This window comes from Chitinophaga oryziterrae, assembly GCF_009758125.1.
GTDB classification, from domain to species: Bacteria; Bacteroidota; Bacteroidia; order Chitinophagales; family Chitinophagaceae; genus Chitinophaga; species Chitinophaga oryziterrae.
The window spans coordinates 57672-115342 of sequence record NZ_WRXO01000012.1; the positions used below are offsets into that span (position 1 = coordinate 57672).

Here is a 57671-nt window from a genome sequence, read left to right on the forward strand (position 1 = left end):
AAAATATTCGAAAAAATACAGTAATGGTTTCCATGCTCTTTTAGGCAATTCCAGCATCACAAAATTCATAGAGTATTGGAGTGTATGCGCTTCCATGTTATGAGGCAGCAAAATATTTACACCAATAAAAGGAAATTGCGCTTTCCAGTCTTTCATGTATTTATGGAAGAAGATCTGCGCAAATATTGCATTAATGAGGTACATGCCGGTTAAGAATATAAAGAAACATAACACTGTTTTTACGAGACTATATTTTTGAAAATATACAGTGCCCAGCAGGAACATGGCTTGTGCAACAAACCAGATAAAGTAGTTTATGTACCACCCATCAGCCTCTCTGTTGTACGCGAGATCGTTTATAAGAGGAGTTCCGTTGCGTAACGAGATAATACCTTCTCCTGCTTTTACTGCAAGGAAAAATGCGACGTGATATACGGCGAGAAAGCCAATCGTAGTAATTAATAATGTGGTGAGAAATTTCTCCAGGTGAGAAGCTGGTAATAATAAGTAATCTATCCCCCTTGATTTATTCCCCAATTCACTAAACGATTTACTGGTAAATATCAATCCGGCCACGTATAAGCCTATCAAAAAGGATGGTATCAGGTCGGTGTATGTGCGAATACTCGGCTCCGCGAATATTGCGAATAACAGGGCGAATAATAATAGTCCTGTTAATACAATTAAGGACATGAGATAAAGTCGGTAATTATCAACCAGGTGCTTTTTGAAGTAGGCGCCAAAGCGGCGCGCGCTGAGTATATTATTTACTTGCATTTAGTTGAATATTTTAGAGATCCTTTCAGGTTGTTCCAGTACAGCATTAAACAGCATTTCCATATCAATACGACTTTGTTCTTTATCCGTATTTTCTGTTACTACGGCATGGCCCCTCAATGAGCTGTTGGCATATAGTACGCTACCGGCATCTTCCACGTTGCTGACAGTTTTAAAGCTAAGCTTATCATTTACTGCATCCACATCCTGGCGGAAGATGATCTTATGATTATCAATGATCACGATGTTATCAATGAGATTATCGAGGTCACGTACCTGGTGAGTGGAGATGACGATACATTTTTCCTCGCTGACGGCTGCAGCAATGACCTTGCGGAACTGGCTTTTGGAAGGGATGTCCAGCCCATTGGTAGGCTCATCCATGATGAGCGCTTTGGTATTGGTAGCCAGGGCAAAGCTGATCAGGACCTTCTTCTTTTGTCCATAGGACATTTCTGTTAAGCGCTGATCGGTAGGGATCTGAAACTCTTCCAGGTATTCACGGAAGGATGTGTTGCTGAAGTCGGGGTAAAAGGGTGCATAGGCTTTTACGTAATTGTTGATCCGTACCTGTGGCAGATAGAACTCTTCCGGCACCATAAACAGGTTACGCAGGAAATCCGGCTGACGGTAACGGGCCTCATACCCCATCACCTTACAAACGCCGCCCTGCGGGAATAACAGTCCGGCCATTTGTTTCAGCAGGCTGGATTTGCCCGCACCGTTTTTTCCTAATAGTCCGTAGATATAGCCCGCCTCCAGGTTTAGGTCCAGCCCTTCAAACAAAGGCTTGTTTTTCCTGTAACTGAAAGAAAGATTTTGGATGGATATCATAGCAAGTAGTTTAGTGTACTATATAACTAGTACACTATAAATGTACGTGCTAATTTTTGATATTTCCTACTGATGGGGGGAAATTATTTTTTAGGACATGGCAAACCCGGCTGTAGACGCATTTCTACATATTAAACCTTTTTAAAACATTATATTTGTAGTGTGGTTTAAATTAAATATCCTCCTATGAAAGGTACCCTATCGGCCTTGCTTGGTTTAAGCCTCTTGTTATCAGTAGTTAATGCCTCAGCCCAGTTCGTAAAAACGAAAGATGTAGAGAAGATGAAGAAACGTACCAGCTTTATTGTGGTGAAGGAACGGCCGGATAAGAAGATCATAAAGCTGCTGAGTCAAAAAGCTCCTGGTCAGGTAGCAGAATATAAGCAAGCCATCAAGCAATTGAACCGGGACTTCCCGGAAGTAGTAAAGCAGTACTGGGCGTTGAACGGCGCTATAACAGTAGAACAGAAAACAGAAAAAGAGGTGTCGCGGTTACGCACACGTAATAACAGGAATTACATTGTTTTCGACTGCCAGTCGATGAAAGTGAAACCAGGCAGTAAGGTTAAAAAGTCCAGATATGCGAGGACTTACACCTCTTCTCTTGCCTGGAAAATTGATGATAAAGACCTGAGCGTTCCTGTCATTAACATGTATTTCATCGAGAATGATGTACAATACCCTTTTTACATCCAGAATATGTCCGACAGGTTCCCGGATTTTACGGATCTGGCAGTGGGTTTACGACTGGCCACTTACGTATTTACCGAGCAGTTAGGCGGAATATCCGAACGCAGTATGCAATCGGAAATAAAGCATAATGCGGTGTACCTGAAAGATAAAACATTGATTCTGTGCAAGAACTGGCTGGACGATGATTTCGCAGAAGGAACAGCGAAAGCTGATTACCCTTATCCCATCCGTTTTGTGAGTAAAGAAGAACTGGATGACATCTTTAAGAAAGATGCCTTTGGGAATAGTGCGATAGCCTATGTGCCTTCCGGGGTATTTTCTACGTTTGATACGAATTATCCCAGTATGGAAGTGAATGTACCCGTAGTGCTTGATCCTGTAAACGGGATGCCGCTATGCCATACAGATATCAGTGATGAGATGTTCCAGGCATGGGGTTTTTCATTGATTCCCAAGATGGGAAAATCAATGGTTGGATTTAAAAAGATCAGAAACCAGGATATCAGGAATTTTGCTAAGGCAATGAAAGAGTAGCCAGTTTTTTTATGGTGGCTTTAAACTCTTCCCATACTTCTGCTACAATTTCAGCGGCAGGTTTGATCTCATGGATCGTTGCACTCACCTGCCCTATTTCAAGTTCCCCTTCATCGAGCTGTCCCTCAAACATGCCCGTCTTGGCCCTTGCGCGGCCCAATAACGCGATCAGAGCTTCTTTATCTGCCCCATTATCTTCTGCCGCTTTTACTTTTTCGAAAAACGGATTCTTTAATAACCGTACCGGGGTAAGCTTTTTCATAGTTAAAAGGGTATCACCTTCTTTAGCGTCTATCACGGCCTGTTTAAACAGAGGATGTGAAGATGCTTCCGGGCTGGCTACAAAACGGCTGCCTATCTGTACGCCTGTAGCGCCTAACGCAAAAGCCGCCGCCATCGCCTTTCCGGAGCCTATCCCACCTGCTGCGATCACAGGAATGCTTACCTGTTCACAGACTGCGGGGATGAGTACCATCGTAGTAGTTTCTTCTCTTCCGTTATGTCCTCCCGCTTCAAAACCTTCCGCTACTACTGCATCTACACCGGCGGCTTCGCTCTTTTTGGCAAAGGCGGCGCTGGATACAACATGTACCACCGTAATACCGGCGGCTTTCAGCGCAGGCGTCCATGTTTTGGGATTACCGGCAGAAGTGAATACGACCGGCACTTCTTCTTTGATAATGATATCTATGAGTTGTTCTATACCTGGATAAAGCAGTGGGATATTAACCCCGAACGGACGGGTAGTTGCCTGTTTGCATTTGCGGATATGCTCCTGTAGTACATCAGGATACATACTGCCGGCGCCGATGAGACCTAATCCGCCTGCATTGCTTACGGCACTGGCCAAACGCCATCCGCTGGCCCAGACCATACCGGCCTGGATGATAGGATATTGGATGTGGAATAGTTTTGTAACGGGATTCATGAAGTGAAAATAGGATAATATATTAAAAAAGGCCCCTTACGGAGCCTTTCAATGTTTTATTCAACCAAGGTCTATCTCTGTATTATCCCCTATATTCAAACTCTGGCTGAGCCCTCTTATATTGGCATCGCTACCGATGAGAGAAGACTTCAATACCACTTCATATAAGTTACTGAAAGAGCCAATGATGGAATCTTTGACGATAGAATAGTTGATGACCGTATTATCTCCGATCGCTACATTAGGACCGATAATAGAATTCTTGATATTACATCCCTCTCCTATACTCACCGGCGGAATGATGATGGTGTTTTCATAAGGCAATACCGGCGCTGCTGCCAGTTTGTATTTGCTTAACAGGATAGCATTGGTTTCCAGCAGGGTATCCTTACGACCGCAGTCGAACCAGTTGCTGACTTTAAAAGGTTTGAACACCACCCCATGTTCTATCATACATTGCAGGGCGTCTGTCAGCTGGAATTCATCGTGAGATTTACGGTGTTCCAGCATATTCTTCTCCAGGCAATCGTATAACTGTTCAGTTTCTTTTATCTTATATACACCTACCAGTGCAAGGTTCGATTTAGGGATCTGTGGTTTCTCCACGACTTTGCAGATGCTGCCGTTATCGTTCAGTTCTGCTACCCCGAAATTACGCGGATCATCTACTTTCTTGAGTCCCAGCTGGGAAACAGGAGAATGGATAAGATCTCTGAAATTCCCTTCACAGATAGTATCACCTAATACGATCAGCATTTCATCGCCCTTTACCACCTGTCTTGTCAGTAAAATAGCATGTCCTGTTCCTTCGCGGCTGCTCTGCTGCACGAAATGACAGGTAAGGTGAGGATATTTTTTCAGTATATAATCCTGGATCTTTTCGCCCAGGTAACCTACCACGAAAACAAATTCCGAGATGCCGGCTTCTACCAGCTGATCAACTATTATACTGAGTATGGTTTTTCCCGCCAGGGGAATCAGTGCTTTAGGCTGTGTATATGTATGCGGTCGCAGCTTGGTGCCAGCACCGGCTACTGGTATAATGGCCTTCATGTACGCAGTTAATTAGATTAGATGTTCATTCACTCGTTACTGAGGGCGTGAAGGTAGTGTAAATTTTAAAAAGTCCATAGCTGTGGGTATTACAGACAGTTTAAAGCATTGATAATATAGAGATCAATAGTATATATAACTATATCATGCTATTTAAATAGGAAAAATATCTACAGACTATCCATTATTGGCTATGCACTATTCACAAATTCGATTACCTTTGCTGCAAATTTTCAACATACAATGCAAAGAGATCAGCAAATATTTAATATCATCGGCCAGGAGCTGGAGCGTCAGCGTCATGGCATAGAATTGATCGCATCGGAAAACTTTACCAGTCTGCAGGTTATTCAGGCTATGGGAACCGTTTTGACCAATAAATATGCAGAAGGCTATCCCGGACGTAGATATTATGGCGGCTGTGAAATTGTGGACCTGAGCGAACAGTTGGCGATTGACAGGGCAAAAGAGATTTTTGGCGCTGAATACGCGAACGTACAGCCTCACTCGGGTGCACAGGCTAACGCAGCAGTAATGCTGGCGATATTAAAACCAGGTGATAAGATCCTGGGGCTGGACCTGAGCATGGGTGGACACCTGACACATGGTTCTCCTGTAAACTTTTCCGGTAAGCTTTATCAGCCGTTCTCCTATGGAGTGAATAAAGAGACTGGTCTTGTTGAGTATGATAAAATGGAAGAAATCGCCCTGCGCGAGAAACCACAGTTAATTATTTGTGGTGCTTCTGCTTACAGCCGCGACTGGGATTATAAACGTATCCGTGCGATCGCGGATCAGGTGGGTGCATTTGTAATGGCGGATATTGCTCATCCTGCCGGTCTGATTGCAAAAGGTTTATTAAACTCTCCTTTTGAACATTGTCATTTCGTCACTACTACTACACATAAAACATTACGTGGACCTCGTGGTGGTTTGATCCTGTTAGGTAAAGACTTCGAAAATCCATTCGGTCTGAAGACGCCAAAAGGAGAGATCCGCATGATGAGTTCCCTGCTTGATATGGCTGTATTCCCCGGTATTCAGGGTGGTCCGCTGGAACACGTGATTGCTGCGAAAGCAGTTTCTTTCTTCGAGATCCTGACAGATGAATACGGAGATTATACCAAACAGATCATCAAAAATGCACAGGCCATGTCTAAAGCATTTGTTGAGAAAGGGTATGAAATCGTATCTGGTGGTACTGATAATCACCTGATGCTGATAGATCTGCGTAACAAGAATATCTCTGGTAAAAAAGCAGAACAGGTATTAGTGAAAGCTGATATTACTGTTAACAAGAACATGGTCCCTTTTGATGACAAGTCTGCATTCGTTACTTCCGGTATTCGTGTGGGTGTTCCTGCAATTACCAGTCGTGGTATGACAGAACAGCACATGGGACAGGTTGTTACCTGGATAGATGAGTTGCTGATGGATGCTGATAATGAAGCGAAGATCACTTCTGTAAGAGGTGCAGTGAACGACTTTATGAAACAGTTCGTTTTGTATCCTGAATTATAATTAAAACAGCTTTCTATAAAAAAAGACCTCGTAGTGATACGAGGTCTTTTTATTTTAGTACTTCTTGCCGATCCATTTAATGGCTTCTTTCCACGTAATCTTCTTTCCGTACATTAAGATACCGGTGCGGTAGATCTTACCCGCCATCCAGGTCATACCCAGGAAGCCAACTACCAGCAATACCATCGACAATGCCAGGTGCCAGTAAGGCACTGTACCGGGTACACCGTAAGGTAATCTTGCCATCATCACCATAGGCGATGTAAACGGAATGATACTACCCCAGAAAGCCAGCTGGCTATCCGGATTTTGTACCGTAGATATCATGATCATCAATCCTATAATAATAGGTAAGGTGATAGGAAATGTCAATGATTGTACATCTGTGGGATCTTCATTTACCAGGCTGCCCACAGCGGCAAATAAGGCAGAATAAAACAGGTATCCTCCCAGGAAATAAAATATAAAACAGGAAATGATGAGAGTCCAGTTAATGCTGCCGATTACATAACGGACCTTTTCTATGGCGTCTATTGCAGCGGCATTACCACCGCTCTGCATGACCCCGCCACCTTCACTTACAGCGTGTAATGTTTCTGCTGAAAAGAACAGGGGCAGGATGAGTTGTAAGGAAAATATCAGGACTACCCATATCAGGAATTGTAACAGTCCAACTCCGGCAATACCAATGATCTTCCCCATCATGAGTTGAAAAGGTTTTACACTGGAGATCATTACTTCTGCAATGCGGCTTACCTTCTCTTCCATCACACCACGCATTACCGCCATACCAAAGAACATGAGGATAATGTAAATGATAAATCCACTGGCATAACCTACACCATAAGCCACTGCCGAGTTACCCTTTTTACCATCAGCGCCCGATTTAAAATCAATAGTGATATCTGATTTTGCAGCAGCCAGTTTTTCTCTGTCAATACCGGCGTTTTCCAGTCGTTTTTCCTCTATGATATCATTTACATGTTTTGTGATATTGCTTTCTACCCCTATACCCGGTTGTCCGCTGCTGTAGTAAGTTATACCGGAAGGACGTTTCAGGTCCAGTTCAGGAATGTACAATAAGCCTGAGTAACCGTATTGTTCATACTTGAAGGTATCTATCTTTATATTCGTCAGGTACTTATAATAAGTGCCTTTACTATCGGGGAAACGGCCGAGGAACAGATGGCTGTCATCTACTACGGCAATACGTTTATCTTCACTACCACTGGTAGCAATTAATATAGGGATGATAAGCAGTCCGGCAAAGAATACAGGTATTAATAAAGTAACTACCAGGAAACTGCGTTTGCGTACACGTGTTAAGAATTCTCTTTTTATTATGAGCAGGATCTTATTCATAAAATTAGTTTAGTGGTTGTTCCATCTCCTGTACTTTGTTAATGAATACTTCGTTGATAGAGGGCAGAATTTCCTGGAAATAAGTGATAGGGATATCATGTTTGATAAAGTGCATAAGGATGTCGTTGGTGGTACTTCCTTCGCTTAGTTTTACCGTGTATGCATGATCTTCCTGTTTGATGATACTGAAGTGCCAGGTAGCCATCTGAGCGAAGTTAGGCATGGTACCAACACCGATGCGGAACAGGTCTTGTTTGAAGTCGTGTTTGATCTGTTTAACTTCTCCATCCAGTATCTTCTTTCCTTTATTTACCAGTATGATCCTGTCACAGATCTCTTCCACCTGTTCCATACGGTGGGTAGAGAAAATGATGGTGGTGCCACTTTTACTTAGGTCGAATATTTCCTGCTTGATAAGATTGGCATTGATAGGGTCCAGACCGGAGAATGGTTCATCCAGGATCAGCAGGGAAGGGTTGTGGATGATAGTAGAAATGAACTGTACTTTCTGTTGCATCCCTTTACTGAGTTCTTCTACTTTCTTGTTATACCATGTATTGATATCCAGCTTATCAAACCAGTATTTGATCTTCTCCTTTGCTTCTTTTTCCCGCATTCCTTTCAGTTGTGCGAGGTAGAGGGTTTGTTCCCCTACTTTCATCTTTTTATAGAGCCCTCTTTCTTCCGGCATATAGCCGATGGACTGTATATCCCGTTCGGGATCAAAGGGGCGGTCGTTGAATAGTATCTGACCATGGTCGGGGTAAAAGATACCAGTGATCATCCGCAGTAGCGTGGTTTTGCCCGCGCCGTTAGGCCCCAGCAATCCGAAGATGCTACCACGGGGGATAACAAAACTGATATCGTCTACAGCCTTATGCGTAGCATAGTCTTTTCTCAGGTTTTTGACTTCGATGAGGTTCATGAACTAAAAGTAAGTTTTTATTTGCTTACTAGTAGTCGTTTTAGCTTACCAGATAAAATGGAATATTATTTAAGAATTCTATCTACTTCATCTGCATAAGCAGCGCCTATACTTACCGGTACAGCGCCTATGTATAAATTGTTCTTGTCTGCTTTTTCTATTTTATTATTAGCGACAATGAAAGAGCGGTGTACCCGTGTAAACTGGGATGGAGGCAGCAGAGCCAATGCTTCCTGCATAGATAAGCGGGAAAGAAGGCGCCGGTCTTTCATTACAAAGCTGATGTAATTACCGGCGCTTTCCAGGTAAAGTATTTCATCCAGCTGAAGTTTGAATTGTTCATACCCGCTTTTTATCATGATATAAGCAGGAGCATCTTTCATGGAGCTTTTAACTATCATTTCCAGTAACGACTTTGCCTTATTGCAGGCTTTTGAAAACCGCTCTGAGGAGAACGGTTTTAATAAGTAGTCGATGGCATCCAGTTCAAAGCTTTGCACCGCATGTTCAGAATAGGCCGTGGTGAAGATGACCAATGGAGAACCCGGCAGGGCCGTCATGAGCTCCAGGCCGGATATATCCGGCATTTTTATATCCAGGAATACCAGGTCTGTTTTGTTATCTTTTAAATATGACAATGCCTCGTAAGGATCGGTAAAATAACCTTTTATTTCCAGGAAAGGGACTTGTTCCGCATGTGTGCTGATGACAGACAAAGCAACCTGTTCATCATCGATAGCAATTGCATTTATTTTCATCCTATTTGTATGGTAAGATGTACAAAAAATTCGGTGCCTGTTTCGCGTATGCTGAGGTCATGTTTGCCCGGGTATAATAATGCCAGTCGTTGTTTTACATTATTCAAACCGATACCCATGCTATCATATTCCACATCACTGCTTCTGATAGCGTGTACGGTATTAAACACATCAAAATAAATCTTATCTGCAGTACATGATAATGATACAGAGATACGGGATTTATTGCGCTGACTTATTCCATATTTAAATGCATTTTCTACAAAAGGGATCAGCAACATGGGTGCTATCTCATGCTCACATAATGTTTCATTGATAGTTACATCTATGAGTATATCCGGTGATCCCTGTGTACGTAACCTTTGCAGTGCTATGTAATTTTGCAGGTAAGCAATTTCTTTATCCAATGGAATATGTTCCATTACATTGTCGTGCAGCATGAAGCGCATCATATCTCCCAGCTTCTGGATGCCTTCTCCTGTAGCGCTTGCTTTTTCCTGTAAGGCAGTACCGTACAATGTATTGAGCGCATTGAATAAGAAGTGCGGATTAATCTGCCAGCGGAGAAAATCGAGACCCGCTTCTGAGTGGTCCAATGCAGTCTTTAATCCACGGACTTCCACTTTTCTGTTGTGTCTGGCCTGGTAGATCCACCAGGAAACAGGTATTACGATAGCAGCTTCGAAAGCATATACTGCCGGCACAATTGCAAAGATTCCAGCTTTAATTTCAGGTATTGTTATTAGTATAAACGCGCCCAGGATAAACCCTGTGAGGGAAACGGTCGCCAATTCCCGAATCAGTTCACGTTTGTTTTTGTGTTGTTCAAAGTTTGGGAAAATCCGGTACTGGCAAACAAAATAAATGAAGAAATAATACAGGCTGGTAAAAAAGAGTATTATTGTCCCTCTGATTTCGCCTCTGGCCCCACCGAATACCGGTAGTGCGACCAATATCGCCAGCATTATTATTACTTCTACTTTTATTTCTTTGAACCATGGTTTGCTGATTACTTTGCGGTACAGCTGATCAAAGAACAAATAGCGGGCAGCATAATACAATATATATATGGTAGCGTAAAATATGGTGATGATGAAGGCTTGTTTTACGCAATGTGTATATACTCCCTTTACAGTTTTGTATACACCGAAGAGATAACCGTAATACCATGTATCGGATATCATAATAGTGAGGAATACTACGCCACACGTAATTACAGAAAATAGTATCCCAAGAAAAAAGCGTTGTTGTTCCAGGTATACGGGAACTATGTATCCATGAATGAATATAAAGGCAGCATATACAACTGTGATATAAGCGAGTAATGGTAACAGATAATGTTTATAATAATCGAACACCTGGTGGTAGTGTTCGAATTTATATCCATACTGATGCTGCAGGTCAAATACATTTGAGGTGACACTTTGCGAGAGTAGTGTAAATATGATGAGCAGGTAGATACCTGTAGCGGCAGCAAGTTCTGTTTTTGTGAATTTGTTCATAAGGATAAAACTTTCAGCAATGATAATTATCCCTTGCGCACTTTTTTGATATATGTGACTAAAGTATAATTATCGGGTGTAAAAACCTATAATCATCTCTGCTACACGTTCTCCATCCATGGCAGCGGATACGATCCCACCAGCATAACCGGCTCCTTCCCCACAGGGATACAAGCCATTGATTTGCGGATGCATCAGTGTATCATCATTACGGGGAATGCGTACAGGAGAGGAAGTGCGGGATTCTGTGGCTACTACTACAGCATCTTCTGTATAATATCCTCTCATCTTATTTCCAAATGCTTTGAAAGCCTTTGCCAGCCTGTTATGTACACTAGCAGGCAATACCTCGCGCAGGTTTACGCTGTTGAGGCCGGGTAAATAAGAACAGGGAGGTAAGGAAGAAGATACTTTACTGTTTACGAAATCAGTCATTCGCTGAGCAGGCGCAACAAATAATCCGCCTCCTGCATTAAAGGAATCCCGTTCTACCATTTGCTGATAGTACATGGCAGACAAGGGGCCTTTATCTGCAAAGGGAATAAAGTCTGATTCATCTACGGTTACTACCATGCCGGAATTTGCGTAGGGGTTGTCTCGTTTTGAAGGAGACCAGCCATTCACAACCAGTTCTCCCGGGTCTGTTGCAGCAGGAGCGATGATCCCACCAGGGCACATACAGAATGAAAATACACCACGGCCATCTACCTGTTCAACGAGGCTATAGCTGGCCGGAGGTAATAATTCGTTACGGACAGGGTTATGATATTGTGCGCTATCTATTAATTGTTGCGGATGTTCTATTCTTACGCCTAATGCAAAAGGTTTGGCATGTATCAATATGTCCTTTTGTGCCAACAACCTGAAAATATCTCTGGCCGAGTGCCCTGTAGCCAGGATAATCTGACGGGAAGAAAATGTTTGTCCCGCAGTTGTTTGTACACCGGTAACCTGATTGTTTTTTATCAGAATATCTGATACTTTTTGCTCAAAGTGCACTTCCCCTCCGCTGTTTTCAATCTGTTCGCGCATGGCGATGATGATATGCGGGAGTTTATTGGTGCCGATGTGTGGATGTGCATCGTACATTATTTTTTCGGTGGCGCCGAAATGAACAAAAATGCTGAGGATACGGTTGATGTCTCCTCTTTTATTAGACCGTGTATATAATTTCCCATCTGAGTAAGTACCCGCCCCACCTTCCCCAAAACAATAGTTTGAATCGGGATGTACGATACCTGTTTTATTTAATACCGCGAGGTCCCGGCGGCGGGCGCGTACATCTTTTCCTCTTTCCAGCACTATAGGTCTGATGCCGGACTCTATGAGCCGCAAAGCGGCGAATAAGCCCGCGGGGCCTGCACCTATGACGACAGCAGTTGGAGCATCAGCAGGAAGAGAATCATATACTGGTATGATCCTTTCGCGTTCAACGAAGGGTTCATCTATAAATACTTTTACAGTGAGCATGAAGTACACTTGCCTGGAACGCGCGTCGATAGAGCGTTTTAGCAGGTGGAAGCCTGTGATGGCCGAAGGTTTTATACCTAGTGCAATAGCTGCCTGTGTGAGAATGGTATTATCAGATGCGGCCTGTGAAGGCAGGAGTTTGAGAGAGATTTGTTGTATCATACTGACGGTTAGGTATTTATCCTAAAACATTGTAAAGATAGAAAACGGGTACCTGGTTTTATCCAGGTACCCGCTAATATATTTTGTTAATGAGTTGTTATTTAGAACGGTAAATCATCAGCCTGTGAGCTGCTACCGCCAGAGGAAACTTCCTGTGAGGTATTGTAGTTAGGTTGTGCATCCGTGGTTGGGCCACCAGCAACTACAGACTCCATACGCCATGCGTCGAGGTTGGTGATGTAGTTAACACGGCCGTCTTTTTCCCAACGTGTACCTTTAATATTAAAGTAAACCTTCACTGTCTCGCCTTCGTTGAAACGGTCTACGATAGCTGTTCTATCCTGTACCGCCTGGAACTTGATAAAGTTGTTGATAACACGGCCATTGATATCATCAGACTTTTCGATAACGAACTCCCGTGTCTTAAAGGTTTCGCTACGTTGCATCGTATTATACTTCACGATCAGCTTTCCGGTTATTTCAAAACTCATATAAAAAATTTTAACTGTTCTAGAGGGTCAAAGATAGGTTTTTTAAAAGAAGTCGAGCGCAATAAAATTTAAAACAATTAGTTATCAGTAGAGTAACAAAATTACATGCGCGTATATAATAAATTTGCATGGTATTTGCATACTCAAAGCACATTTTTTTAAGTGCAATTACTAACATAGTTTTGCACCCCCTCGGGGAATTATTAACATAAGGGCATAACCATAAAAGGTGGTTTTTAATCATACAATATTATTTTATCTGTAAGTATACATATCTATGGCAAAGGAGTTAATGCCAACTGGAAAGGCCTGTATATCAAAGCAGTGTGGTAGTATATTACATCATATCAAATTGATAACAAAAAGAGCGTGATAACAATGGATAAAAGAGTAAAATTTATAGTCGACGAACTGTAATACGAGAATCAGAAACAAGGGGAGATAAATTTTTTTTTTCAACATTTTCTACAGATATTCGTCGTCCTGTCTGAAAATCTCTCAACTCCCCACGTTGAAAGATTTAAAATTCGAGAAACATCCTTAATTCAAGAACAACATAATTTTTAAAATCTCAATGAATAAAACTTGCGACCAAGTTTGGGAAAGGTGTCTTAATATAATTAGGGATATTGTGGAATGGCAGCCCTTTAAAACCTGGTTTGAACCTATTAAGCCAATCCAACTTGAAAACAATGTTTTAACCATTCAGGTCCCCAGTCAGTTCTTTTACGAATATCTTGAAGAGCACTACGTAGGATTGTTGGGTAAAACAATTAAAAGAGAACTGGGCAAAGAAGCCCGGTTAGAGTATCGTATAGTGGTGGAGAACGGTACTCCTCATCAGCATCCGAAAACGGTAAATATGCCTACGCAGTTTACCAAATCGAAAAAAGATAGTGACGTTGATTTTCCATTAACCATACAGAACCCGGTAAAGAACCCGTTCGTTATACCAGGAATCAAACGTGTGCAGATAGATTCTCAGCTGAACCCACACTATACATTCGAATCTTATATTGAAGGTGATTGTAACCGTGTTGCCCGCAGGGCCGGTAAAACCGTTTCTGAGAAACCCGGAGGCACTTCCTTTAATCCTTTAGTTATATATGGTAGTGTAGGTTTAGGTAAAACTCACCTTGCACAAGCCATCGGTAATGAAGTGAAACGTGTACATCCCACTAAAGCAGTGTTGTATGTCAGCGCTGAAAAATTCATTAACCAGTTTATAGATCATTCCAAGAATAGTATCATTAATGACTTCATTCACTTTTATCAGCTGATTGATGTATTAATCGTAGATGATATACAATTTTTTGCCCGTGCAGAAAAAACACAGGATGCATTCTTTGCGATCTTCAATCACCTGCATCAATCCGGCAAACAGCTTATATTAACTTCCGATAAACCACCCAAAGATCTGGATGGTTTACAGGAAAGATTACTGAGCCGCTTCCGCTGGGGCCTGAGTGCAGACATGCAGATGCCCGACTTCGAAACACGCATGGAGATTTTAGAAATGAAAATGCGTAACGATGGATTGGAAATGCCGAAAGAAGTAGTAAAGTACGTTGCCTATAATATTCAGAGCAATGTACGTGAACTGGAAGGCGCACTGATCTCCTTACTGGCCCAGTCTTCTCTTAACAGAAAAGAAATTGACCTGGAACTGGCTAAACGTGTCCTGAAATCTTTCGTAAAAACTTCTTCCAAAGAAATTACCATCGAAAGCATCCAGAAAATGGTGTGCGAATACTTTGATGTGCCTTATGACAAACTGTTGCAAAAAACACGTAAGCGTGAAATTGTACAGGCCAGGCAGATTACCATGTATCTTGCTAAATCTTTTACTAAAAATTCTCTTAAGACCATCGGTGAACATTTTGGAGGACGCGATCACACTACCGTGATTCACTCCTGCCAGACAGTGAAAGACCTGATGGATACCGATAATACATTCAGAGATAGCGTAATTGAGCTGCAACAGAAAGTACAGCTGGCAGCTATGTAATTTATCCCCTATATAATATTCTTGAAAAGTCCTGGTACCATTACCAGGACTTTTTTAATTTGCTATTACTTTGCAGCTAACTTTATTATATTGTGCTTAACAATTTCATAATTGAATTGTAGAGGAAGCTTCAGTAACAACCAATAACTTTGTGGCACAATAACTTTATGCCAAAAGAATGTCAACATACATTGTGGAATTCCATCCGGCAGGGTAATGAAAAGGCCTTTCGCCAGTTATTCGAGGAATACTGGGAAGACTTGTTTTCCTATGCCTGTAAAATAACCAGGAATCATTCTTTTGCGCAGGATATTGTACAGGGACTGTTTATTCATCTATGGGAAAAACATAGCGCTCTTCCGGAAGTGAATGCAGTATTACCCTATCTGCATAGTGCGCTGAAAAACAGGCTCCTGAATGCATTGCGGGACGAAAACCTATACCAGCGTCATGTAGACCTCTTCAAAGAAACAAATAAAGAAAGCGATCATTCCATAGTAGAACACCTGCAGTTCAAAGAAACGGAACAACAACTGTTGCATTCCATTAACCAATTGCCTGTTAAGATGAAAGACGTCTTTTATCTTAACAGAATAGAGAACCTTTCCGTAGCAGAAATTGCCCTGCGTCAGGGCACCTCCCCACAGACCATACGCAACCAGCTCAATACAGCCCTGCAACGTATCAAATCTTTATGGATCGTGGAAATATTGATCGTACTCTGGCTATTATAGCATCAGATCAATTTAGCATTACTATATAACAATATTCTACCAGCCACTTACCTCACGCAACATCAGATAACAGGCAGTATTGTTACCGAATTGTTAACAGACTCTACACGATAGTTATTCCTTTTTCCGTAAGTGTCATATAATAAACCAACTCAAGTTTGGACAAAGGGACATTATTATTATTACTTAAAAAATTCAGACAGGGCAACTGTACTCCAGCTGAAAGACAGCTTTTATACAAATGGCTGGATGCCCTGGAAGAGGATAGTGCAGACCATATGGCACTATCAGATACTGAGATGCAGCTCATCAAACAGGAAATGCTGCAACAGCTATTTCCTGTTACGAAAAACCGGATGCGGATGCGTTTCATCAAAGCGGCAGCTGTAGTATTGCCACTTGCTATTGCCGGTTATTTTATCTGGCAATACCAGCATCTTCATGCCGGTAAACAATATGCAGCGAACACTTCCTGGCGCACTGTACAGAATACCGGGAAACGGCTGCTCCGCATAACACTCCCGGACAGTTCCACCGTATTACTGGGACGTTACAGTACCATTCAATTCCCGGTACGTTTTTCCGGTAAGGAAAGACCTGTAAAAATGCTGGAAGGAAAAGCCTTCTTTGAAACCGTTACTGATCAAAAACATCCTTTTATAGTAGAAGATATATCCGGTATGCGCACTACCGTACTGGGAACTTCCTTTACAGTGGAAACCAACCGTACCCTGCAGATTTCCAGGGTAGCAGTCGCTACCGGCAAAGTAAAAGTACAGGGTACGAACAATACGACTACCATATTATTGCCGGCACAAAGACTGATGCTTCATGGCAATGTATTAATACGGGATAGTATCAGCACTGATGACCTGATGGCCTGGACAAGAGAAGAGATCGTATTACGTAATGCAACATTAAAAGAACTACTGCTCATTATAAAGAATCAATACGGTATCACCGCCACCACCTCCCTGAATGTGAACCAGGGAAATTACACGATTCGCTTTCCAGCAACTATGGCGCTACCGGAAGTACTGGACATTATTCAAAAAATCAGTTACAAACCAAAAATTCATTTCACTATGCACAAGGATCAGCTGAGTATTTACTAAAAATTCAATCACATTAGGATCTATCCAACTATCTATCACGGATTAAAACACCCGGACTGACATTGTCATGCCTTTACCTTAACAAAAACTGATATGCAAAAGGACAAACGATTATTCTCTGCACGCATCAAAACCGCATTCACAGCGGGGATGGCGTTGCTGCTACTGGCTACAGGAGCTATCGCACTGCCAACAACGGCACAGGCGCTGCACAAAATGCTGCAAAAATTTCAGGTACAACAGGGTAGTCTTTCTGCTGCTCTTAAAAAATTAGAATCTACAGCACAGATCAACCTGGCATATGATGAAGATGCACTGAAAAAAATTCAGGTACATGCCAACACCTATCAACGTAAGGCTGTTGTCGATATTTTACAGGACCTGTTAAGTCAGTCTTCTTTAAAATACGAAGAACGGTATAACACTGTTCTTATCTATGACAGCGCAACAATAAATACCTCTTCGTCTTTGCAGAAACCAGCTGAAAAAATCACACTGACCGGTCTTATCTCAGATAAGAATGGCCCGTTGATCGGTGTAACAGTACTGGTAAAAGGTACCACTAACGGTACCGGCACAGATGGCAACGGACAGTTTAAACTCAATGTGGACAACAGTGGTAACGTCATACTGGTAATAAGTATGATAGGATATAAAACACAGGAGATCGCTGTAGGCAGCCAACGCAGTTTTCAGGTAGTGATGGTAGAGAACAGCCTGAACCTGAACCAACTGGTAGTAGTAGGTTATGGTACACAGCGCAAAGCAACCGTATCCGGTGCAGTAGCTGATGTACAGTTAGATAAACTGAACTCCCGTTCATTGAATGATATGGCAGAAGCCTTACAGGGAAAAGCACCCGGCGTAATTGTACAGAACAATGGTGGAGATCCGACCTCTACTCCTAAAGTATATATCCGTGGTATGGGTGGTATCAATGGAGAAGATCCATTGTACGTAGTAGATGGAGCCATCTACACAGGTGGTCCTATCAACCCGAATGATATTGAATCCATGAACGTGCTGAAAGATGCATCTGCAGCTATTTATGGTGCAAGGGCTTCCGGTGGTGTGGTATTGATCACTACTAAAAAAGGAAAGTCCGGTACTGCTACTGTTTCCCTCGATGCAAAAACAGGATGGCAGTATGCTGCTAAAAAGCTGGACGTATTAACAGCCAAAGAATTTGCCGATGTAGAGAACATTGCCTACGACGCCGCCGGCATTCCCCGCGCAGCTGCATTTAATGCAACTATTTATCCGGACGGTCAGATCACCCGTACCGACTGGCAGGATGAAATATTCCGTACCGGTAAGATCCAGGATTATAATGTTGGTGTAAAAGGTGGTACAGATAAAAACAGGTATTACATGGGCTTTGGATACCGTAAGAATGACGGTATACTGCTCAATACAGGTGCAGAACGTTATTCCTTCCGCATGAATTCTGATGCGACCATAAAACCATGGTTAAAAGTAGGGGAAAATCTCTCTTATACTTATACCAACGGTAATGGTGCCAATACTACCAGTCCATATACCGGCGCTATCTTCACCGCACTTGGTTATCCACGCAATATCACTCCTTATACGGCAACTGGTACATTCAGTGGAATGCCATTAGCCTATGCAGGTTCTTATGGTGACCTTGCAAACCCTGTTGCGTTATTGACAAGACTGGATGACCACACACCGGTGAGTAACATCAATATCAATCCATATGCAGAAGTGCATATTACGAAAGACCTGCTATTCCGGTCTAATTTCGCGATCACTAAATCATTCAGTGACCAGAAAACATTTACTACCCGTGCATTGGAAATAGGTAAGATCAATTCGACCAATTCATTGTATGAACAGATCAATAACTTTACAGACTTCCTGTCTGAACAAACACTGACTTATACCAAACAGTTTGGTTATCACAATGTAAATGCGGTGGCAGGTTATACTTATCAGCACCATGATGGTACCTACCTCATTGCCAACGCCAGCGGATTTAATGATGAGAAGAACGCATACCGTTATTTTGACAATGCCGGTTCATGGGTTAAACCTTCCAGCGGCAGAGACCTGAACGCATTGGAATCTTTCCTTGCCCGTGTTAACTACGACTACAAAAGCAAATACCTGCTGACCTTACTGGGCCGTCGTGATGGTAGTTCCCGTGTGGCTGTACAAAACCGTTATCAGAACTATTATTCAGTATCTGGTGGATGGGTATTAACAGAAGAATCATTCCTGCAGCACAATGATCTCCTCAGCTTCCTGAAATTACGCGCCAGCTATGGCCTGTTGGGAAACCTGGGTAGTCTTCCTTCGAACGCGATTAACATCCCCCTTAAACCCATTGATATTTTTACAAGCAATGGTACACAGTCAACCGGTCTTGCTGAAGATGCATTATCCAATCCCAACCTGAAATGGGCAGAATCCAAACAGGTGAACTTTGGTACAGACATCGCGTTGTTAAAAAACAGCCTGTCCGTAACAGCTGATTATTTTATCAAAACAACAGATAAAATGATCCTTCAGGTAGCTCCTCCAAGTACTGCAGGTGTAAGCACAGGTATGTATAAGAACATGGGTAAAGCGCGTGATAACGGTATTGAATTAGGTATCAACTATAATGGTAAAGCGGGTAAAGACCTTACCTATAATGTAGGCGCCACCCTCACTAAAGTAAATAATAAGCTGTTATCTCTGGAAAACGGACTGAATGAAGTAGTAAGTACTTCCGCTGTAAACATTCGCGGTTCACTCAATCCTCTCGTTACCCGTGTTGGTAATTCCATCTATGCATATAGCCTGATCAAGAGTGCCGGGATTTTCCAGACGCAGGCAGAAGTAGATAACTATAAAAGTAAGGATGGTACAGTGATCCAGCCAGGCGCTAAACCAGGCGACCGTAAATTTGTGGATTATGATGGTAATGGTGTAATCAACAACGGCGACAGACAGATAGTAGGAAGTCCTTATCCTGGTTTCACTTACGGATTCAGCCTGAACCTGAATTACAAAGGTTTTGACCTGAACGTATTTGCACAGGGCGTACATGGTAACAAACTGTTCAATGCACTGAAGTATACCAACATGAACCCAAGTATTGGTACAAACTTTAACATGCTGAAAGGAATCCTGAATGCATGGACCCCGACCAATACAAATACGGATGTAACAAGGATCATCTCTACAGATGCCAACGGTAATTATGGAAATGCCTCCGACTGGTATATTGAAGACGGTTCTTACATGCGTATCAAAAACGTTACACTGGGATATACCTTACCTGCAAATCTTACCAACATTATTCATATTGGTGCTGTTCGCCTGTATGTAACTGCTAACAACCTGTTCACATTCACCAAATACAAAGGATATGATCCGGAAGTAGGTATGGATGCATTAGGTATAGATGCAGGACGCTATCCTCAGGCAAAAAGCGTATTGATGGGACTGAATGTTAATTTCTAATTAAGCACAAATGCCGACGACAATGAAAAGAATCATAAAGAATATAACACTTGCACTGACAGGTATTTCCCTGCTTGCAGCCTGTAATAAAAGGCTGGAGATAACTCCTGAAGGAGCTCCTACCAGTGGTAATTTCTGGCAGACAGCAGCTGATGCCGTTTCCGGAGAGAATGCTATGTATGACCAATTTGACAACGAAGACTTCTACGGACGTGGCTACTGGTGGTTCATTAATGCCAGTGATGATATGGTAACAGGGCGGGTAAAGGCGCAAGGTGATAATATCAAAAACTTCAACAGCAGCTTCATCGGTGGCGCTTACACTGAAACCCAGTGGAAAATGCGTTACATCGTTATTAAACGTGCAAACGATGTGATCCTTCATGTACCATCTATTAATATGGATGAAGCGCTGAAAAACCGCATCCTCGGAGAAGCATATTTCTTAAGCGGATTGATGTACTTCGAACTGGCTTACACCTATGGTGATGCACGTGCAGGTGTTCCTATTGTCAATCGCGACAGTATTGTGGGCGATAAACCTATTCCCCGTTCTGCGAATGTGAATCTTGTGTATGAATATGTAGAAAGTGAGCTGAAAAAAGCAGCCACATTACTCCCTTATTTTGATACATACACTACGGATAAATATGGTAAGCCTCACAAAACTGCTGCCTATGCATTCCTGAGCAAAATGTTCCTGTATAAAAAGGATTATGCCAATGCGGCAAAATATGCAGACTCTGTTATCCTGAGTGGCAAACATAAACTCCTGGATAATTTTGCAGATGTATTTACCATCGCCAACAACTGGACAGGCGAATATATATGGTCTGTTTATTCTTATTCTAATACAAAAGGGTCCAGCGGATGGGGTAGTATCTTACCTGGTGTAATGCTTGAAAATAAAGGATGGGGTGCATACAATGGCTGGGGATATTATATGCCTACTAAAGAACTATATGATGCCTACGAGTTTGGGGATAACAGAAGAGAAGCCACTATCCTGAAACCAGGAGATTTATTCATGTTCTTCGGCAATCAAATGTCTTATTCTTCTACCAATAGCTTATCAGGCTACCAGTTCCGCAAGTACATGGAGCCATTCTCCTATCCCGGCGGTATTCATCTGAGCCCTAACGGAGACCACCCTACTACAGACCTGAACCTTCCTTTGATCCGTTATGCAGAAGTGATCCTGATCAAAGCAGAAGCGAAACTGATGCAGGGACAGAATGCTGATGCAGAAATCAATATGATCAGGCATCGTGCTGGTCTGGCAGATACCACCAATGCAGATATGAATGAGCTGAAGATACAGCGTCGTTGCGAATTAGCGGGTGAGTGGGCTAACCGTCACTTTGACCTGGTTCGCTGGGGTGATGCACAGGCAGCTTATGCTCAACCACTGCATGGTGCTACCGGTAATGTTGTATGGCCCGCACGTACATTCAATCCTGCTATTCACAATGTATGGCCGGTACCGCAAACTGAAGTAACCAGCAGTAACGGCGTGGTTACCCAGAACGCAGGCTGGTAAAAAGAAAAGGATGCTGACGCTCCTGGTTGGCGGTTTTTTGTTCCGTTCAGCCAGGAGCGTTCTTTTTTATACTAATTTTACTCACTCCAAAGGAGTATGCCAATTAAAAACTCATGATGATCAAAAAAAGTATTTTTTCTCTCGCGCTACTAACCATCTCATCCCTGGGTATAGCCCAGGAAAGGCTCTACACGCCTAAGAATGCACATGCACATAACGACTATGAACATCCTATTCCGTTCTTAACTGCTTACTACCGCAACTTTGGTTCTATAGAAGCAGACGTGTATGAAAGAAACGGTAAACTGCTTGTTTCTCATGATGAAAAAGATGTTGTGCCTGAGCGTTCCCTGGAAGCGCTGTATCTGCGACCATTAAAAAAGGTCATTCAGAAAAACGGCGGTACTGCATATAAGAATAGTCATGATACCTTACAGCTGCTGATAGATTTCAAAACTGTTGGCGTACCTACTATAAAAGCATTGGTAGCTATCCTGGATAAATATCCGGAGATCAGTAAGAATCCTACTGTAATGGTGGTGGTCAGTGGAGATCAGCCGGCAGCTGCGTTATGGTCACAATATCCTGCCTATATCCATTTTGATGGTAAACGCAGTCTGCAGTATACACCGGCACAGGCGTCACGTATCCCTATGTATAGTGAGGATATTAAAGCATTCACTAACTGGAATGGCAAGGGAATTATTGTGAAAGCAGAGAAAGATCATATTCAGCATTGGATAGACAGTGTGCATACTGCGGGTAAGAAGATCCGTATCTGGGGAGCTGCGGATAATGTGAATACCTGGAAGACACAGATGAATATGCGGGCTGATTATATCGGCACTGATAAAGTAGAACTGTTATCTGACTTTTTAACGAATCGCGCCAGTCTGGAATATAAAGGAACGACGGCTCCTCATGCTATCTATAAAGCCCGTTATGTGAATAACGACAGTATGGGTACCGTGAATAATGTCATCCTGCTGATCGGTGATGGAATGGGGCTTACGCAGATCTATTCCGGTTTTACCGGTAACCGTGGCGCGTTGAACCTGTTGCAGATGATCAATATCGGTTTCTCCAAAACCTATTCTTCCGATAGTTATATTACTGATTCTGCGGCCGGCGGAACAGCGATGGCTACAGGACATAAGACAAACAACCGTTACATAGGAGTAGATGCCACCGGGATGCGTTTACCGGCCATTCCGGACATACTGGCGCCTTTCGGCGTGAAGAGTGGGCTAATCAGTTGCGGAGATATCACAGATGCTACTCCTGCGGCTTTTTATGGCCATGCAAATGACAGAAGTGAAGAAGATGCTATTGCGAAGGATTTCTTAAGCAGTCCTGTTGATATTATGATTGGCGGAGGCGCGATGCACTTCAACAATCACCTTGATCAGCTGAAAGAAAAAGGATATGGATTCAGCTCTCATTTCGACGACATAGATACTATTCAGTCTAAGAGATGGCTGATGCTGACGCCTACAGCAGAATTGTCGATGTTAAAAGGGAGAGGGGAATTCTTAACCCGTTCATTACAGAAAACGATCAGGACACTTGGCAATAAGTTCTTTATTATGGCAGAAGGTGCGCAGATAGATTATGGCGGTCATGCGAATAACCTGCCTTATGTAGTAACTGAGATGATGGACTTTGACGAAGCGATTGGTGCGGCGATGCAATTTGCAGATGAAGATGGCCATACACTGGTGATCGTTACGGCAGATCATGAAACCGGAGGATTGAGCCTGTTAGACGGAGATATCAGCAAAGGGCAGGCTGATGGCAATTTCAGTTCCAATGACCACAGTGCGGTGATGGTACCTGTATTTGCTTATGGGCCTCACTCTCTGGAGTTCAGAGGAGTGTATGAGAATACGGAGATTTTTGAAAAGATTATCAGGTTGTTGAAGAGGTAGTTACCTCTTCAACCAACCGGTGATACTCATTCTCGGTTTGTTGGTGACCAGTACTTCATGTTCCAGTTCACTGCTTTTAAAGAATACGCTTTTCCCTCCGGTAGGATCTATTTTATAGTCTGTTCCATCATGAGAAATAGATAATTGTCCCCCATCCCCTTCTATCCAGTTCTCATTGAGATAGATGATCATTGAATACTGACGGCTTTCATTATTGCGGAACTGGTCCAGGTGTTTCTTATAGAAACTGCCTGTTTCATACAACGCATAATGAAATTCATATCCTGTGATACCAGTATAACAACTACTGTTCAGGTATTCCACAAAACTGTCCATCAGGTCGAAAAATGCGTTTTCGTATTGATCTTCGTGTTTTCTGTCCAGCCAGTAAATCACATCATTTCTCACCAGTTTATTCTGTACGGCGATGCTATCATTGCCCGTTCCGGCAGCCTGCATATGTTTGTTGTCATACAGGGTATTGAGGTTATTTACCAGGTCGGCCGACAATTGCTTACTTAAAAAGTTACTGGTGATCCCTATTTTAGTTTCTATGAAACTGTTGATGAGCACATCAAAGATCTCTTGCAAAAAGGATGGATTACATTTGACAGAATCGTCAGCAGTTGCTCAAGGTAGGCTTAATTAATGATAACGGGTTTTATAAGATCAGCCCATTCCATTAACCTGGTTCTGCATTCATTAACAGGCAATCTTTTATTAAACACCATTAGTGACTCAAGGGCTCCGATAGCTTCAGTATAAGTTATCTGTCCAGATGCAATTGCGGTATCGAATATCCACAATATACCGTGTACAGGGACCTTCTGACGAATACACTCTTTCCTTAGTCTATTATCACCGGAAAGCACCGTTGCAGCAATTTTTTGTGCTAAAAATAAAACTGAATGATCACTATATGATAATGCTGGTGAAAGATGAAACTCCATTAGCAATGAAAGTTCATCTGCTGTAAAATAATAAACCACCAACTGTCCACTTGCTATAAAAGCAGTCAAACTGTTTTTTTGTATCTCATTCAATTCTTCGATTACTTCCGCTGTTACAATAATTTCATGTTTAAGGTCAAACAACAGATGAAGTAAACGTATATGGTATAAATCAATGAAAACATTTGCATCTGTTACAGCAATCGTCATATCATCATATTAATTCCAATTCTCTGAATTCAGCTAATTTTTGTTTATTTAAAGAAGCTGCTTTTGATGTAGTAATAATTTCCTCTGCAACAGCCCGAAGCAATAATTGTATAAAACGACCCGATTGTTCAGGGCTGTTAAATTGTCCTGGCTCATTATATTTCAGTTTATCTTTATTGTATTTAATCATAAACCGCTTCACGAGGAGTTCACTTACAAACCCCAGACTTCTTGCGCGATACATTATTGCAGGAAGTGATATTCCGTAATGTTCTTTAATCAGAATTAATTCATGAAGGAAGATATGTTGTCTGTGGCCTCCCAGTTCTGTCTCAAAAGTATCCGGAGGAAGTAACATTGCGCCAGCAAAGGCATCACAAGCTCTTTCCCTCTCTTTATCATCCAAATCTTCAAGATTCATCAGTAGGTGCCCTAACTCATGCAATGCGGTAAATCGCTTCCGGACAACAGAGATATCTGCATGTTTATTTAATACAATGACAGGATAACTCTTCTGTATCCAGGTAGCCATACCAGAAAACGAAGGATCTGCTTCGATCTGTAATACTTTAATTTCCTTTTCTTCGAGCAACTCTACAATGTTATATATAGGATCACTACCCAAATTCCATTGTTTCCTTAATGATCTGGCCATTAACTCCACTTCTTCCAATGAAGTTACCTTATGAGAAGAAAGTGGATTCTTAAATCTTGATTTAATACCTGAAAGGTTTTCCAGTTCAAAATAACGCTCCAGAAAGTCTATCACTTCCTGTTTTACACGCTCCAATTCCTTTACAGATAATGAAACCTTCTTTTTGAAATCAATCTGCTCAAGTTCAATAGTTGAAGCACGTGAAAAATATTCCAATCCAACACCTAATGCCTTACTTAATGCAATCAGGGTATGACTATCCGGTTTCATCTGTCCGGTTTCATACTTACTAAGGGCCTGTTTAGTAATCGCATTTCCCATAGCGTTAGCTAAATCCTGCAATGAAAATCCTTTCATTTTTCTTGCATTCTTAAGTCTGACTTCGAAATAAAGCATAAAAGAAGTTCAAGGGTTATATAAAATTGCCTATTGTTGACAAAACTACAAAAAATATAAATAATGTCAACCAACTATTTATATAAAGAAGAAGCTGACTTTTATCATATACCATCATTCCATTATCTGTATTTTTGCTTAAATTCTTTACCTATGACACATGCTGAAATTCTAAAGAAAGTGGAGTGGAAAGATTTGAAAAGCCTTTCTATCAAAGAAATGCTGATTGAGAATAACCTCACTATCCCATGGGTCCTCACTTCCTGGGTATTGGCTTACCTTGGTTATTATATACTCGCCCTTCCTTTTTCTGCCTTCTTTTTCTTAACAGGGTTACGACAGGTACATAATGGTTTCCATAACTCACTGGGGACTAACAGGTTCCTAACCTGGTTTTCATTGTATACCAACAGTGTATTAATGATGGCATCTATACATGCAGTGAAATTCAATCATATCAGGCATCATAAGTATTGCCTGTCTGAGGAGGATTATGAGGGGAAATCTGCGGGTATGAGCTGGTACGGAGCGATATTTTATGGCCCTGTTCATATGTTCCTTATACATAAAATTACGCTGCAACTGGGCAATAAGAAGTATGTAAAGAATGTATTACTGGAGCTGGGCTCTATTGCCATCTTTACCTTCCTGGTCTTTTATTTCAATATTGCTTTCCTGATTTACCACATTATTGTAATGGTGATCGGGGAGTTCCTGATGGCGTTTTTTGCGGTATGGACAGTACATCATGATACAGAAGAACATCCGGAGCTTGCCAGAACGCAAAGAGGTGGCTGGAAAAATAAGATCACTTTTAGTATGTTTTATCACCTGGAACATCACCTGTTCCCTGCGGTACCCACTATTAAACTCCCTCAGCTGGCAAAAAGGATAGATGATGTGTTACCCGAACTAGAGAAGAAAACAACATTTTAATAAAAAGGGGGCTCCTGCCCTCTTTAAATAGATTATTGGTGATTTAACAAATATATCATAGATTAGATATAGTTTGTTAGTGACATTCTTATCCCTGCTTTAACCTAAACCAATAACCACCAATGACCACTGTTATTAGTCCCTACCCATCTGCTGCTACACGCGCCCGCATAAAAAACGCTGTCAGTAATTACAAGCAACTCCGACTGCAACGGGACATCCGGCATGAGACACAATACAATGAATATATAGAGACGCTCAGGTCCCTGCATAAAAATGCATCTGAACAGATAAACTGGAATGATGTAAAGAAAACACCTCCTCCTCTGGAAGAAGCAGCAGATAATAAGAAAGAAAAACAGGCCAGGCAGCGGTTATTGTCCTACTCTCCTTCCTTTTTTGACAAACTCTTTAATAAGAAGGAGAAGAGAATCAGGCAACTGACATCAGCCCTTGAACAGGCGATCATCTTTGACAAGGCAGATCATGAACAATACCTGCTTGATTATCAATCAGCAGTCTCTGACTGGCAACGGCTGCAAAAAATAGCAGAAGGTGTGTTGGCCAATAATCCTGATGCATATGAAGAAGCGATTGCATATTTTGAGCCGTTTAATGAGATCAAAGAATTAGGCGCTGCTATCACTTTGAATTTCGAGCCTGCTTATATTACCATCAATCTCACCGTAAACACAACAGATATTATTCCGGCATATAATCTTATGCAAACATCCAGGGGTAAGTTATCAAAGAAGGAAATGCCCTTATCCAAGTTCAATGAACTATACCAGGATTATGTATGCAGTTGTATATTAAGACTGGCCCGCGAAACATATGCCCATCTGCCGGTTGACCTTGTATATATTCATGTAATTTCACAGGATGTAACTATCGTGTCTGTAGCGATCCCTTTAAACACGCTGAACAGGCTGAGGTTCGAGTCCGTTGATCCTGCCGATAGCATGCGGAATTTTACACATCATATGAAGTTTAGTAAATCAGGAGGATTTAGTGCGGTAGAGCAAATAAATCCGAATGCAACGTTATAGTTCGAGTCCAACAATTGAAAAGCCAAGTTGTACAATAGGACTACTGCTTTCTCTTGTCAGTTTTTCAACATCTACTTCTTTCAGTATAAGCGATATTTTCCGATCGTCTGTAAATGGTTCAACAGCGTGAGGAAATGTCAGCTTACTTAATTTTTCTATAGTTGATACGCTTACCTGGTAAGTGTCCGCATCTTTAAATTGCATAAATAAGTTATCATCCTCAACCGATCTTTTTGCTTCCAATAAGGGTTCTTTTACAATGCCATTATCCCAAAGTAGTGAATATTGACTCATAAGGAATCCAACGCGGTATAGTTTTGTATCTGATTTCCTGAAGTAGACTATTTTCCAAAAAAGATATGGGATAGGTACATTTTCTCCTTTTACAGGTGATATAAATATTGGATCCTTTTTGTCCAGTACAGGCCCTGTAAATACGTTTATTGCCAACCCATTGTCAACGGTTTCAGTATGCAGAATATAATCTTCCAGACTACGCCATACTCTCTGGTTGAGCATTGCATGTTGTGGAACGGCATTGGTATAATGGAAAGTGGAGTCAGCTGCCAGTTGGGCCAGGGCAATGGTATCTCCCCATTGAGTATCTTCCCGTTTTGTCATATGACCTTTATCAAAGTCACTTCCAGGCACTTTATATAATTCATTTCCCCATTGATGATCAGGAGATATCCGATCGTCTTTTCTCCAATGATCATCCCTGACAACCTTTTTAAATTTTATACCATCTATGTTAGATGCTGTAAAATAAGGGAATCTCCTTTTTTTGCTGATGATAAGACTATAATTCATATACCGGGCTACCTGATCTGTGGTATTAACTACCGGGGCCATATCCTGTTGTTGCTTGTCACTTAACTGTGGCAAATCAATGGTATCAGGAGTTAGAAAATTGGCATTATAGCCAAGGTACAATTCGTATTTATCACTCATATTCGAATATTCAATTAAAGAAGCCAGTTTGCGGTTGATATTTTCTTTTCTCCTTATCTGAAAGTGGAGGGAAAAGCGTATCGTAGTATTCTATCGTACGCGGCCTACCATTTAGTAGAATGATACCCGTTTGATTGTTATCCGTTTTCCATTCGAGGCTACCAGCATACAATGCTTTAGGATAACCCCTTACGCCATCAGCATGATAAATATATTTCTTTGCAATCAGATCGTACACTACATATACACCTGAATCTCCTTTTTGTTTCCAATATCCCATCATTCTACTATCGTCACTATAGTAAGGATAAGCAATTCTCCCCCCATAAATTTTATCCGGAAATAATGAGTCTTTGAACAATCGTTTAGATGTAATCATATTGACAATCTCAAAATCGCCGCTACTATCTGCTTTTAAATAGTCTTCCCCATTAGGTAATATTGCATAATAGGTATCCCTTTTTTTCTCCGGCAGTAGCATAGATTTATTATGATCAGTATTACAAAATATCAGCTCATTTTTAGAATTATTATACAAAAATCCATTCCCACTATATGAAAATGAAAGATATCTGGGTAGTATGCCATTCCCACGAGGATTTGGCACGTCCTTAATAACAGTATCTTCTCTATTTGTAGATAAATTATAGATATGTAACGCTCCTTGACTATCATAAAACCGGCATCGGCTATGATTCCCCGAAAAACTAATATCCGAAGTAATCAGGCAGCGATAAGTTTTGAATTTAGATAAATCACTAGTATGGCATATAAACAATTCCTTTCGGTTATTCTTTTCTTTTACAAAAACAATTGATCCAAAATCGCCCACACTCTCAATATTCGTAACATCATTTGTACTGTCTATGATTTTGCAATCATATGTATTGCTGATATTCCATAGGACCATTTTTCTCCCGGCTTTGACAATTCCTATACAATTATCGTCTAATATACCAACAACACCTGTCTTAAAGCGTTCCATCTGCATTATATCCTGAATAGTAATCTCTATTGGCAGGAGATGCCTTCTCTTTGAATCATAAAGTCTTGTAACATTTTCTCTATTGCTACAAAAAAGAATGGTACTATTTCTAAGGAATCCGGGTTTACTAAGATTTTCACTCGCCACTATTGTTGCTTTCCTCTGCCCTACGTCATAAAGGTTTAATTGCCCATCTCCACTCATGTATGTAATAAATCCTCCATTGTCAGATATATCCAGATCATAGGCATTAGATCCAATTTGTTCGTATAGGACTGTATTATTAGCAGGTCCCACAGTCCAGAGATATAAAGTTTTATCAGTATTTAATACTACATAATGATGATCATCAAGTCGGCCTATTTTTTCACCTCCGCTGATATCAAAGAAAAAACTTTTGTTTAACAGATGCCCGATACTATCTACTCCCGGAATTCCCTCTCCATATTTAAAGAGTTCATTCCATACCTTAAATGCCATGTGGTGCATATTCTGCTGATAGTATCGTTCTCCAAATGCCTGTACACTTTGTACAAGGTTCTCATTCAGCCGATTCTTCATCATTATAGATCTAACAAACAATATTGATGCAATAATGGCAAAGGCTCCAATTAGGACTAAGTATAATACTGTCCTTTTATTGCTTTTCAAGGCCATTTTCAATGCTTCTTTGGCGGCTGTACGCCCTTCCTCTGCTTCTTTTCTCAACCGGTCCATATGCCGGTTGCGGGTCTGTTCCTCCAATAGCAGGCGATTGGTCTCCTGTATTTCAGCAGCCCTTTTAATACTGGCATCCTGGCTTTTCCGTACTTCATATGCTCTAAGAACAGGTTCCACCAGCGTATCGTGGCTTAATTCGTACGTAAGCCCTAAGTGTGTATATTCCTCTTTTATGAGGCGCAATTCGAGCAGTTTATCAACAATATCCCCTGGCAAGAATTCCTTCATCTGGTTTTGCGTCAAACTCGCTCTATTACCACCGGCTATCAAATGTTCTTCCAATACAGTTCTGAGAATGTTCTTATCTACTGTTGTAATTTTAGATAACTGATTCGCATAAAAATTATCCAGTACCATTGGAATGTCCTTATCCGGATCAAAAATCTTATCATCAATAGTCATAAGATTATCAGGCAACCAGTTCCATTTTCTCTTATTCTCTGCTATCACAAGTTCTTCGATGTATTTGCAGATGATCTGTAACTGGGAGCTTTCGATCTCCAGATTCGCATGAACATTTGCGCTGTCTTCCACTTCCGTTAAACCTGTGGATTTTCTTTCTGCCAGTTTATGTAATATCCGGGTAAGTACTACAGGGTCAAAATTGAATTGAGATGACTGGAATAGCTTCCCCTCACCGATCTTTGCAGGTGCCACAATTGCTTTATTGGCATTCTCGATTGTCAGAGGTTTTAACTGATATCTGTTCCGGAGGATGAGTGGAATGTACTTACGAACACTTTCCAACTCATACAATTTGTCTGATCTGATAGCAATAACTATTTTGTAGGTGGGTTGGCGCACCCATCTTAATTGATCTTCTGTTCTTTCCTCAATATCTATTTCACCTAATTTGTTAATAATTCTATTAGGAGGTTGCTGATGTACCAATTCCGCCAGTTCATGCAGAAATTCATTTTGTTGTTCAGGAGGACTATAAAAAAACTCTTCAAATTGATCAAATACAAGCACCGGCACTTTACCATCATTCACCGTGACAGAACGGCAAATCTCCCATAACAGAGGCTTCTCGTTGTCAAATATGATATCCGCCTGAGTAACCGCCTCATCATTTAATAAGACGTCCTTTAAGATTTCTAATGGAGTAGGCTGCTCATTGTTTCCCTTCGTATACTGAAACCTAACTTTAATCGGATAGTATCCATTCTCTCTAAGTGGAGGGAAAACACCCGCTTGCAGGAGTGAGCTCTTTCCAATGCCTGACTTTGAAAATAATACGACCAGTCTCTCCGAACAGATCAAATTATGCAAGTCATAGGATTCCCTTTCCCTGCCGAAGAAAAGTTGTTGCTCATTTTCATTAAATGAACGTAATCCGGGATATCGATCAAAGGTGGGATTTTCTAACATATCAGACATTTTGCGCTTTAAATTTTCTGATCAGGTCTGCCGTAAATGCCGGTAGTTCTTCATTAATAAAATAAAATTTAAACTCCTGCTCAAAAAACTCTCTATTATAAACGCTGAACTCTCCGGATGATGCATTTAATGAAACTGTACGTTCGTTTTCCTTCCTTAATTTAAGCACCTCAAATAATACTTTAAAATACCACTGGTTAAAATCAAATCCCAGGAAGAGGTAATACTGACTACGTTCAAATTCATTGGTTATGCGTTTATCAATAGCGGGATTAGACTGAAGTATACGGATAATAAAATCCAGAAATTGTCCTTCCGTATAGAGAATTGACAGATCGTTCTGGTAGGCGCCGAAAATATTATATACTATGGGTTGTTTGTAATTAATAGAAGGCGACTTATCATCTACAATATTCGTGGAGTCATAATAAGAGAAAGCTACATCACCTGAAGAAATTTTATAAATTTGTTGATAAAGCAGATCATCTGCATTGGCATTGATAATTGCTTTAAAGGGTAAAGGAGCTAATAATTCGAAAAGTTTTGTTTCAATTGCCAAATTATCTATCAATTCCTGAAATAATTTCTTTGCATACCGGCCAACATCTCCGTCTACATGCCTCGGCATATCTGTAAACCGTTGTGCCATATAACTCAAATCACCTCTTAAATTTACATCATAATACAAGTTGTATTTGTCCATGATATCAGCTAGCCCGTTAGCTAATAAACGATTAAAAGGATGTAATTCTCCATTCTTACTTCCAATAAGCACACCTGGCCCCAGAAACAAGATGCATTGTCCTACATTAATTGCCCGGATAATCTTATTCAGGCGTTCATGCTGCTTATCTCTTAATTCTATAATACATTGCTGATATAGTTCTATTCCATTGTAATCTTCAATAATCTTTTCCAGTAAATTTATTGTGCGTTCCTGTATTTCTACTTCTTTTATTACTCTTCGCCACATATCAATAGCAGACCCACTAAAATCAATATTTCCGGTATTTATATCTGCATAGGCGCAATATGCTTTGGCCTTATCTGCATCATCAAATTGCTCAGCCAATGCCCTAACCAGTTGATGATTACTTTTGGGAGAGAGTTTTGCCATGATTATAAATTATTATCCTGTAATACTTTTACCAGCTTGCGTATGTTAAGTCCCATATTCCTGTAAACAGGGTTAGCATTACCAGGTTCGGATGTCCATCCACCACTGAAATGCAGCGCCACTACTTCCCAATTCGTATTAAAAACCGGAGAGCCTGATGATCCAGGTAATGTATCTGTCAGGTATTGCACTATATTTTCATCACTATATGTGACCATGTTATTATACAAAGCTATTTGCTTAGGACCACCTTCAGGATGCTGTATAATATTTACAAACTCAGTTTTACTTATTCCTTTTTCAGCTAAGCGCAATGCTCCGTACTTTTCATTCAAATCCCCCTTTACCTTGACAATTGTCCAATCGTCCTTTTCATCTGTAAAGAAACGACCATTCCCCGGATCCAACTCACAATCTTCATGTTCAATATGATTTCCTTTTTTACTTAGCTGGTAATTAAATTGGATACTGGCACTTTCGGCTGCAGACAAACTATCTAATACGTGATTATTGGTAATGAGCCAATTATTGGCTATCAGGAATCCTGTTCCCAACTCATTACCTACCCGAATCCTTGCCACCGCTTTTGAGCAGTCCATTCCTATTTCGAGGAAACTAATTGGAAGAATATTACTTCGATTCCCCATCAATTTTTCCTTATCAGCTTTCGTAATAGTATCTGATTTCCAATCCATTGTTGTATCTGGGCCGGATTTACTTATGGTATGCTGACGAATATTCTCAATAATCCCTTTGAGGAATTCGTTCTTATATCCTTTTTCCTGTGGTGTATCAGTAATGAAGGTCAGAAACCTGATGATCTTATCTTCTTCAAATGCGGCATGCCTCAGAATATTATACCAATTAGTGATAGCCTGTTCACTAAACCGGATCTGAATTTTATTCAGTCCCCCTTCCTCTGACAGCCTTTTGGTTTCTTCTTTTTCATCATACATATTTGCCAGGAAATAGTTCAGGGCTGTTAACTGGCGATTCCAATCCATGGAGATGATTGCTTAATTTTTAAGTTCATAATAGGGAATAACCGGGTTATTAATTGTATCTGATATTGAAAATATAAAATATTTACCACTTCTGCCTGTAATTATAATATATAGAATTGACATTACGGTTAATACAATGTTAATGAGAGCATATACTTAACAAATTTATTATCAATAGGCTATTGGTCGTTATATAGATTTATCCTACATTTATCCAAGCCTATTAGCATATCTCGTTATCAGACACATCAACCTATAAATTCATGTACATGAGCAACGAAAAGCATGGTTTCCTCCATCTTGTTAAGAAAAGTTTTGCCGTTCTTTCTGCAGCATTAAGCACCTTATCACAGACGAAAGCAGCAGTACCTGTTGTAAATAATCTGGGAACTGATGCCGGTAATAATATCAATGTTGAAGCCCTTCACAGGAATGTGCTGAAGCCAAAACTGATCCTAAAACTGAATATGGCAAACCCGGAGAATAGCCTGGTGGTCATGCACAGGTCTCATAGTTCGCATTCTTCTCATAGCTCGCACAGCTCGCATTATTCTTCGTCTTATAGTTCAGGTTCTAAGTCTTACAGTAGTTCTTCTGATTATTCTTCTGCTCCGGCTTCATCCGGCAGCAGCAGTAAATCAGCTACAAGCAGTAGCAGGAGCAGTGGGACAGCTACAAGCAGTTCCACACCTAAAGCTTCTATACAACCATTATCATCAACTGTTAAATATACAGAGACAGGTACTACCAGGTATTCTAAAAGCAGTGTTATTCCGGATAACAACAGTACGTATGAACTGGGCGACCGGGAATTATATAAAGGATGTGCAGGTCCGGACGTAAAGGAGTTACAAAGAATCCTGGCAGGATTTGATTATAAGATAACCATCACCAGCAACTTCCAGGAAGAAACTGAATTGGCAGTTAAGAAATTCCAGCAAAATAATTATATGGAAGTAACAGGCAGAGTATCCCGCGCAACCTTATCTCTCATGAAAAAGAACCAGAATGCGAACTTCTTTAACCATGGCAATTGATAGCAGGATTTACAGTGAGCAGGTCCTTTACAAATGCTTTTACTGGTTTAGTCAGGATTATACGGTAGATATCAGTATTGGCGAAGGGTCCTTCTATAATGTCCTTATTCAGCCAAATAAAGAAAACACTGTAGTAGATTGGGATACGCTGGCCGAAAAAGTAAAACAACAACTGATCGACTTTAAATTAAGGGATATCGTCAGCAATGAAACTAAAACGATCAGAGAGCTGATTGTAGCCAAAGCATTTGCCTGTTACGATATCGATACTACACCTCAGACTAATGTTTCCGACCCGGTTGGATTTATCCCTGCAATCATTTGAGTAATGACAAGAAAGTTTCTGCATGTAGAAAACTTTGGTGCGAATATCCCCTACTATCTCTTACCTTTTAGATTTCACCGTATCAATGAAACAAAGGAAGTGATCGTAAATGAAGTGGATGATTTTCTTGTAGTACCTGTTGGCACTGCGGCACAGATCATAGAGAGAAAAATCAACCGCAGGGAAGATGCTACTTTATATGGAGACCTGCTGGCCAACTTTTTTATTTCCGAACAACCAATACCGGAATTAATAGATGTACTGGCCACCCGCTATCGTACAAAAAAATCGTTCCTTGACCATTTTACATCCCTGCATATTTTTGTTATCAGCTTACGTTGTGAGCATACCTGTCATTATTGCCAGGTATCCCGCGTAACAGCAGATAAGGATAAGTTTGATATGGGAAGGGAACATATCAATGCAGGTATTGAAATGATGATGCGTTCGCCGAATCCACATGTAACCATGGAATTTCAGGGTGGAGAAGCATTGCTGGCCTTTGATAATATTGTCTATGCTGTTGAAAGGACAAAACAGGAAGCCGTTCTCAGGAATAAGAAAGTCAATTATGTCATCTGTACGAACCTTGCACCTCTTACGGAAGAAATATTAGCCTATTGTAAAGAGAATGCTATCCTTATCTCTACCTCTCTTGATGGCCCCGAATTTATTCATAATAAGAACCGGCATAAACCACATAGTAACAGCTATCAACTGGCGGTAGATGGCGTCATGAAATGCAGACAGGAATTAGGAGAGGAAAATGTTTCTGCATTGCTTACAACAACGAACCTGTCGTTACAACACCCGGAAGAAATTGTAGATGAATATGTGAACAGGGGCTTCAGGAATATTTTCTTAAGGCCTATAAGTCCGTATGGATTTGCCACAAAGAATGCCGGGAAAAACAAATATCAGACGACCGCCTTTCTCGAATTTTATAAGAAGGCGTTAAACACTATCATCTCTTATAATTTAAACGGGTATTATATCAGGGAAGATTATGCCAGCATCATTCTTAAAAAGATGCTTACGCCTTTTCCCGTGGGATATGTTGACCTGCAATCTCCTGCGGGTATTATCAATAGTGTGATCGTATTCAATTATGATGGCAAGATCTATGCTTCAGACGAAGCCAGGATGCTGGCAGAGATGAATGATTTTACTTTTTTATTAGGCGACCTCAGTGTAAATACTTACGAAGAAATTTTCTATGGAGAGAAGTCTATGGAACTGGCAGAAGTATTTACCAATGAATCCCTTCCTGGTTGTTCCGACTGTGCATTCCAAAGCTATTGCGGGGCAGATCCTGTATTCAATTATACCACACAGGGAGATACCTGGGGGCATCGTCCAACCAGTTCCTTTTGCCAAAGGAATATGGAGATCATGAGACATCTTATTGAATTAATGGACAGCGACAAGAAGATTGAAAAAGTATTCAGAAGCTGGATAACAGGTAAGACAGATGCAATTAAAAACTAAAGGTAAAGCGGCTGGTATTGCAGATCATATCGTTGGCAGAGTAACAAGGGATATTCATACCTCTGCAGAAATATTGATTACTGCGGATATCCCTGCCGACGTAAGTGATTTCCAGGTGATACTCACCACTATGCCTGACAATCCGGGTATAGACATGTCTTATGTATATGCGATTCCGGACCTTGCGTATTTATCAGATGGAGATATTGTTGTTGTGAATTCCGATGGTGTCGTGAATACATTGTACAGGGTGAACTCGCATCATAATTTTCTGCTGGTAACTGAACGGTGTAACAGTAATTGTCTGATGTGTTCTCAACCACCTAAAGACAAAGATGATACTGCGTATTTTTATGATATCCATTCTCAACTGATCCCTTTAATTCCTTCAGATTGCCCTGAACTCGGGATTACCGGCGGAGAGCCTACCTTACTGGGTTCCCGGTTCTTTTCTTTATTAGAACAGTTGCAGACTCATTTACCGGAGACGGAGATACATTGTCTTACTAACGGGCGCTCTTTTGCATGGCCTAATGTAGCCAGCAGACTGGGAGATTTATCTTATAACAGGCTGATGCTGGGCATTCCTCTTTATGCTGATTATAATGAACAACATGATTATATTGTTCAGGCAAAGGGGGCATTTGATCAGACAGTACAGGGGCTGTATAACTTAGAGAAAAACAATGTAAGGGTTGAATTGAGGATTGTGCTGCATCAACAGACTATCCCAAGATTAACCAGGCTTGCGAAGTATATATACAAGAATCTTCCCTTTGTAGAACATATTGCTTTTATGGGATTGGAGTACCAGGGATATACACCTCATAATATCAATAAGCTGTGGATCGATCCTGTGGAATACCAGGAGCCGTTAACAGAAGCAATGACTTACCTGGCGGATTACGGGATGAATGTTTCTTTATATAATTCTCAGTTGTGTACTACTCCTGAAATTCTATGGAAGTATACCAAACGATCTATCTCCGACTGGAAGAACATCTATATGGATGCCTGTGAACAATGTGCGGTATTAGATCAATGCGGAGGATTTTTCAAATCAAGTACGAATAAATATAGTGAATTCATCAAACCGATAACAGCGCATATTTAAATAAAAAGCGGCTATTTCGTTTTGAAATAGCCGCTTTTTATTTAAGGTCTTTGAAGGCAACCTTCACCCTCTCTATTTATTTCCTTTTATTCTTAAATTCTGATCCCTGTTTCCAACCCGGAAATTTACTTTCACTTCCCAGTGTCACTCCTACATCAAACAGCAGGCGAACATCTTCCACCATTCCCGAAAATTCCCAGGTACTATCCAGTTGGTCCGCAGGTGAGTGATAGCGTTCGTGCCCATAATTGGTCATGTGAGTGGGAGCCCAGGCAGTATCATGAAAAACAGAGATATTCCCGCTACCAGGATACAATGCCGGCACACCTACCTTAGCAAAGTTGAAATGATCTGAACGGAAAAACCAGCCATTGGAAGGGTTTGTTTCCGGAACAATGATACGCCCCTGCTTCTTAGCCGCTGCAGCAGCATAATCATCCAGATCAGACTGACCCAGACCGATAATAGTAATATCCTTTGTACGCCCGAAGAAGTTCAGTACGTCCATATTGATATCCACCACAGTAGAGTCCAGCGGGTACACCGGATGAGAAGCGTAGTATTCCGAGCCTAATAAGCCCTGTTCTTCGCCTGTAAGTGCAATAAATAGTATAGAACGGCGGGGGCGCTGTTTCAGCTTGCTAAAGCCCGTTGCAAGCTGTAATAAGGCAGCAGAACCAGAGGCATTGTCGGCCGCTCCGTTATAAATAGAATCTCCTTTAATCGCCTCTCCCACACCCAGATGGTCCCAGTGTGCAGAATAAATGATGTATTCATTTTTAAGGTCGGTACCAGGCCATTTGGCTATTACGTTATGTGAGCTGGACTTTTTGATCTTATTGGTGATGACCAGGGAAGTAGTGACATGTAACGGAACCGCTTTAAATCCACGCTTCTTTGCCTCATTCATCAAAGAGTCTGACACCCCGGCCAGTTTGAACAGCTTCTGTGCAGATGCCCTGGAAATCCAGCCTTCCATTGCCGCACGGGACATATTATCATCAGGGGTTTGTAAATCCAGCCGTGGTTTCGACCAGCCACTGCGCACTACCGCCCAACCATAACTGGCAGGCCCCATATCATGAATGATAATGACACCGGTAGCTCCCTGACGGGCAGCTTCTTCAAACTTATACGTCCAGCGGCCATAATAAGTCATTGTTTTGCCTTTGAACAGCGACTTATCATAAAATCCGGGATCATTCACCATTACTACGACGGTCTTGCCTTTTACATCAAGTCCTTCGTAATCATTCCAGTTATATTCAGGCGCTACGATTCCGAAGCCGGCAAATACCAGTTCAGAATTACTGATGGTCACTTTTTCCTGTACCCTGCGGGTAGCTATTACGTATTCATCCAGATAGGGCAGGCTAACGCTACCGTTTTTACCTTTGAACACCAGCGGGCCGTCTGGTTGGGAAGTCAATTCTACCATAGGAACTTCCTGGAAGTAACTATTACCGTTACCAGGCTCCAGCCCTATTTCCTTAAAGCGTTGTTCCAGATAATTGATCGCCTTCTCTTCACCAATGGTGAATGGTTTACGACCCTGGAACTCATCGGAGGCCAGTTTGCCGATGTCTTTGGCGAATCCGGCAGAGTCTATAGCTTTAATAGCAGTAGAGTCGCTGTTGGCGTCATTGCCACCAGTGCCCTTGCAGGCTGCCAGGGCTGCCAGGCACATGACCAGGTATAATGATTTCATTGAGAGATAGTTTGGACTAAGATAAAGCTAAATGTTTAATCCGCTTAGCGGGATAAAAATGGCAGTGACTCAGTTTGAATGTTATGACAATGTAGATTGCCAGATGTTATTGATAAATACACTGCATCTGACTGTTTAGTTCTCTGATCCAGCTTTGGAATATGGGTTCAGGATTTGTCTTTCAATTTAACTTCACCTAATATTCACGTCAGATAAGGTGTATTTATCAATAACATCTGGCACGAAGATTATGCAATCAAACTACGCTACTACCTAAAAAACTACGTTAGATATTATCTGATGTAGTCAAAGTGCGCGGTTAATATGCTTCAGGTATGAAGGAGACATGACGCAGACATGAAGGAGGTATGGATCATCCATGCATTAGCTCCTATTATATAGTAGCTTCCACCACTGTATTCTTTTCTGTTTTAGCTTTTTTCTTCCCCTTATTCAACCATACCAGCAAGCCCGTCACCGGCAAACTTGCACAGATCAGGCTAATGATGAATGCCAGGACCTTCCCTACTATCCCCCCGATAGCGCCCACGTGAATATCGTAGTTCATACCAATCAGCTTTTCTCCTGCATTCCGGTCTTTAGCCGTAATACGGCCCAGCATTTTACCGGAATGTTTATCAAACTGGAAATCATCCCGGTTATAATAGGTTTCCCTCCCATAATAAGCAGACATATACAAAGGAGCGGTAGCATCCGGTGCAACAGCGCTGGCACTGAAACGCTGTGCGTCCGGTATCTCCTTTACCATCCAGGCGTATGCGATATCCATTCCGTTAGCAGAAGCGATATGTAAGCTATCTGATTTAAAAGTTGCGTGTGCAGGAGGAGTTGTTGTACGGGCTGCCACTACATATACGGTAGCCTCGAACCATTTGAAGGCCCATACCATACCGGTAAAGGCCAATACCAATGCCAGCACCATACTGTAGAAGCCTAGTACATTGTGCAGATCATAGTTAACACGTTTGAACTTAGCAGACCATTTGATCTTAAAGCTCTGCTCACGGCTGGCTTTTGTCCATTTTTTAGGCCACCAGAGGATTAATCCGGTGATGAGTAAGATCACAAAGATGAATGTACTCCAGCCTACGATCTGTTCTCCTACGGGACCATTTAATAATAAGCTCCAGTGGAGATATTTGACAACAATAAAGAAATCGTGCTTATAATCGTGGATACCAGTGATAGCGCCTGTATATGGATTTACAAATACACTTCCATAATAGTCTACCGCACCGAAGACGGTAACAGCCTTCTCATTGCCTGCTTTATACACCATAAATTCCCAGGCCCTGTTGGGTTCCCTGTAGAAGGTCATATAGCGGATGCCCTTGTCTTTACCGATGGCAGCCTGTGCTTTTTCCTGCAATACGCCTGGCGGTAGTACCGGAGTAGATTGAGGCGTTACAAAAAGCATATCCTTGTAGATCACTTCAGAGATCTCTTTCTGGAATACGAATAAACACCCGGTAATACTGACTATAAAGACTATCAGTCCGGATGCAAGTCCGAGCCAGAGATGTAACCAGGCATTTAATCTCTTCAGCCAGGATTTGCCTTTTTTTCCTGGCGGCTGATTCTGTTTACTCATTCATTACGATTTGAATCCACGCATCTAAGTGGTTTCACAAACAAGTGATTGATAATAAATCAATTACCAGGACGCATAGGTTGATGGGCTTATTTGAGTTTGAGGGGGCAAAGGTGGGTTTTTGTCCCAAAAAAAACGAGACGGATCAGGAAAACTATTTACGCAAAACGGAATAATCAATGTTGTTAAAATACTCTTAAATGTCGACTAATTAGGGGTATGGCAGTCTTACTGCAGTACTTCTATCTAATTTGGTATACAGATGACCCTACCATTGTCAATTACAACCCTCAATGGGCATGCTATACTTTTCGCGCCCGGTTTGCCCCTCGCCTTTACCAGTTTCCAGCTGCAGGGTGCTACCCCATATTATGCGCACAGTGATAGTTTTGGCCACCTTATTTATCAGCAGATCACTACTGAAAGATATACTGCCTGGGTAAGTCATTATATCATTACTAATCCCGCTGATTTCAGGGTTACTGCCAATGTAAGCGATCTGCTGATGCATTATACGGTAAAAGGCACCATGTATTATATGCTTGAAGATAAGGAAAGCCCCACCAGTGATCATCAGTTGAATATCGTGATTGCAGATAATCTGCATCATGTAATAAGGTTTAAGTCGCCGGGAATTTATATTGCGGTCAATGTACATCTTCCTATTGTTGAACTGGAAGAATACACCAACAGTTTTCCTGTTGTGAATCCCTTCCTCGAAAAAATAGAGCACGGTGACGCTGTTACTTTACTTGAACAAAGTATGGTTGCTCCTGAGCGCCTGCGGAATATTATTAACGATATTATGGAACGCCAGCTTCCCAGTATCGCCAGTGAAAAATACAGAGAACAAAAGACAGGAGAACTCATTATAGAATCACTCGATATGCTTTCACGTTACCTCACAGACAATAACGGCCTCAATGCGGCCGATCATGAAAAAGGAGAGCGCACAGAGATACATCTGCTGCAACATCTGCAGGCATCTTCTCCTCCTACATTAAAGCAACTGGCCAAGTTTGCCGGTACCAATGAAAAGAAACTGGAAGATATTTTCCGGTGCAGGCATGGACTGACAGTATATGACTTCTTCCAGAATGCCAGGATGAAAATCATTTACCGGAAACTAACTGAAACATATACTCCTTTACAGGACCTGGCAGAAGAATTCGGATATACGGATTATTCCAGCTTCTCCTATGCAGTAAAGAAACGGTTTGCATTTAGTCCCAGAGAACTGAGAAAGAAAAGCAAATTAGTATGAAAAGATATTCCCTGTCTCCAAACTTTTTTCTCTTAACCCTAGGTTATTTTAGTCGCCCGTTTTCGAACTTTAGAGCGCGACTATAAAAAACATTTAATGGTATATTGAGGAAAAATAACGTCCTGATTTTCTAATCGGGACATCATTTTTATAACCCATGAAGCTCCTGATCTTTGTTATCCTGCTCATTCCCATTTATACAAAGGCAAATACCATTACTTCCGGCTGGCACATGCAGCCAATACCAGTACAAACCCGCTGGGCTAAACAGGTAGACCCGGGCCATGTACTACCCGAATATCCCCGTCCGCAAATGGTACGTAACAACTGGCAAAACCTGAATGGACTATGGAAATATGCCGTTACCGACTGGGACGCACCTTTACCTGCTGTATTTGACGGTGAAATACTGGTGCCCTTCCCGATTGAATCTGCCCTGTCCGGAGTCCGGCAGGCCTTTTACCCTATGCAGCGGTTATGGTATAAACGGACCATCACAAAACCTGATACAAAGAACGATCAACGTGTACTGCTACATTTTGGCGCAGTAGACTGGAAAGCGACCGTTTATCTGAACGGGAAATTGATTGGCTCACACCTGGGTGGCTATCAGCATTTCTCTTTTGATATTACCGCATCATTGAAGAATGGTGAAAATGAGCTGGTGGTAAGTGTGTTCGATCCCACTAATATGGGTAACAACCCTCACGGCAAACAAACATTACGCCCCAGGAATATCCTCTATACGGCCTGTAGTGGTATATGGCAGACAGTATGGATGGAGACGGTCCCTGCCGCCTATATCAACGCATTGTACATGACACCTGATATTGATGCCAACTGTTTAGAGTTGCATGTATTCACCACAGGTACTTCAAAAGACTATACCATAGAAGCCATAGCCACTACTTCTGATAATAAGGTTTCTACTATTACCGGTGCCCCGGGAGCTTTACTGGAATTACCGGTGGAGAACCCTCACCTATGGAGTCCCGACGATCCTTTTTTATATAATCTCTCTGTAAGATTATTATATAAAGGCAAGGTGATAGATACCGTGTACAGTTATTTTGGGATGCGGAAAATCTCAGTAAAAAATGAAAGGTTATATCTCAATAATAAATACCTGTTTCATCTGGGAGTGCTGGACCAGGGTTACTGGCCGGAAGGATTATATACCGCGCCAACAGACAGCGCAATGCAGTTTGATATACAAACGATCAAAGACATGGGATTTAACACCATCCGGAAACATGTGAAAGTAGAGCCTGACCGCTGGTACTATTATGCAGATAAATTAGGCATGCTGGTATGGCAGGATATGATTACCTGCGCCAGTTATTCTGCTTTTTCAGCAGCTGAATTTGAATCGGAAAATGAGGATAATATATTACAGTTGCATAACTTCCCCTCTATTGTAATGTGGGTACTTTTTAATGAGGGATGGGGAAGATATGATCAGAAAAGACTGACCGGATATGTAAAAGAATTAGATCCTTCCCGGCTGGTGAACGGGCATTCAGGGGAGAATATGGATGAAGATGCGCCCCCTTTATTAAGAGATATGTGGATCGGCAGCGATATTGCAGATATACACCGTTATCCGGGTCCCGGGCTGGCACCCACTTTACCCGGCAAAGCCAGTGTGCTGGGGGAATGGGGTGGCGTACGCGTAAGCACCCCTGGTCACCAGTGGAGTGCTTCCAAAAGCTGGGGATACCTGGATGTTCCCGCAACTGAATTCGCCAGTCAATATGCATATATGATCCGCAAGTTATGCCGCTATGAAAAAGACGGGCTCTCGGGTTCTATCTATACCCAGCCTTATGATATCGAATCTGAGGAGAACGGGTTAATGACATACGACCGGAAAGTGATGAAAATCCCAATAGCTCAGCTAAAGAAGATCAATGCACAAGTATCAGTTGTCGAGATTACTCAGTAGATCGCTGGTGGGCACTTTGCCTGAAAACGTTTCCTGCAATTTTTTATCTCCGTTATACACTGCCATGAAAGGAACTCCTTTTACTTTAAAAGAATCAATAAAGAAATTCTTATAATCCAGATTCATAGTAATATTAGGATATTTATCCAGCTTAAACTCTTTCATATAGTCTTTTACTTCTGAATAGGGAGAGTTGGTCACCATATAAATATGGGTATCCTTAAATTTATTGATGTCTTTAATGATATCTTCCAGCTGCGCACGACAGTAAGGACAATAAGTAGCAAAATAAAAGAATAGTACAGGTTTTCCGGCAGGAATGTTCTGTGTACTTAAATAGGTAGTACTATCACTGAGCAACAAATTAAACGCCGGCATTTTAGTACCCACCCATTCTCCGGTTGTAGTACGCTCTTTAGCAAAACAGCCTGACAAACCAATCATTAATATCAATACGGTTAACAACTTCATACTGGGGAAATTTACATCTGTAAAAGTAGACCTACTACGCTTTGCAGCACTTAGGAGATAGCGAATTATTTATTCGCTATCTCCTAACAATTATATTCCGTCTTTAGGCTACTTTATCTCACCCAAAATATAGCCATGAGAATCTTACTCGGCCTCTGTTGCCTGTTACCCCTGATAGCATCTGCACAGTCTTCCATGCAAACCCGCTGGGCTGCACAGGTAGATCCGGCACACCCGCTTCCCGAATATCCCCGCCCGCAAATGGTCCGTGAGCAATGGGAAAACCTGAACGGCCTCTGGGATTATGCTATCACTGATAAAACAGCCACTGCCCCCAAACAATACGATGGGACCATCATCGTTCCTTACCCTATTGAGTCTGCCTTATCAGGTGTGAAAAGAGCATTGCTGCCCACACAACTGCTCTGGTATAAAAAAACACTGATCAAACATGCGGTGCAGAAAGATGAGCGCATTTTGCTGCATTTTGGAGCCGTAGACTGGCAGGCGACCGTCTATATCAATGGTAAAGAAATCGGTGCACACACGGGCGGTTATCAGCAATTTTCCCTGGATGTTACAGATGCCCTGCAACAGGAATACAATGATCTTGTAGTGAGCGTATATGACCCTACCGATGAAGGACCTAATCCACATGGCAAACAGGTATTGCAGCCTCAGAATATCAACTATACTGCCAGCAGTGGCATATGGCAGACGGTATGGCTCGAAACAGTCCCCGCTGCCCATATCAGTAATGTACAGCTGACACCGGATATTGACAGCGGGCAACTGCGTATAAAAGTAAATGCCACCGGCACCACAAAAGATTATACCATCGAAGCGATTGCCTCCAATGGCAGTTCCGTAAAAGGGAATGTAAACAGCACTTTAATACTACCAGTTTCCAATGCCCATTACTGGAGCCCCAATGATCCCTTTTTATACAACCTCTCTGTGCGTTTATTATATAAAGGGAAAGTAACAGATACCATTGGCAGCTATTTCGGTATGCGGAAAATCAGTGTGCAAAATGAAAGGCTATATCTAAACAATCAATATACTTTCCACCTGGGAGTACTGGACCAGGGCTTCTGGCCGGACGGACTTTATACCGCTCCTACCGATGATGCCCTGCAGTTCGATATCAGGGCTATCCGGAACATGGGATTTAATACTATCCGCAAGCATATTAAAATAGAACCCGACCGCTGGTATTACTATGCAGATAAACTGGGTGTACTGGTATGGCAGGATATGGTCACCTGCGCCAATGGCAGCAGGGAAGCCCAGGAGGAATTTGAAAAAGAGAACAAAGAGAATATCTCCCAATTGTATAATCACCCGTCTATTGTGGTATGGGTCCTTTTTAATGAAGGCTGGGCAAGGTACAACCAGGAAGACCTGACCAAAGCATTAAAAAAAGCAGACCCATCCCGACTGGTAGACGGCCATTCCGGAGAGAACTATGACCGTGGCTCTCCGGAAAACCCTAACGACAAATGGGCCGGCAGCGACCTTACAGACGTGCATGAATATCCGGGCCCGGGGCTGGCCCCTGCACTTCCCGGCAAGGCAAGAGTGCTGGGAGAATGGGGCGGCGTAAGAGTGGCCACTCCTTCCCATCAGTGGAACCCTGCCGAAGGCTGGGGTTATATCCAGGTATCCGCAGCGGGCTTCGCCAGCAAGTATGCCTTCATGCTCCGGCACCTGGCATTGTATGAGGAAGAAGGACTCTCCGGTGCTATTTATACCCAGCCCTTTGATGTGGAAACAGAAGAAAACGGACTGATTACTTATGACAGAGAAGTTATCAAAATCCCTTCTGAGAAAATGCGACAGATCCATAGCGCTTTGCAACCGAATGCAAATAGTTATGCAGATCAATTGCAGCTACAACTGGCCGATACCGCCAACCCGGATAATCAATACGCAGCACTACTGGCACAATATAAACAGGGCAAAAAAGATCCTGAATTCATCCGTTCCCTGGCACAAATGGCGGTAAGGGTCAACGACAAAGTGAATGCGTCCAGGCTGAGTGGGGATTTTATCAGGACAACTCCCGATCTGTATACACGTGCGAATCTTAAGTTCATCGGTCAGTTTACCAATAGTGTAACAGACCCGGGATTCCAGTTCTTTCTTAAAAACAGGGAAAGGATTGATGCTGTATCAGGACAAGGTCAGGCAGAACAAAAGGTGATGAACATCATTTTCAGGGATGAGATCATGCCTTTCCTTACCAGCCAGGGCAATACCCCCAACTGGACAATGTTCGAAAAACATATTACCACACTATATGGCGATCCCGGAGAGGAAATCTACCTGAGAGCCAGGGCTATACATAGCCTCAACAATAACGACTGGAATAACTTTTCTGCTGCCATCGTACCTTATATCCTAAAATACGGAGAAAGGGTATCTGCCAGTGAGCTGAATATTTTCGGGGCATTTGTGAGTGCGAATGCCGACCGGCTTTATAAGCTGGGCAAGAAAAAAGAAGCGATCGAATGGGAAGAAAAAGCACTGGCAATGGTAGCTGAAAAAGATAAGCCTGCTATAAAAGTAGCCCTGGAAGAAATGAAAAAGGAAAAATAAGTGTGTGGATGTTACCTTTTTCAAAGTAATGCAATTTAAAGTCCACACACTTATTTTATCCCTTGTAAGTGACGTTATAAAGACACAATTTTTTTTATCCCCTTGATGTTTCCCCCAAAACTCTTGTCATCCGATCCCGGCTTCGCCCGGGATACGGGTGGCAAAATCTTCTTTAGGGACAAAACTCTCTTTCACTACATATCCCAGTAACAATCCACCAAAAGCAAGTGTAATAATGAAAGGGAATGCCTGGTAGCGTAATACGATAGGCGAGGCCACCACACTAAATACAAGATTGGATATCCATACCAGCAGCATAATGATCAAAGCCTTTCTGTAATAGATACTTATTCTGGCAAAGCCTCCCAGGAACAGGAAACCTAAAAAGCTCAGGAAGAAAATGATATTGATCATTGCCAGGATTGGCGGAAAAAATTCTGTTAACTGTATTTTCCTGTCTTTAGACAGCGACTTCACTTTATTCGTTTTATATCCGAACCATACCACTGCCATCTGATCTACTGAATCTTTTCCCATATTATCTATTGCCAGGAATTCAGGAGAAGGGGAATAATAATTCAACAGGTTAGGCAACAGGTAATAACGGGCAAAAGCGGCCGGGTACTGACCAATCAGATAAGACCCATATTTTCCGTATAACGGCGCTACACCGGACCATCTCTTCAGATAAGGCGTAGTGCTGTCCTTCTTATATTTCTGCGCCAGATATACTTTCAGTGGCGCTTTTTCATCCCACAGATAGTAAATCCCCAACTCATTATCCGGACGTATTTTTACATGCTGCAGGGAGTCCATATGTTTAAGTGTAATCCCATGCAGTTTTTTGAATTGCTCAGGCACAGGTTTCCTGTCGGTCACCGGCACATGTGCATACATGAACAGTGCATTACTGCCCATCTGCCATCCGCCAAAAGCAGAGAACTGTGCCACTCCTGTTTTTTCCCCGAATTTTAAAGTAGTATAGGTGATAAACCATGATACAGGCAACAGGATAATAACTAAAGAGAGGAGTTTTAGTTTAACAGTTCCCTTTGTCATCAGGATAGCCAGGATACTAATGAAAGGATAATACAGCGCATTATATCTTACGGAGAATACGAAACCCAGCACCAGTGCATGCAGGATCAGCATACGCAGATTCGGCAGGTACAACAGCCATAATAAACTGGTTAACCATAACACACTTAAAGCAGCAAATAAGGCATCACTGGAAACAAAGTTGCTGATATAAAACCAGAGAGGATTTAATACGAGCAGAAAAAATAATACCCGCATCACCCATTTCCCGGGTTCTAATAAATAACGGACACTGAACAGGAAAAACAGGATACTGGCCTGCAACAATAAATACTGCACCAGCGCCATCCCTGTATCTGAGCGGTTGAACACACTGATAAACCGCAGGAACTTCGAATACCCTACCGGCCACATATTAATATTGACATTATTAAATGCCGCATCCAAATAGGAATAGGAGTCGGGCAGGAAATTAGGGAACGGGTATAACTTTTTAAAGATGAAAAACAGGATGAAAGCAGCGGCAACCGACAATAACAGGGAGATTTTATTCTCCCTGTTATGCCATATGTATTGCCTGAATTCACGGGGTAGTAAAGGTTGTTTAATTGTCATGGTTCGCCTTGGTTATTTTGAAAAACTATTTTTCTTCAGTCATTGCCGCTTTCCATACATATTCCAACAGCAGCAATCCGAAAGCGAATGAAACAAGTAAGGGGAACAACTGGAAACGCAATGCTATGGAAGAAGCGAAAATGCTAAATCCAAAATTCACGATCCATAAGGTAGTTACCAGTAATAGCGTTACAGAAAGCAGTGGATATGTCCTGATTCCTTTCAGTACAACAAATCCTATCACACCTAATACAAATAAGATATTCAATACCGCAGCAGTAACAGGATAAAAATCCAGTGCGGATACTTTCAGGTCTTTAAAGATGGTCGTTACTTTCCTGCTTTTATATCCAAACCAGAACTCCGCAATGGGCGCTACACTATCTTTCCCCATATTGTAAGTGTCCAGGAATTCTACCGGGGGCACATAATACTTCAACGCATTAGGCATTAAATAATACTCTGCGAATTGCTTTGGATATTGTTTGATCAGGTAAGCGCCATAATCCGCATACAAAGGCCCCACCGTTGCCCAGCGTTTTAAGATACTGGCGGAAGAATCCTTTATGAACCGGTGCTGCATGTATATCTGTAAAGGCGACTGAGGGTCCCACATGTACCAGGTATTAGCCTGGAATAATTCCTGAGGATGTTTCCGTACGTCCTTTGTAGAATCGAAATAAGTACGCACCATACCATCCAGTTCTTTGAACCGGGAAGGCAGTGGTTTATCTTTTTTATCTTTTACATACCGGTAAGCATAGAGTGCATTATTAGCCATCTGCCATCCACTGAAAGGAGAAAACTGGCGGATGCCTGTTAACCTGTTATACTGGTTACTGGTATGGTACATAAACCCTGCTATTACCAGGAAGCTGGCCGCAATACCGGTCACTTTCACGAGAATACGCTGGCGCGACAGGATGAAAGCCAGCGTAGCTATCAATGGATAAAACAAGGCATTGTACCGCACGGTGAAAGCCATCAATAGTAACAGCGCATGAATGGCAATCAACCTTGGAGTTGGCTTTTGCAGTATCCATAATAATGTGGTGAACCAGAGTAAACTCAGGGAAAGGAAAAGCGCATCACTGGAAATATAATTACTCATGTAGAGGAATACGGGATTACCCGCCAGGCAGGCAAACAACAGGATGCTGACCAGTTTGCCCGGCTTATAAAAATAGCGCAGGGTAAAGAAGAAGTACAAAGCGCTGAATTGCAGTAACAGATACTGAAAGAGGACCAGCGCCACATCCGAATGCGTGAACGTACTGAAGATACGCAGGAACTTCGAGTAGCCTACAGGATAGGTGTTAATATTTAGATTCAGGTATGCAGATTCAAGGTATACGTAAGAATCCCCGTCAATAAATCCTGCATGAGGATACATGTATTTAAATATGATGAACAGCGACAGGATACCGATACCGCCTACCCAGAGCAATGCCCTGTTCAGTGGATTATGTAATAAATAATCCTTAAAGGAAGGCTGTACCTGACTCGCCGGTATTGCAACAGGTGTGTCAGTTACAGCCTTCTCTTCATGGTATTCCTGTTCTGTATTGATAGCCCAGATATTCTCTTTGGAAGTGATACCGGCAGCGATATTATCCACAGCAACCATGGCAGTCAGCATGGAGTGGTCTGCATTATTATATTTATGCATCCCGTTGCGGCCAACCAGGAAAAGGTTTTCCAGGGTATCTGTATATGCTTTTACTTTATCAAAATGTTCATAAGCGCCAAAGTAAGCAGGATATGTTTTTTCTACTCTTAACACCGTACTGTCCAGCACATTTTCAACAGTAGCCAATCCTATTTTTTCCAGTTCCGCGATGGCCAGTGCTGAAATTTCTTCATCAGGCAGTTTCCAGAAAGCATCTGTTTCATTGCAGAAGTATTCCATTCCCACCCATATGGTATCCGGGTCATTTACCAGGTAAGGGCTCCAGTTGTTGAAGAGTTGTAGCCGTCCAACGGTTACTTCCTTCTCCTGTATATAGATCCAGGTATCTTCCAGGGAGAGTGCTTTCCATTCACCGGTATGTTTGTCCAGGTAAGAAAGGCGTTTAAGCAGAATACCTACGGTAATGAAATCACGGTATTGTAATCCGGATGCGATTTCTTTCACATTGAGCGGCACAGGACCGGCAATTCCGGCAATCAGTTCTTTCACCGGCATGGTACTGAAGAAATAATCCCCATCCAGGTGAAGAGCTTCGTTCGTTTGTTTATTAACAGCAGTGACGGCTGTTACCTTATTCTCTTCTGCAAGGATATATTTTACATCATGATGCATGTGGATGATACCACCCATTTCCTGCACCTGCCGGGCTACTTCTTCCCATAATTGTCCCGGCCCGAACTTTGGATACAAGAACTGTTCTATCAGGCTTGTTTCGGTATCTTTCTGAGAGATATCCCCTGTTTTCTTTTTCTTCGTTAATTCCTGCAGAGCGTGTTGAATCGCTTTTGTTATACTAACTCCTTTGATCCTTTGGGCGCCCCATTCTGCAGGGATTTCGTGACAGGGAACTCCCCATACTTTTTCCGTATAATCTTTAAAGAAGAGGTTATATAGTGTTAGTCCGAACCGGTTGATCATAAAATCTTCCAGGCTCTTTTCGGGTTTACGGGGGAATAATTGTGCTTTCAGGTAAGAGAAAAGAATTGCGAAGGTCCTGAATACGCCAAGTTTGCGCAGGGTTTCTATTGATAGTGTAATAGGGTATGTAAAGAATTTACGCAGGAAATATATTCTTGAAAGGCGTTTCCTTACCAGCATTACTTTATCGCCGTCCTGCGGAGTGCTGTCCGCATTTACTTCCCTGGATTTATTCTGATAATTAATAGTAAAAGACGACCCTGCTTCCTGTTGGGGAGGCATAATATTCATCCACCAGTTCATTACCCTGTCCGATTTGGAAAAGAACCGGTGACCGCCGATGTCCATACGATTGCCCTTATAATTGATTGTTTTGGAGATCCCACCGATATCATCGCTCTTTTCCAGGATAACGGGCAGTATATCAGTACGTTTTAACATCTCGTAGGCAGCAGTCAAACCTGCAGGACCGGCACCAATAATGACGGCCGTTTTTTTTGTAGTATCCATATGTGGGTCTTATTCTTTGGGTAACAAGAAATTCTGAGGCACGGGTCTTTGCGCTGATACATTCGAAGGTAAAATTGCTGCAAGGGAAACTACATAGGAGATAGGGAATAATTTTAGGAGAATAAGGATATTCTGATGTTACTATTCTGCATTTACTGCAACTACACTTATTCGCAAAACAACAAAATCCACCATGAACAAAATCAAGAAGGCCCTTGCAATAGCGACGGTTTTATGTGCCCCTCAGCTACATTCCTATGCCCAAACAGCATGGAAAATGCAACCTGTTGGGATACAAACCCGCTGGGCCAAAGATGTGAACCCGGACAATGTACTACCGGACTACCCTCGTCCCCAGATGGTACGTAATGAATGGAAAAACCTGAACGGCCTCTGGGAATATGCTATTATGCCTAAAGGTCCGGCTATGCCGCACGAATTTGATGGTCAGATCCTGGTTCCTTTTCCCATTGAGTCTGCTCTGTCCGGTGTAAAGAAAACCTTATTACCCAACCAGTACCTGTGGTACAAGCGTACCATCACTATTAATAAGAGTGATAAACGCACCTTATTACATTTCGGTGCAGTTGATTTCCAGGCCACTGTATATGTAAACGGCAAAGAAGTGGGCGGCCACACCGGTGGTTACCAGCACTTCTCTATTGATATCACGGAAGCCCTGAAGGCTGGCAATAACGAACTGCTGGTAAGGGTATGGGACCCTACCGACCAGGGACCTAACCCGCATGGCAAGCAGGTATTACAGCCTCAGAACATCATGTACACCGCCAGCAGCGGTATCTGGCAGACGGTATGGCTGGAAACTGTTCCCGCTGCGCATATTGAAGGTCTGGTGATGACACCTTCCATTGATAGTAATCATTTGCGCCTGGTGGTGAATACGACCGGTAATGCAAAAGATTATACTATTGAAGCGGTCGCATCCAATGGCAGTTCCATTAAAGGCAAACCAGGTACGAACCTCCTGCTGCCTGTAGCCAGCGCTCACCTGTGGAGCCCGGAAGACCCTTACCTGTACAATCTGAATGTACGCCTGCTCTACAAAGGCAAGGTAGTGGATACTGTAGGCAGCTACTTCGGGATGCGTAAAATAGAAATTAAGAAAGATGATCAGGGGATCGACCGGATCTTCCTGAATAATAAATATACCTTCAATTTAGGCGTTTTAGACCAGGGTTTCTGGCCGGAAGGACTTTATACAGCTCCTACGGAAGAAGCGCTGAAATTCGACATCCTGGCTATCAGGAATATGGGTTACAATACCATCCGTAAGCACATCAAGCTGGAACCAGCCCGTTGGTACTATCATGCTGACCATATCGGTATGCTGGTATGGCAGGATATGGTGACCTGCGCCGGTGATGGCCCTGATGCGCATGAAGAGTTTGAAAAAGAGAACAAAGAGAATATCGCACAACTGCATAACTACCCTTCTATCGTAGTATGGGTACTGTTCAATGAAGGCTGGGCCCGTTACGACCAGAAACGCCTGACTGAATGGATGAAAAACGCCGACCCTTCCCGTATTATCGATGGTCATACCGGGGAAAACTACGACCGTGGCTCTCCGCAGAACCCAATGGATAAATGGGCCAGCAGTGATTTAACCGATATACATGATTATCCTGGTCCGGGTATAGCACCTGCCCTTCCCGGCAAGGCAAGAGTACTCGGTGAATGGGGCGGCGTACGTGTGATAACACCTAACCATCAGTGGAATGCCGCTGACGGATGGGGTTATATCCAGGTACAGGCAGCAGATTTTTCCCGCAAGTATGAGTTCATGCTCAAACACCTGAAAGTATTTGAAGAAGAAGGATTGTCCGGTTCTATCTACACTGAACCATTCGATGTGGAAACAGAAGAAAACGGGATGATGACCTACGACCGTGAAGTGATCAAAATCCCTGCGGAGAAATTACGCCAGATACACCGTTCACTGGTACCGGCCGCAGAAAGCTTTGCCTGGAATGGCTTCAAAGCCAAAACCGCAGATACCGCTAACCCTGATCTGCAATATGCCACCCTTTTACAGCAATACAAACAGGGTAAGAAAGATCCTGAGTTCCTGCGCGATCTTGCCATGATGGCCGTTCGTGTAAACGATAAAGCCAATGCGTCCATGATAGCCAATGATTATATCACCGGCTTACAGGACCCGTTCAACAGGACCAACCTCACCTTTATCCAGCAGTTTACCCGTAGCAGCAAGGATGCCGGCTTCCAGATATTCCTGAAACAACCGGAAAAAGTAGACAAGGTGCTGGGGGTTCATCAGGCAGTAAATAAGGTAATGGGGATCATCTTCGCAGAAGATATCGCGCCTTATGTAACAGGTAAGGATGCTAACCCCGACTGGAACGCGCTGGAGAAATCCGTAGTGGGCAAATATGGCGCTCCCGGTGAAGAGATCGTCTGGCGTGCTAAAACCATCCATTTCCTAAACAGGAATGACTGGCCAAATTTTGCGGCCACCGCGGCCCCTTATGTAGAGAAATATGGCGCACGTGTATCGCCCAATGAATTGAACAGCTTTGCCTGGACAGTATTCGAGAATGTATCTGACAAGGGTATTCTTACATCTGCGCTCTCCTGGAGCAAACGCAGTGTGCAGCAGCAGGAAGATCCCAATTTCATGGATACCTATGCGAACCTGCTGTATAAATTAGGTCAGAAAGACGAGGCGATCTCCTGGGAACAGAAAGCACTGAACCTGGCGCCTGATAACGCTAAACAGACCTTCCAGACCGCACTGGACAAGATGAAGAGCGGAGAGAACACATGGAAATAAAATTATCATTTTAGCTACAGCCCCCGGCAAGCGCCGGGGGTTGATCTTATAATAGTCCTACTCCCGGCCTTTTTTGCTACATTAACTTCAAATTAACTTCTCGCAATTTTTAAACCGATAGCTTTGGTTTATACATTGTCATGTAATATAGAAGGGGGTTAAAGCTATGCTATACACAAATGATGAAGAAATGTTGCAGGGTATAAAAGCCGGTCAGGAGAGCGCTTTTACTGCAATGTATAATCTTTACCAGCCGCTGTTACTGATGGAGGCCTATTACAAGGTCCGTTCCTATACAGAGGCAGAAGATATGGTACAGGAAATTTTCGCTTCTTTATGGCAAAGAAGGGAGACCTTGTCGATATCAATTCCATTAAAACATTATCTCCTCAAAGCAGTTCATCTGCAATACGCTTATAAATGCCGCAAAAACGAAGTGGCAAAGAGGTTTGTTCGTCATACACTATATGTATCCAGGGAAGCGACTGTCAATTATGTACTGGAGAACAAAGAAATATATAATCAGATAAGACAGGCCATGGCTTCTATCAGTGCTCCTGCATGCCGCAAGGCATTTGAATTGCTGTATATAGAAGATATGAGTCATAAGGAAATTGCCCATAACATGAACATCAAACCCCAGGTAGTAAAGAACCAGGTGAGCCGTGCACTCAAGGTTATCCGTACCCGTCTCAAAAAAGTAATATAGCGTGTGTTACTTTTGTGCGCTCATGGCAATTGATAGTTACCATGAGTACACAAAAAGAACTGATACATCATCTTGCACTCGAAGAGTTAGCGGGAGTGATCAGTGATCAGGACCAGGCCTACCTCAGCCGTATTATCCAGGAAGACCCCGAAGCATTCGAAATATGGCAGGAAACCAGGAATATTCTGAACACCCCCGATGTAAAAGAGTTTCTGGCCCGTCCCCGGCCTGTAGAAAGTATATTCCGTCTTCCCCCCAGCCGTAATAATTTATGGTATATGTTTTCTCTTAGTGTAACTGTTATACTGGTAGTTAGTTTGCTTTATTAATATCCATTTCTCCAAAATAGCAATTGCTGTCTCCTAAGTTTCTCTCCCTATCTCCTAAGTTATTTCCTGCACCGGCCGTTAACTTTGAAAAGATCTGATACCTCAACCCCCAATGAGTAACCCACAATTATGAACACATCCAATAAGAAAGCCATTATTATTGGCGCAGGTCCGGCAGGTCTCACAGCTGCCTATGAACTGCTGAAACGCACCAATGTTACCCCCATCATACTGGAAAAAAGCGGAGACATCGGAGGGATCTCCAAAACAATTAATTATAAGGGTAATCGTATGGACATCGGCGGACACCGTTTCTTTTCCAAGTCCGACAGAGTAATGAACTGGTGGCTGAATATCCTTCCTATACAACAGGGAGCAGATAAGCCCTTTACGATCCAATATCAGAATAAATCCAGGGAAGTAAATGCGGACAGCACTCCGCAGGACGGCGATAAAGTAATGCTGGTAAGGAAACGCCTTTCAAGAATATATTTCCTGCGTAAATTCTTTACATACCCTATTACACTATCAATAGAAACACTCAGGAAATTAGGAATAGGCAGAACGATCTCCATCCTCTTCTCCTATCTGCAGGCACAATTATTCCCGCGTCAGCCGGAAAAGAGCCTGGAAGATTTTATGATCAACCGTTTCGGCAAAACATTATATAACCTCTTCTTTAAAGATTATACGGAGAAAGTATGGGGAGTTCCCTGCAATGAAATATCCGCAGAATGGGGCGCCCAAAGGATCAAAGGAGTTAGTATAACAAAAGCGATCCAACATGCCCTGCAGGAATTAACGAAGAAAAAGAAAACAGGGGATATCTCTCAGAAAGATACTGAAACAAGCCTGATAGAACAGTTCCTGTATCCGAAGTTCGGCCCGGGACAGTTATGGGTAGAAGTAGCCCGGCAGGTCCAGGAAATGGGGGCTACCATACACATGCATCACGAAGTGAAACAGATCCATACCTATAATAACAAGGTTACTGCTATCACCGCTGTCAATAAACAAACAGGCGAAGAAATACTACTGGAAGGTGATTACTTCTTCAGCACTATGCCCGTAAAAGAATTAGTGGCCGGCATACAAGGCAGCGTTCCTGCAGATGTACAGGAAATAGCCGCAGGACTTCAATACCGCGATTTCATCACCGTAGGTGTGCTCCTGAAACGTTTAACACATAAGGATATGGAAGATACCTGGATCTATATCCAGGAAAAAGAAGTGACCGTAGGACGATTACAACTCTTCAACAACTGGAGCCCTTACATGGTAAACGACCCCGATACCGTATGGGTAGGTATGGAATTCTTCTGC

43 protein-coding genes (2 of these 43 cut by a window edge) are annotated in these 57671 nt (G+C 42.2%); 21 read left to right on the forward strand and 22 right to left on the reverse strand.

What is annotated here, in order from left to right; translation table 11 throughout:
- Together GO495_RS28855 and GO495_RS28860 are read right to left on the reverse strand one after the other, a co-directional pair.
- Window positions 1-777 carry the 5' portion of a hypothetical protein gene (locus GO495_RS28855; RefSeq protein ID WP_157303423.1) on the reverse strand. Its footprint begins 57 nt before the window's first position, so 777 of the gene's 834 nt are visible here — the first part of the coding sequence; its start codon is at window positions 775-777; its stop codon lies off the left edge, out of view.
- Window positions 778-1611 (reverse strand): ABC transporter ATP-binding protein, encoded by an 834-nt coding sequence (locus tag GO495_RS28860; protein ID WP_157303424.1) that lies wholly within the window; start codon window positions 1609-1611, stop codon window positions 778-780.
- A gap of 186 nt (window positions 1612-1797) precedes the next feature.
- Here GO495_RS28860 and GO495_RS28865 point away from each other — a divergent pair, with 186 nt between their 5' ends.
- Window positions 1798-2838: a hypothetical protein gene (locus GO495_RS28865; RefSeq protein WP_157303425.1), complete on the forward strand. Its 1041-nt coding sequence runs from the start codon at window positions 1798-1800 to the stop codon at window positions 2836-2838.
- On the opposite strand, the gene GO495_RS28870 is transcribed toward GO495_RS28865, so the two are convergent.
- The gene (locus tag GO495_RS28870) at window positions 2819-3766 is read right to left on the reverse strand and encodes an NAD(P)H-dependent flavin oxidoreductase (RefSeq protein ID WP_157303426.1); all 948 of its coding nucleotides are present in this window, start codon (window positions 3764-3766) and stop codon (window positions 2819-2821) included. The genes GO495_RS28865 and GO495_RS28870 overlap by 20 nt on opposite strands.
- 60 nt (window positions 3767-3826) lie before the next feature.
- On the reverse strand, window positions 3827-4819 hold the full coding sequence (locus GO495_RS28875) for a sugar phosphate nucleotidyltransferase (RefSeq protein WP_157303427.1): 993 nt from the start codon (window positions 4817-4819) through the stop codon (window positions 3827-3829).
- A gap of 243 nt (window positions 4820-5062) precedes the next feature.
- Here GO495_RS28875 and GO495_RS28880 point away from each other — a divergent pair, with 243 nt between their 5' ends.
- Window positions 5063-6340 carry a serine hydroxymethyltransferase gene (locus tag GO495_RS28880; RefSeq protein ID WP_157303428.1) on the forward strand — a complete coding sequence of 426 codons (1278 nt, stop codon included), beginning with the start codon at window positions 5063-5065 and terminating at the stop codon, window positions 6338-6340.
- Window positions 6341-6394: 54 nt separating this feature from the next.
- On the opposite strand, the gene GO495_RS28885 is transcribed toward GO495_RS28880, so the two are convergent.
- The 6 genes from GO495_RS28885 to GO495_RS28910 form a co-directional block, all read right to left on the reverse strand.
- Complete coding sequence (locus GO495_RS28885) at window positions 6395-7702, reverse strand: ABC transporter permease (protein WP_157303429.1); 1308 nt, start codon at window positions 7700-7702, stop codon at window positions 6395-6397.
- A gap of 4 nt (window positions 7703-7706) precedes the next feature.
- Window positions 7707-8627, reverse strand: a complete 921-nt coding sequence (locus GO495_RS28890) for an ABC transporter ATP-binding protein (protein WP_157303430.1) — start codon at window positions 8625-8627, stop codon at window positions 7707-7709.
- Between the two features lie 65 nt (window positions 8628-8692).
- Entirely contained in the window at window positions 8693-9385 is a 693-nt protein-coding gene (locus GO495_RS28895) for a LytR/AlgR family response regulator transcription factor (protein WP_157303431.1), read from the reverse strand.
- Complete coding sequence (locus tag GO495_RS28900) at window positions 9382-10887, reverse strand: sensor histidine kinase (RefSeq protein WP_157303432.1); 1506 nt, start codon at window positions 10885-10887, stop codon at window positions 9382-9384. Before GO495_RS28900 ends, GO495_RS28895 begins: the two co-directional genes overlap by 4 nt.
- Before the next feature lie 69 nt (window positions 10888-10956).
- Entirely contained in the window at window positions 10957-12519 is a 1563-nt protein-coding gene (locus GO495_RS28905) for an NAD(P)/FAD-dependent oxidoreductase (RefSeq protein WP_157303433.1), read from the reverse strand.
- 101 nt (window positions 12520-12620) lie between these two features.
- Window positions 12621-13010, reverse strand: a complete 390-nt coding sequence (locus tag GO495_RS28910; RefSeq protein WP_089780330.1) for a DUF3127 domain-containing protein — start codon at window positions 13008-13010, stop codon at window positions 12621-12623.
- Between the two features lie 574 nt (window positions 13011-13584).
- On the opposite strand from GO495_RS28910, the gene dnaA reads away from it, so the two are divergent.
- From dnaA to GO495_RS28940, 6 genes are all read left to right on the forward strand, one after another.
- Window positions 13585-15018 carry a chromosomal replication initiator protein DnaA gene (gene dnaA / locus GO495_RS28915; protein ID WP_089780332.1) on the forward strand — a complete coding sequence of 478 codons (1434 nt, stop codon included), beginning with the start codon at window positions 13585-13587 and terminating at the stop codon, window positions 15016-15018.
- A 167-nt stretch (window positions 15019-15185) separates the two neighbouring features.
- Window positions 15186-15752 (forward strand): RNA polymerase sigma factor, encoded by a 567-nt coding sequence (locus GO495_RS28920; protein WP_157303434.1) that lies wholly within the window; start codon window positions 15186-15188, stop codon window positions 15750-15752.
- Between the two features lie 158 nt (window positions 15753-15910).
- Window positions 15911-16867, forward strand: a complete 957-nt coding sequence (locus tag GO495_RS28925; protein WP_157303435.1) for a FecR family protein — start codon at window positions 15911-15913, stop codon at window positions 16865-16867.
- 93 nt (window positions 16868-16960) lie between these two features.
- On the forward strand, window positions 16961-20341 hold the full coding sequence (locus GO495_RS28930) for a SusC/RagA family TonB-linked outer membrane protein (RefSeq protein ID WP_157303436.1): 3381 nt from the start codon (window positions 16961-16963) through the stop codon (window positions 20339-20341).
- 22 nt (window positions 20342-20363) lie between these two features.
- On the forward strand, window positions 20364-21881 hold the full coding sequence (locus GO495_RS28935) for a RagB/SusD family nutrient uptake outer membrane protein (protein ID WP_157303437.1): 1518 nt from the start codon (window positions 20364-20366) through the stop codon (window positions 21879-21881).
- A 113-nt stretch (window positions 21882-21994) separates the two neighbouring features.
- The gene (locus tag GO495_RS28940; protein WP_240915369.1) at window positions 21995-23809 is read left to right on the forward strand and encodes an alkaline phosphatase; all 1815 of its coding nucleotides are present in this window, start codon (window positions 21995-21997) and stop codon (window positions 23807-23809) included.
- Here the strand turns inward: GO495_RS28940 and GO495_RS28945 are convergent, their stop codons facing one another.
- Genes GO495_RS28945 through GO495_RS28955 form a run of 3 tightly spaced genes read right to left on the reverse strand, consistent with a single transcriptional unit; the run spans window position 23810 to window position 26020 of the window.
- Window positions 23810-24400 (reverse strand): 2OG-Fe(II) oxygenase, encoded by a 591-nt coding sequence (locus GO495_RS28945; RefSeq protein WP_157303438.1) that lies wholly within the window; start codon window positions 24398-24400, stop codon window positions 23810-23812.
- A 50-nt stretch (window positions 24401-24450) separates the two neighbouring features.
- A complete protein-coding gene (locus GO495_RS28950) occupies window positions 24451-24969 on the reverse strand; it encodes a PIN domain-containing protein (RefSeq protein WP_157303439.1) in 519 nt (172 codons plus the stop codon).
- 4 nt (window positions 24970-24973) lie between these two features.
- The gene (locus GO495_RS28955) at window positions 24974-26020 is read right to left on the reverse strand and encodes a helix-turn-helix domain-containing protein (protein ID WP_157303440.1); all 1047 of its coding nucleotides are present in this window, start codon (window positions 26018-26020) and stop codon (window positions 24974-24976) included.
- A 153-nt stretch (window positions 26021-26173) separates the two neighbouring features.
- Between GO495_RS28955 and GO495_RS28960 the strand changes: the two genes are divergently transcribed.
- Window positions 26174-26956 carry a fatty acid desaturase family protein gene (locus tag GO495_RS28960; protein WP_157303441.1) on the forward strand — a complete coding sequence of 261 codons (783 nt, stop codon included), beginning with the start codon at window positions 26174-26176 and terminating at the stop codon, window positions 26954-26956.
- Window positions 26957-27078: 122 nt separating this feature from the next.
- A complete protein-coding gene (locus GO495_RS28965) occupies window positions 27079-28005 on the forward strand; it encodes a hypothetical protein (RefSeq protein ID WP_157303442.1) in 927 nt (308 codons plus the stop codon).
- Here GO495_RS28965 and GO495_RS28970 read toward each other — a convergent pair.
- The 4 genes from GO495_RS28970 to GO495_RS28985 are packed head-to-tail and all read right to left on the reverse strand — an operon-like array spanning window position 28000 to window position 34162.
- Entirely contained in the window at window positions 28000-28956 is a 957-nt protein-coding gene (locus GO495_RS28970; protein ID WP_157303443.1) for a DNA/RNA non-specific endonuclease, read from the reverse strand. The genes GO495_RS28965 and GO495_RS28970 overlap by 6 nt on opposite strands.
- A gap of 10 nt (window positions 28957-28966) precedes the next feature.
- A complete protein-coding gene (locus tag GO495_RS28975) occupies window positions 28967-32032 on the reverse strand; it encodes an ATP-binding protein (protein ID WP_157303444.1) in 3066 nt (1021 codons plus the stop codon).
- A gap of 1 nt (window position 32033) precedes the next feature.
- Window positions 32034-33158 (reverse strand): SIR2 family protein, encoded by a 1125-nt coding sequence (locus GO495_RS28980; protein WP_157303445.1) that lies wholly within the window; start codon window positions 33156-33158, stop codon window positions 32034-32036.
- 2 nt (window positions 33159-33160) lie between these two features.
- Entirely contained in the window at window positions 33161-34162 is a 1002-nt protein-coding gene (locus GO495_RS28985) for a trypsin-like serine peptidase (RefSeq protein WP_157303446.1), read from the reverse strand.
- Window positions 34163-34431: 269 nt separating this feature from the next.
- Here GO495_RS28985 and GO495_RS28990 point away from each other — a divergent pair, with 269 nt between their 5' ends.
- Genes GO495_RS28990 through hxsC form a run of 4 tightly spaced genes read left to right on the forward strand, consistent with a single transcriptional unit; the run spans window position 34432 to window position 38126 of the window.
- Window positions 34432-35199, forward strand: a complete 768-nt coding sequence (locus GO495_RS28990; protein ID WP_157303447.1) for a peptidoglycan-binding domain-containing protein — start codon at window positions 34432-34434, stop codon at window positions 35197-35199.
- Window positions 35171-35524 carry a His-Xaa-Ser system protein HxsD gene (gene hxsD, locus GO495_RS28995; RefSeq protein WP_157303448.1) on the forward strand — a complete coding sequence of 118 codons (354 nt, stop codon included), beginning with the start codon at window positions 35171-35173 and terminating at the stop codon, window positions 35522-35524. The genes GO495_RS28990 and hxsD overlap by 29 nt, the downstream gene beginning before the upstream one ends.
- Window positions 35525-35527: 3 nt before the next feature.
- Window positions 35528-37012, forward strand: a complete 1485-nt coding sequence (gene hxsB, locus GO495_RS29000) for a His-Xaa-Ser system radical SAM maturase HxsB (protein ID WP_157303449.1) — start codon at window positions 35528-35530, stop codon at window positions 37010-37012.
- Window positions 36996-38126, forward strand: coding sequence for a His-Xaa-Ser system radical SAM maturase HxsC (gene hxsC, locus GO495_RS29005; protein WP_157303450.1), 1131 nt, complete (start codon window positions 36996-36998; stop codon window positions 38124-38126). Before hxsB ends, hxsC begins: the two co-directional genes overlap by 17 nt.
- Window positions 38127-38202: 76 nt before the next feature.
- Here hxsC and GO495_RS29010 read toward each other — a convergent pair whose 3' ends face one another.
- Together GO495_RS29010 and GO495_RS29015 are read right to left on the reverse strand one after the other, a co-directional pair.
- Entirely contained in the window at window positions 38203-39834 is a 1632-nt protein-coding gene (locus GO495_RS29010; RefSeq protein ID WP_157303451.1) for a M28 family metallopeptidase, read from the reverse strand.
- 394 nt (window positions 39835-40228) lie between these two features.
- Window positions 40229-41446 carry a PepSY-associated TM helix domain-containing protein gene (locus tag GO495_RS29015; RefSeq protein ID WP_157303452.1) on the reverse strand — a complete coding sequence of 406 codons (1218 nt, stop codon included), beginning with the start codon at window positions 41444-41446 and terminating at the stop codon, window positions 40229-40231.
- Window positions 41447-41708: 262 nt separating this feature from the next.
- On the opposite strand from GO495_RS29015, the gene GO495_RS29020 reads away from it, so the two are divergent.
- Window positions 41709-42710, forward strand: a complete 1002-nt coding sequence (locus GO495_RS29020) for a helix-turn-helix domain-containing protein (protein ID WP_157303453.1) — start codon at window positions 41709-41711, stop codon at window positions 42708-42710.
- A gap of 157 nt (window positions 42711-42867) precedes the next feature.
- A complete protein-coding gene (locus tag GO495_RS29025; RefSeq protein WP_157303454.1) occupies window positions 42868-44655 on the forward strand; it encodes a glycoside hydrolase family 2 protein in 1788 nt (595 codons plus the stop codon).
- Here the strand turns inward: GO495_RS29025 and GO495_RS29030 are convergent.
- Window positions 44632-45126: a TlpA family protein disulfide reductase gene (locus GO495_RS29030; RefSeq protein WP_157303455.1), complete on the reverse strand. Its 495-nt coding sequence runs from the start codon at window positions 45124-45126 to the stop codon at window positions 44632-44634. The genes GO495_RS29025 and GO495_RS29030 overlap by 24 nt on opposite strands.
- A 135-nt stretch (window positions 45127-45261) precedes the next feature.
- Here GO495_RS29030 and GO495_RS29035 point away from each other — a divergent pair, with 135 nt between their 5' ends.
- A complete protein-coding gene (locus tag GO495_RS29035) occupies window positions 45262-47727 on the forward strand; it encodes a glycoside hydrolase family 2 protein (RefSeq protein ID WP_157303456.1) in 2466 nt (821 codons plus the stop codon).
- A 126-nt stretch (window positions 47728-47853) separates the two neighbouring features.
- Here GO495_RS29035 and GO495_RS29040 read toward each other — a convergent pair whose 3' ends face one another.
- Window positions 47854-49380: a hypothetical protein gene (locus tag GO495_RS29040; protein WP_157303457.1), complete on the reverse strand. Its 1527-nt coding sequence runs from the start codon at window positions 49378-49380 to the stop codon at window positions 47854-47856.
- A gap of 25 nt (window positions 49381-49405) precedes the next feature.
- The gene (locus tag GO495_RS29045; protein ID WP_157303458.1) at window positions 49406-52498 is read right to left on the reverse strand and encodes an NAD(P)/FAD-dependent oxidoreductase; all 3093 of its coding nucleotides are present in this window, start codon (window positions 52496-52498) and stop codon (window positions 49406-49408) included.
- 193 nt (window positions 52499-52691) lie between these two features.
- On the opposite strand from GO495_RS29045, the gene GO495_RS29050 reads away from it, so the two are divergent.
- From GO495_RS29050 to GO495_RS29065, 4 genes are all read left to right on the forward strand, one after another.
- The gene (locus GO495_RS29050; RefSeq protein WP_157303459.1) at window positions 52692-55310 is read left to right on the forward strand and encodes a glycoside hydrolase family 2 protein; all 2619 of its coding nucleotides are present in this window, start codon (window positions 52692-52694) and stop codon (window positions 55308-55310) included.
- Between the two features lie 166 nt (window positions 55311-55476).
- Window positions 55477-56019 carry an RNA polymerase sigma factor gene (locus GO495_RS29055; protein ID WP_157303460.1) on the forward strand — a complete coding sequence of 181 codons (543 nt, stop codon included), beginning with the start codon at window positions 55477-55479 and terminating at the stop codon, window positions 56017-56019.
- A 41-nt stretch (window positions 56020-56060) separates the two neighbouring features.
- On the forward strand, window positions 56061-56348 hold the full coding sequence (locus GO495_RS29060) for a hypothetical protein (protein WP_157303461.1): 288 nt from the start codon (window positions 56061-56063) through the stop codon (window positions 56346-56348).
- Window positions 56349-56477: 129 nt separating this feature from the next.
- On the forward strand, window positions 56478-57671 hold the 5' end (the start) of the coding sequence (locus tag GO495_RS29065) for an NAD(P)/FAD-dependent oxidoreductase (RefSeq protein WP_157303462.1). 1851 nt of this gene lie beyond the right edge of the window; 1194 of the gene's 3045 nt are visible here — the first part of the coding sequence; the start codon lies at window positions 56478-56480; the stop codon falls past the right edge of the window.

Bases quoted from the DNA above. Each gene is read 5' to 3' on its own strand.
- hxsD (WP_157303448.1), top strand. From the start codon at position 35,171: ATGCGAACTTCTTTAACCATGGCAATTGATAGCAGGATTTACAGTGAG.
- hxsB (WP_157303449.1), top strand. From the start codon at position 35,528: ATGACAAGAAAGTTTCTGCATGTAGAAAACTTTGGTGCGAATATCCCC.
- GO495_RS28950 (WP_157303439.1), bottom strand. From the start codon at position 24,969: ATGACGATTGCTGTAACAGATGCAAATGTTTTCATTGATTTATACCAT.
- GO495_RS28910 (WP_089780330.1), bottom strand. From the start codon at position 13,010: ATGAGTTTTGAAATAACCGGAAAGCTGATCGTGAAGTATAATACGATG.
- GO495_RS29045 (WP_157303458.1), bottom strand. From the start codon at position 52,498: ATGGATACTACAAAAAAAACGGCCGTCATTATTGGTGCCGGTCCTGCA.
- GO495_RS29055 (WP_157303460.1), top strand. From the start codon at position 55,477: ATGCTATACACAAATGATGAAGAAATGTTGCAGGGTATAAAAGCCGGT.
- GO495_RS28890 (WP_157303430.1), bottom strand. From the start codon at position 8,627: ATGAACCTCATCGAAGTCAAAAACCTGAGAAAAGACTATGCTACGCAT.
- GO495_RS28985 (WP_157303446.1), bottom strand. From the start codon at position 34,162: ATGGATTGGAATCGCCAGTTAACAGCCCTGAACTATTTCCTGGCAAAT.
- GO495_RS28960 (WP_157303441.1), top strand. From the start codon at position 26,174: ATGACACATGCTGAAATTCTAAAGAAAGTGGAGTGGAAAGATTTGAAA.
- GO495_RS29025 (WP_157303454.1), top strand. From the start codon at position 42,868: ATGAAGCTCCTGATCTTTGTTATCCTGCTCATTCCCATTTATACAAAG.
- GO495_RS29035 (WP_157303456.1), top strand. From the start codon at position 45,262: ATGAGAATCTTACTCGGCCTCTGTTGCCTGTTACCCCTGATAGCATCT.
- GO495_RS28990 (WP_157303447.1), top strand. From the start codon at position 34,432: ATGAGCAACGAAAAGCATGGTTTCCTCCATCTTGTTAAGAAAAGTTTT.
- GO495_RS28880 (WP_157303428.1), top strand. From the start codon at position 5,063: ATGCAAAGAGATCAGCAAATATTTAATATCATCGGCCAGGAGCTGGAG.
- GO495_RS28885 (WP_157303429.1), bottom strand. From the start codon at position 7,702: ATGAATAAGATCCTGCTCATAATAAAAAGAGAATTCTTAACACGTGTA.
- GO495_RS28900 (WP_157303432.1), bottom strand. From the start codon at position 10,887: ATGAACAAATTCACAAAAACAGAACTTGCTGCCGCTACAGGTATCTAC.
- GO495_RS28930 (WP_157303436.1), top strand. From the start codon at position 16,961: ATGCAAAAGGACAAACGATTATTCTCTGCACGCATCAAAACCGCATTC.
- GO495_RS28975 (WP_157303444.1), bottom strand. From the start codon at position 32,032: ATGTTAGAAAATCCCACCTTTGATCGATATCCCGGATTACGTTCATTT.
- GO495_RS28935 (WP_157303437.1), top strand. From the start codon at position 20,364: ATGAAAAGAATCATAAAGAATATAACACTTGCACTGACAGGTATTTCC.
- GO495_RS29030 (WP_157303455.1), bottom strand. From the start codon at position 45,126: ATGAAGTTGTTAACCGTATTGATATTAATGATTGGTTTGTCAGGCTGT.
- GO495_RS29015 (WP_157303452.1), bottom strand. From the start codon at position 41,446: ATGAGTAAACAGAATCAGCCGCCAGGAAAAAAAGGCAAATCCTGGCTG.
- GO495_RS28965 (WP_157303442.1), top strand. From the start codon at position 27,079: ATGACCACTGTTATTAGTCCCTACCCATCTGCTGCTACACGCGCCCGC.
- GO495_RS28875 (WP_157303427.1), bottom strand. From the start codon at position 4,819: ATGAAGGCCATTATACCAGTAGCCGGTGCTGGCACCAAGCTGCGACCG.
- GO495_RS28870 (WP_157303426.1), bottom strand. From the start codon at position 3,766: ATGAATCCCGTTACAAAACTATTCCACATCCAATATCCTATCATCCAG.
- GO495_RS28970 (WP_157303443.1), bottom strand. From the start codon at position 28,956: ATGAGTGATAAATACGAATTGTACCTTGGCTATAATGCCAATTTTCTA.
- GO495_RS28955 (WP_157303440.1), bottom strand. From the start codon at position 26,020: ATGCTTTATTTCGAAGTCAGACTTAAGAATGCAAGAAAAATGAAAGGA.
- dnaA (WP_089780332.1), top strand. From the start codon at position 13,585: ATGAATAAAACTTGCGACCAAGTTTGGGAAAGGTGTCTTAATATAATT.
- GO495_RS28860 (WP_157303424.1), bottom strand. From the start codon at position 1,611: ATGATATCCATCCAAAATCTTTCTTTCAGTTACAGGAAAAACAAGCCT.
- GO495_RS29050 (WP_157303459.1), top strand. From the start codon at position 52,692: ATGAACAAAATCAAGAAGGCCCTTGCAATAGCGACGGTTTTATGTGCC.
- GO495_RS29020 (WP_157303453.1), top strand. From the start codon at position 41,709: ATGACCCTACCATTGTCAATTACAACCCTCAATGGGCATGCTATACTT.
- GO495_RS28905 (WP_157303433.1), bottom strand. From the start codon at position 12,519: ATGATACAACAAATCTCTCTCAAACTCCTGCCTTCACAGGCCGCATCT.
- GO495_RS28895 (WP_157303431.1), bottom strand. From the start codon at position 9,385: ATGAAAATAAATGCAATTGCTATCGATGATGAACAGGTTGCTTTGTCT.
- GO495_RS29060 (WP_157303461.1), top strand. From the start codon at position 56,061: ATGAGTACACAAAAAGAACTGATACATCATCTTGCACTCGAAGAGTTA.
- hxsC (WP_157303450.1), top strand. From the start codon at position 36,996: ATGCAATTAAAAACTAAAGGTAAAGCGGCTGGTATTGCAGATCATATC.
- GO495_RS28865 (WP_157303425.1), top strand. From the start codon at position 1,798: ATGAAAGGTACCCTATCGGCCTTGCTTGGTTTAAGCCTCTTGTTATCA.
- GO495_RS29010 (WP_157303451.1), bottom strand. From the start codon at position 39,834: ATGAAATCATTATACCTGGTCATGTGCCTGGCAGCCCTGGCAGCCTGC.
- GO495_RS28980 (WP_157303445.1), bottom strand. From the start codon at position 33,158: ATGGCAAAACTCTCTCCCAAAAGTAATCATCAACTGGTTAGGGCATTG.
- GO495_RS28920 (WP_157303434.1), top strand. From the start codon at position 15,186: ATGCCAAAAGAATGTCAACATACATTGTGGAATTCCATCCGGCAGGGT.
- GO495_RS29040 (WP_157303457.1), bottom strand. From the start codon at position 49,380: ATGACAATTAAACAACCTTTACTACCCCGTGAATTCAGGCAATACATA.
- GO495_RS28940 (WP_240915369.1), top strand. From the start codon at position 21,995: ATGATGATCAAAAAAAGTATTTTTTCTCTCGCGCTACTAACCATCTCA.